The sequence below is a fragment of the Kineosporia sp. NBRC 101677 genome (assembly GCF_030269265.1).
Classification (GTDB): domain Bacteria; phylum Actinomycetota; class Actinomycetes; order Actinomycetales; family Kineosporiaceae; genus Kineosporia; species Kineosporia rhizophila.
Map to the genome: position 1 here is coordinate 502,964 of NZ_BSTA01000004.1, position 57,671 is coordinate 560,634.

The 57,671-nt window shown below is 71.3% G+C and carries 42 protein-coding genes and 1 pseudogene (2 of these 43 running past the window's edge); 26 read left to right on the forward strand and 17 right to left on the reverse strand.

The window, feature by feature from the left end; translation table 11 throughout:
• A protein-coding gene (locus QSK18_RS15080; RefSeq protein WP_285619717.1) for an MFS transporter crosses the window boundary here: on the forward strand, window positions 1–188 show its 3' end. It extends 1,021 nt beyond the left edge of the window; only the last 188 of its 1,209 coding nucleotides appear in the window; its start codon lies off the left edge, out of view; the stop codon is at window positions 186–188.
• 4 nt (window positions 189–192) lie between these two features.
• Here the strand turns inward: QSK18_RS15080 and QSK18_RS15085 are convergent, their stop codons facing one another.
• The 4 genes from QSK18_RS15085 to QSK18_RS15100 all read right to left on the reverse strand — a co-directional run bounded on the left by QSK18_RS15085 (window position 193) and on the right by QSK18_RS15100 (window position 4,404).
• A complete protein-coding gene (locus QSK18_RS15085; protein ID WP_232811723.1) occupies window positions 193–708 on the reverse strand; it encodes a VOC family protein in 516 nt (171 codons plus the stop codon).
• 45 nt (window positions 709–753) lie between these two features.
• Window positions 754–1,332, reverse strand: coding sequence for an LbetaH domain-containing protein (locus QSK18_RS15090; protein WP_408623430.1), 579 nt, complete (start codon window positions 1,330–1,332; stop codon window positions 754–756).
• Between the two features lie 68 nt (window positions 1,333–1,400).
• Window positions 1,401–2,798 (reverse strand): glycosyltransferase, encoded by a 1,398-nt coding sequence (locus QSK18_RS15095; RefSeq protein ID WP_232811721.1) that lies wholly within the window; start codon window positions 2,796–2,798, stop codon window positions 1,401–1,403.
• 1 nt (window position 2,799) lies between these two features.
• Window positions 2,800–4,404: a sugar transferase gene (locus QSK18_RS15100; RefSeq protein ID WP_269810300.1), complete on the reverse strand. Its 1,605-nt coding sequence runs from the start codon at window positions 4,402–4,404 to the stop codon at window positions 2,800–2,802.
• Window positions 4,405–4,991: 587 nt separating this feature from the next.
• On the opposite strand from QSK18_RS15100, the gene QSK18_RS15105 reads away from it, so the two are divergent.
• Together QSK18_RS15105 and QSK18_RS15110 are read left to right on the forward strand one after the other, a co-directional pair.
• On the forward strand, window positions 4,992–6,452 hold the full coding sequence (locus QSK18_RS15105; RefSeq protein ID WP_232811719.1) for an AbeC-like domain-containing protein: 1,461 nt from the start codon (window positions 4,992–4,994) through the stop codon (window positions 6,450–6,452).
• Between the two features lie 93 nt (window positions 6,453–6,545).
• Entirely contained in the window at window positions 6,546–8,360 is a 1,815-nt protein-coding gene (locus tag QSK18_RS15110; RefSeq protein WP_232811718.1) for a glycoside hydrolase family 15 protein, read from the forward strand.
• Here QSK18_RS15110 and QSK18_RS15115 read toward each other — a convergent pair.
• Window positions 8,357–9,622: an MFS transporter gene (locus tag QSK18_RS15115; protein WP_232811717.1), complete on the reverse strand. Its 1,266-nt coding sequence runs from the start codon at window positions 9,620–9,622 to the stop codon at window positions 8,357–8,359. The genes QSK18_RS15110 and QSK18_RS15115 overlap by 4 nt on opposite strands.
• A 52-nt stretch (window positions 9,623–9,674) precedes the next feature.
• On the opposite strand from QSK18_RS15115, the gene QSK18_RS15120 reads away from it, so the two are divergent.
• Window positions 9,675–10,799, forward strand: a complete 1,125-nt coding sequence (locus tag QSK18_RS15120) for an ROK family transcriptional regulator (protein WP_232811716.1) — start codon at window positions 9,675–9,677, stop codon at window positions 10,797–10,799.
• Window positions 10,800–10,804: 5 nt separating this feature from the next.
• Here the strand turns inward: QSK18_RS15120 and QSK18_RS15125 are convergent, their stop codons facing one another.
• Window positions 10,805–11,209: a VOC family protein gene (locus QSK18_RS15125; protein WP_232811715.1), complete on the reverse strand. Its 405-nt coding sequence runs from the start codon at window positions 11,207–11,209 to the stop codon at window positions 10,805–10,807.
• A gap of 38 nt (window positions 11,210–11,247) precedes the next feature.
• Here QSK18_RS15125 and QSK18_RS15130 point away from each other — a divergent pair, with 38 nt between their 5' ends.
• Complete coding sequence (locus QSK18_RS15130) at window positions 11,248–12,204, forward strand: threo-3-hydroxy-L-aspartate ammonia-lyase (RefSeq protein WP_232811714.1); 957 nt, start codon at window positions 11,248–11,250, stop codon at window positions 12,202–12,204.
• On the opposite strand, the gene QSK18_RS15135 is transcribed toward QSK18_RS15130, so the two are convergent.
• A complete protein-coding gene (locus QSK18_RS15135; protein ID WP_285619728.1) occupies window positions 12,194–14,176 on the reverse strand; it encodes a putative bifunctional diguanylate cyclase/phosphodiesterase in 1,983 nt (660 codons plus the stop codon). The genes QSK18_RS15130 and QSK18_RS15135 overlap by 11 nt on opposite strands.
• A 410-nt stretch (window positions 14,177–14,586) precedes the next feature.
• On the opposite strand from QSK18_RS15135, the gene QSK18_RS15140 reads away from it, so the two are divergent.
• The 3 genes from QSK18_RS15140 to QSK18_RS15150 all read left to right on the forward strand — a co-directional run bounded on the left by QSK18_RS15140 (window position 14,587) and on the right by QSK18_RS15150 (window position 19,798).
• Window positions 14,587–14,859, forward strand: a complete 273-nt coding sequence (locus QSK18_RS15140; RefSeq protein ID WP_232811712.1) for a hypothetical protein — start codon at window positions 14,587–14,589, stop codon at window positions 14,857–14,859.
• Entirely contained in the window at window positions 14,856–18,467 is a 3,612-nt protein-coding gene (locus QSK18_RS15145) for a hypothetical protein (protein ID WP_285619730.1), read from the forward strand. The genes QSK18_RS15140 and QSK18_RS15145 overlap by 4 nt, the downstream gene beginning before the upstream one ends.
• A 497-nt stretch (window positions 18,468–18,964) precedes the next feature.
• A complete protein-coding gene (locus tag QSK18_RS15150; RefSeq protein ID WP_285619732.1) occupies window positions 18,965–19,798 on the forward strand; it encodes a hypothetical protein in 834 nt (277 codons plus the stop codon).
• Between the two features lie 18 nt (window positions 19,799–19,816).
• Here the strand turns inward: QSK18_RS15150 and QSK18_RS15155 are convergent, their stop codons facing one another.
• Window positions 19,817–21,202, reverse strand: coding sequence for a sugar transferase (locus tag QSK18_RS15155; protein WP_232811709.1), 1,386 nt, complete (start codon window positions 21,200–21,202; stop codon window positions 19,817–19,819).
• 651 nt (window positions 21,203–21,853) lie between these two features.
• Here QSK18_RS15155 and QSK18_RS15160 point away from each other — a divergent pair.
• From QSK18_RS15160 to QSK18_RS15180, 5 genes are all read left to right on the forward strand, one after another.
• A complete protein-coding gene (locus tag QSK18_RS15160; protein WP_232811708.1) occupies window positions 21,854–23,392 on the forward strand; it encodes an AbeC-like domain-containing protein in 1,539 nt (512 codons plus the stop codon).
• An 82-nt stretch (window positions 23,393–23,474) separates the two neighbouring features.
• Window positions 23,475–25,430, forward strand: coding sequence for an ArnT family glycosyltransferase (locus QSK18_RS15165; RefSeq protein ID WP_285619735.1), 1,956 nt, complete (start codon window positions 23,475–23,477; stop codon window positions 25,428–25,430).
• A 129-nt stretch (window positions 25,431–25,559) separates the two neighbouring features.
• The gene (locus QSK18_RS15170; RefSeq protein ID WP_232811706.1) at window positions 25,560–26,192 is read left to right on the forward strand and encodes a hypothetical protein; all 633 of its coding nucleotides are present in this window, start codon (window positions 25,560–25,562) and stop codon (window positions 26,190–26,192) included.
• Between the two features lie 113 nt (window positions 26,193–26,305).
• The gene (locus QSK18_RS15175; protein WP_352396541.1) at window positions 26,306–27,262 is read left to right on the forward strand and encodes a methylenetetrahydrofolate reductase; all 957 of its coding nucleotides are present in this window, start codon (window positions 26,306–26,308) and stop codon (window positions 27,260–27,262) included.
• A 5-nt stretch (window positions 27,263–27,267) separates the two neighbouring features.
• Complete coding sequence (locus QSK18_RS15180; protein WP_232811858.1) at window positions 27,268–28,017, forward strand: class I SAM-dependent methyltransferase; 750 nt, start codon at window positions 27,268–27,270, stop codon at window positions 28,015–28,017.
• Between the two features lie 9 nt (window positions 28,018–28,026).
• On the opposite strand, the gene QSK18_RS15185 is transcribed toward QSK18_RS15180, so the two are convergent.
• Window positions 28,027–29,013 carry an LLM class flavin-dependent oxidoreductase gene (locus QSK18_RS15185; protein WP_232811704.1) on the reverse strand — a complete coding sequence of 329 codons (987 nt, stop codon included), beginning with the start codon at window positions 29,011–29,013 and terminating at the stop codon, window positions 28,027–28,029.
• A 197-nt stretch (window positions 29,014–29,210) separates the two neighbouring features.
• Here QSK18_RS15185 and QSK18_RS15190 point away from each other — a divergent pair, with 197 nt between their 5' ends.
• Entirely contained in the window at window positions 29,211–29,834 is a 624-nt protein-coding gene (locus QSK18_RS15190) for a class I SAM-dependent methyltransferase (RefSeq protein WP_285619738.1), read from the forward strand.
• Between the two features lie 6 nt (window positions 29,835–29,840).
• Here QSK18_RS15190 and QSK18_RS15195 read toward each other — a convergent pair whose 3' ends face one another.
• Together QSK18_RS15195 and QSK18_RS15200 are read right to left on the reverse strand one after the other, a co-directional pair.
• Complete coding sequence (locus tag QSK18_RS15195; RefSeq protein ID WP_285619740.1) at window positions 29,841–31,820, reverse strand: M48 family metalloprotease; 1,980 nt, start codon at window positions 31,818–31,820, stop codon at window positions 29,841–29,843.
• Between the two features lie 67 nt (window positions 31,821–31,887).
• A complete protein-coding gene (locus QSK18_RS15200) occupies window positions 31,888–35,745 on the reverse strand; it encodes a PAS domain S-box protein (RefSeq protein ID WP_285619742.1) in 3,858 nt (1,285 codons plus the stop codon).
• Window positions 35,746–35,860: 115 nt separating this feature from the next.
• Here QSK18_RS15200 and QSK18_RS15205 point away from each other — a divergent pair, with 115 nt between their 5' ends.
• The gene (locus QSK18_RS15205) at window positions 35,861–36,355 is read left to right on the forward strand and encodes a hypothetical protein (RefSeq protein WP_232811700.1); all 495 of its coding nucleotides are present in this window, start codon (window positions 35,861–35,863) and stop codon (window positions 36,353–36,355) included.
• 218 nt (window positions 36,356–36,573) lie between these two features.
• Window positions 36,574–36,981 carry a hypothetical protein gene (locus QSK18_RS15210; protein WP_232811699.1) on the forward strand — a complete coding sequence of 136 codons (408 nt, stop codon included), beginning with the start codon at window positions 36,574–36,576 and terminating at the stop codon, window positions 36,979–36,981.
• Window positions 36,982–36,988: 7 nt separating this feature from the next.
• Here the strand turns inward: QSK18_RS15210 and QSK18_RS15215 are convergent, their stop codons facing one another.
• A complete protein-coding gene (locus QSK18_RS15215) occupies window positions 36,989–38,119 on the reverse strand; it encodes an acyltransferase family protein (RefSeq protein ID WP_285619745.1) in 1,131 nt (376 codons plus the stop codon).
• 111 nt (window positions 38,120–38,230) lie between these two features.
• On the reverse strand, window positions 38,231–39,211 hold the full coding sequence (locus QSK18_RS15220; RefSeq protein WP_285619747.1) for a helix-turn-helix transcriptional regulator: 981 nt from the start codon (window positions 39,209–39,211) through the stop codon (window positions 38,231–38,233).
• 106 nt (window positions 39,212–39,317) lie between these two features.
• Here QSK18_RS15220 and QSK18_RS15225 point away from each other — a divergent pair, with 106 nt between their 5' ends.
• Both QSK18_RS15225 and QSK18_RS15230 read left to right on the forward strand, forming a co-directional pair.
• Window positions 39,318–40,574 carry a GNAT family N-acetyltransferase gene (locus QSK18_RS15225; protein WP_285619749.1) on the forward strand — a complete coding sequence of 419 codons (1,257 nt, stop codon included), beginning with the start codon at window positions 39,318–39,320 and terminating at the stop codon, window positions 40,572–40,574.
• A 204-nt stretch (window positions 40,575–40,778) separates the two neighbouring features.
• On the forward strand, window positions 40,779–41,531 hold the full coding sequence (locus tag QSK18_RS15230; protein WP_285619751.1) for a copper resistance CopC family protein: 753 nt from the start codon (window positions 40,779–40,781) through the stop codon (window positions 41,529–41,531).
• Here QSK18_RS15230 and QSK18_RS15235 read toward each other — a convergent pair.
• Window positions 41,519–42,724 (reverse strand): hypothetical protein, encoded by a 1,206-nt coding sequence (locus tag QSK18_RS15235; protein WP_285619753.1) that lies wholly within the window; start codon window positions 42,722–42,724, stop codon window positions 41,519–41,521. The two genes, QSK18_RS15230 and QSK18_RS15235, sit on opposite strands and share 13 nt — an antisense overlap.
• A 291-nt stretch (window positions 42,725–43,015) precedes the next feature.
• Here QSK18_RS15235 and QSK18_RS15240 point away from each other — a divergent pair, with 291 nt between their 5' ends.
• The 4 genes and pseudogenes from QSK18_RS15240 (at window position 43,016) to QSK18_RS15255 (ending at window position 46,163) form a co-directional block, all read left to right on the forward strand.
• A complete protein-coding gene (locus QSK18_RS15240; RefSeq protein WP_232811693.1) occupies window positions 43,016–43,639 on the forward strand; it encodes a hypothetical protein in 624 nt (207 codons plus the stop codon).
• 218 nt (window positions 43,640–43,857) lie between these two features.
• Window positions 43,858–44,000: pseudogene (locus QSK18_RS15245) on the forward strand (phosphate ABC transporter permease subunit PstC); the annotation flags it as partial.
• Window positions 44,001–44,619: 619 nt separating this feature from the next.
• On the forward strand, window positions 44,620–45,459 hold the full coding sequence (locus tag QSK18_RS15250; protein ID WP_285619756.1) for a YcnI family copper-binding membrane protein: 840 nt from the start codon (window positions 44,620–44,622) through the stop codon (window positions 45,457–45,459).
• Window positions 45,456–46,163, forward strand: coding sequence for a copper resistance CopC family protein (locus QSK18_RS15255; RefSeq protein WP_285619758.1), 708 nt, complete (start codon window positions 45,456–45,458; stop codon window positions 46,161–46,163). The genes QSK18_RS15250 and QSK18_RS15255 overlap by 4 nt, the downstream gene beginning before the upstream one ends.
• A 344-nt stretch (window positions 46,164–46,507) precedes the next feature.
• Here QSK18_RS15255 and QSK18_RS15260 read toward each other — a convergent pair whose 3' ends face one another.
• Both QSK18_RS15260 and glgP read right to left on the reverse strand, forming a co-directional pair.
• On the reverse strand, window positions 46,508–48,094 hold the full coding sequence (locus QSK18_RS15260; RefSeq protein WP_285619760.1) for an OmpA family protein: 1,587 nt from the start codon (window positions 48,092–48,094) through the stop codon (window positions 46,508–46,510).
• 198 nt (window positions 48,095–48,292) lie between these two features.
• On the reverse strand, window positions 48,293–50,884 hold the full coding sequence (glgP, locus tag QSK18_RS15265; protein ID WP_232811688.1) for an alpha-glucan family phosphorylase: 2,592 nt from the start codon (window positions 50,882–50,884) through the stop codon (window positions 48,293–48,295).
• A gap of 505 nt (window positions 50,885–51,389) precedes the next feature.
• Between glgP and QSK18_RS15270 the strand changes: the two genes are divergently transcribed.
• From QSK18_RS15270 to QSK18_RS15285, 4 genes are all read left to right on the forward strand, one after another.
• Window positions 51,390–53,513 carry an alpha-1,4-glucan--maltose-1-phosphate maltosyltransferase gene (locus QSK18_RS15270; RefSeq protein WP_232811687.1) on the forward strand — a complete coding sequence of 708 codons (2,124 nt, stop codon included), beginning with the start codon at window positions 51,390–51,392 and terminating at the stop codon, window positions 53,511–53,513.
• 1 nt (window position 53,514) lies between these two features.
• Window positions 53,515–55,287: a maltose alpha-D-glucosyltransferase gene (gene treS, locus QSK18_RS15275; RefSeq protein ID WP_232811686.1), complete on the forward strand. Its 1,773-nt coding sequence runs from the start codon at window positions 53,515–53,517 to the stop codon at window positions 55,285–55,287.
• Window positions 55,284–56,816, forward strand: coding sequence for a maltokinase N-terminal cap-like domain-containing protein (locus QSK18_RS15280; RefSeq protein ID WP_232811685.1), 1,533 nt, complete (start codon window positions 55,284–55,286; stop codon window positions 56,814–56,816). Before treS ends, QSK18_RS15280 begins: the two co-directional genes overlap by 4 nt.
• 169 nt (window positions 56,817–56,985) lie before the next feature.
• Entirely contained in the window at window positions 56,986–57,399 is a 414-nt protein-coding gene (locus QSK18_RS15285; protein ID WP_285619763.1) for a hypothetical protein, read from the forward strand.
• A gap of 61 nt (window positions 57,400–57,460) precedes the next feature.
• Here QSK18_RS15285 and QSK18_RS15290 read toward each other — a convergent pair whose 3' ends face one another.
• On the reverse strand, window positions 57,461–57,671 hold the 3' portion of the coding sequence (locus QSK18_RS15290; RefSeq protein ID WP_285619765.1) for a transporter substrate-binding domain-containing protein. Its footprint extends 785 nt past the window's final position; only the last 211 of its 996 coding nucleotides appear in the window; the start codon falls outside the window, past its right edge; the stop codon is at window positions 57,461–57,463.

Here is a 57,671-nt window from a genome sequence, read left to right on the forward strand (position 1 = left end):
CGGCCCGGGTGAGCGTGGTCGCGTCGATCGGCTACTGCGCGTTCCTGGGTGGGCCGCCGCTGGTGGGCCTGCTCGGCGACACCTTCTCGGTGCTGAGTGCCCTGCTCGCGGTGGCGGTGGCCATGGCCGTCGGGTTCCTGGTGGCTCCCGCGACCAGAGAGCCGAAAGTGCTCGAGCCGCAACGCTGACAGGTCAGTCGGGCGGCAACGGCCGGCTGCTGCGTCCGGCGACGCCGGTGAGTTCGGCGTCGAGCGTCTCCTGGGCCACCCGCATCACCTCGGCCTGCTCGGGAAGCTCCAGGCGCCGCCAGATCTCGGCCTCGCTCACCTGTTCGATCACACTGACCACCCACCAGATGTTGCCGAAGGGATCGCGGAGCCGGCCGCCTCGCTGCCCGAAGGCGTCGTCGGCGGCCGGGGTGACCACCCGGCCCCCGGCCGCTGTGCCCCGTTCCAGGACGGCGTCGGTGTCGGACACGAAAACCCGGAGCAGGCTGGGCACAACCGGCCAGTCGGGGCGCCGGTCGAAGGCCAGGACGACGGTGTCGCCGATCCGGATCTCGGCGTGCCCGATCAGGCCGTCCGCGGTCCGGATGCGGGCGATCTCCACGCCCCCGAACACCTGGGTGACGTAGTCGAGGAGGGCTGCCGTGTCGTCGGTCACCACCCAGGGAGCGACGCTCGTGTAGCCGGAGGGGACGGTGGTCATGAATTCTCCTGGGCTCGACGGGTTCGGCACCAGCCTAGGAGGGGATCAGGAACGGGCGCTTCCTGATCGCCGGTTCCGGGAGCGCACGGCGTGGGCCGGGACCACCTCGCCGGGTTCCACCGTGGCTCCGCGCAGCACGGTCGCCCGGGCCGCCACCCAGGCTCCCCGGCCGATCCGGACGGGTGCGTTGTCGAACTCGAAGGCCGGGTCGTCGTGCCGGTGACTCCCGGTGCAGAGCATCGACTCCTGGCTCAGGCAGACGTCGTCCTCGATGGTGATCGGGGCCAGGTTCAGCAGCCAGGCGCCCTCGCCGATCCAGCAGTCGTCGCCGATGCTCAGGTTCCACGGCCACAGCACCCGCACCCGGTGGCGGATCAGCACCCGCTCGCCCACCCGGGCGCCGAACGCCCGCAGGATGGCCGGCCGGAGACGGGGCGGCAGCCACCATTTCGAGAACACCAGGTTCATCGTGGCGAACCAGGCCGCCTGCCAGAGCTTCGAGCGGCCCTTGTCGTAGCCGGCACCGGTGAAGGCGGCCAGGTCACGTTCGAACGACGGACGATCGGGGTCGCCGGAGAGCAGCCCCTCGGTGATCGGGGTGGCCGGGGCGAGCAGGGTGTTCATCGGCGGCACGGTGCGCCGGGCGGCAGCGGGGCGGGCCGGCGGCGCCTGGGTCAGGTCGATCTCTTCGCTCATGGCTGCAGGCACTCCTCGATCAGTGCGTCCAGGCGGGCCGCGGCGGCCTCGCGGCCCAGGTTGGCCTCGGCGTAGACCCGCCCCAGCAGGCCCATCTCGTTGCAGTGGCCGGGCCGGCCCCGCAGCGCCAGCACGCCCTCGGCCAGTGCGGCCGGGTCGCCGGGGGCGATGAGGTGCGCGGCACCGTTGGTGCGGCGCAGTTCGGCGGAGGTGGCGCCCTCCGGGCCGACCGCGGCGATCACCGCCCGCCCGGCCGTGAGGTAGGAGGTGAGCTTGCTGGGCAGCGACATGTCACCCACCCCGGGCCGCTCGTTGACCACCAGCAGGTCGGCCGCGGCCAGCGACTGCGGGTAGCGCACCCCGTCGAGCGGCTCGACGAAGTGCAGGTTCCGCAGCCCGCGGGCCTGGGCCCGGACCGCCTCCCGCTGGCTGCCGTCGCCGACGATCACGAACCGCACCCCGGCGTCGCGTTCCGCGCAGATCCGGGCCGCCTCGACCAGATTGCCGAGATCCTGCTTCAGCCCGATGTTCCCGGTGTGGACGACGGTGAAGGGCTCCCGCGGCCAGCCCAGCGCGTCGCGGGCGTCGGCCTTGGACAGGTCCGAGGCGCGGATGTGGGTCCAGTTGGGCAGCAGCCGGATGCGCTCGGCGGGCACCCCGTAGGCGAGCAGTTGCTCGCGGAAGGACTCGCTGACCACGGCCACCAGATCGGCCCGGCGCAGGGCGTGGCGCTCGACGGCCGCGGTCGCCTGGGCGACCCGGCCGCCGCCGGAGATCCCGCTCTGCGAGGCGGCCTTCGCCATCAGGTCCTGCACCACCACGATCAGCCGGGCCCCGGTGCGCCGGGCGACCTGGGCCGCGGCGACCGCCCCGCCGAGCGCGGGGGTGACCGCCAGCACCACGTCGGGGCGCTGCTCGATCCGGGTGGTCAGGCAGTTCAGCAGGAACGTGAGCTCGTAGCCGGCCCGGCGGGCGGCGGTCTGCCGGGCCGGGACGTAGTGGCGCAGCCGCCGGATGGTCAGCCCACCGGCCTGGCCGGTGGCGCCCGAACCGGTGAGGCCGTCGAACGCGTCACCGGTCTGCCGGCCGATCTCGTTGCTGCGCAGGCGGAACCGGTACTGCGGTTCGAGCTGCCAGTTGGGGTAGTGCGGCATCCCGGTGAGCACCGTGACGCTGCGGGCGTGACCGGCCAGGTGGTCGGCCATGCCGGTGGTGTACGGGGCGATGCCGGTGGGCTCGGGGGCGTAGTTGATGCCGACCATCAGCACGTGCCGGCCGGCCAGCGGGGTGGTGTGGCGCTGACTGGGGACTGCCCGGGGGGTGGGGGCCTTCGGCAGGATCACCGGTAGTTCGGTCTGCGTGACCGGAGTGCGGGTGGAGGGCGTTGAATCCATGTCAGTAGGCTCCCGAGCCCTGGGTGACGGCGCGGACGGTGCGCCAGAGGATGGACAGGTCGAGCGCCAGCGACCAGTTGTCGACGTAGCGCAGGTCGAGCCGCAGCGACTCTTCCCAGGTCAGGTCGGAGCGGCCGGAGACCTGCCAGAGGCCGGTCATGCCGGGGCGCACCCGCAGCCGGCGGATCTCGGTGGGTGAGTAGCCGGCCACCTCGCTGGGCAGCGGCGGACGGGGGCCGACCAGCGACATGGTGCCGCGCAGCACGTTCAGCAGTTGCGGCAGCTCGTCGAGCGAGTACTTGCGCAGCACCCGGCCGATCGGGGTGACCCGGGGGTCGTTGCGGATCTTGAACAGCACGCCGTTGCCCTCGTCGGCGTCGGCCAGCTCGCGCAGCCGGGCCTCGGCGTCGGTGACCATCGAGCGGAACTTGTACACGGTGAACTCGCGGCCGTCGGTGCCGACCCGGGTCTGCCGGAACAGTGCCGGGCCGGGGCTGGTCAGCCGGACGGCCAGGGCCAGGGCCAGCATCAGCGGGCCGAGCAGGAGCAGCAGGACCAGGGTGGCGCTGTAGTCGAAGGCCACCTTCATCGCCCGGCGGGTGCCCCTGAGCCGGGGGCGCTCGAGGTGCAGCAGCGACATCCCGGCCAGCGGCCGGATCGACAGGCGGGGCCCGGCCACCTCGACGATGCCGGGGGACAGCAGCAGTTCGACCCCGCGGTCCTCCAGGGCCCAGGAGAGCCGGCGCAGGGCGTGCCCGGACAGGTCCGGCTGGGACACCACGGCCACCGCGTCGGCGGCCGTGTACTCCACCGCGGCGAGCACGTCGGACGGGGTGCCGACCACCGGCACGTCGTGCACGTGCGAGGGGGAGACCTCCTCGCCGGGCAGGCAGACGCCGACCGGGACGATGGCGTGGTGCAGCGAGTTCTCGGTGTGGCGCAGCTGCTCGATCAGGGCCACCGCCGCGTCGCTGCGGCCCACCACCAGGGTGCGGTGCAGGCCGCGCCCGGCCGCCCGGGAGCGGCGCAGGCCGATCCGCAGCAGGCAGCGCCCGGCCATGCTGCCGAGCACCGCGAACGGCACCGACATCAGCGCCAGGGTGCGCGGGAAGTTGCCGTTCAGGCTGTAGGCGACGATGGCCACGGTGGCGAACAGGATCAGGCCGGCCCGGGTGAGCCGGTGGAACTCCTCCACCCCGGCGCCGACGAAGCGGTGCTCGTAGGTGCGGTAGAGCCAGGCCAGGGTGACCCAGGTGGCCGGCAGCAGCACCGGCAGCAGCAGGTACACGTCGGGGACGGTGCCGAACCGCACCCGCACCGCGAGCGCGGCGCCCAGTGCGGCCACCGCCGCGTCGATCAGGCGCGCACACCGGCTGTAACGGGCCAGCAGGTCGCGGGGGCGCTCCAGGCGCCGGGTGATCCGGTGATTGGTGCGGGGTGAGGGCACCAGCAGTTCGTCGAAACCGACCTCGGCCGCGCCGGGGGCCCACCGTTCGCCGGGCCTGGAATCCGAATCGGTCACCGGCTGCCGGGGCACGCCCGACGGCTGGGTCTGGATCAGCTGCTCGACGGACAGTGCTGCTCCCGAAACCTCGGACACGGACATCGGAATTCGGCCCCCCACGGCACGGACTACGGCCCGAACGGAACTGACCCCCGTTGGCCGATCCGGACCCGGTGCCCAGGCTAGGACGAATGATCTTGCTGCGTCGGGCTTTCCGGCCGTCCCGGCGGATCAGGCCCGTTCGGGTGGCACGCCCGGCCCGCCCGGCCGATGGCGGATTCACCGATCGGCTGATGGCCCTCCCGGTCCTTCCGGAAAGCGGTGCCCGGGCATTTCCGGACATCGGTGAGGGTGCGCCCGAGGGGTGATGCCCACCGAATGCGGAAATGCTGAAGGCGCGGCCCGGAAAAGGAATTCCGGTGCGATCCCGGGAATCGGCGACGCCATTGCCGCGAGCCACGGGGTCGGCCGGTGGCCGCCGCCTTCCCTGGCCCGGCCGGTCGCTCAGTGTTGCCAGATCACTTTCTGCGATCAGAACCGTACACGAAGTGAGGCAGGGATGTGGCACTCAGGTATTGACGCGTTGCATTGGGTGATTAATGGTGATTTGACCGTCTGGTCCGGCGAACGGCCACGGGGACTGCGGGTGCCGGCGGAGCTTCTTCCCTCAGATGCTCGAGGAGCGACTGGTGACAGTGAACGAGACCACCGGCAGGCCGGGGGCCCCGGCCACCGGGCGGCACCTGGCCGAGCCCGGCCCGGAACCGGCCCAGCCCGACGACCTGGTGACCCGGCTGCTCGGCGCGGCCTGCTACCTGCACGACGACATCGCCGACTTCGCCCACAGCTCGCTGCTTTTCCCGAGCCGGCGGGCCCTCAGCCCGAACTGGGAGGTGGACGTCGTGGCCCTGGCCCGGCACGCGTCCCGGGCCCGGGAGCTGCGGGCCACCCGCGACCGCTGGCTGAACCTCGCCCTCTGGTCGATCGGGGCCGCCCTGATCGGGTCGTTCGTCCTGCTGGTGGCCGGGGCGCTGAACCTCTTCGAGCTCGTGCTGGTGGTGATGTTCCTGATCTTCTGGGCCTACGTGATCGCGGTCTGGACGGTGTACACCCAGTTGCGGGCGGCCCGCCGGGCGGCGATCGGGGTGGTGCTCGACCCGCGGGCCGATCCGCCCCCGCCGCCGGCGAGCCTCGCGGCCGAGGAGGCTCTGCACGACCTGAACCACTGCAACGCGGTGCTCTACCGGGCCGACGGCGCGCCCTTCGTCGGCTCCGGGGTCAAGCTCGACAACTGGCAGATCACGATCGACATCAGCCGCCGGACCGGGCCCGGGTCCGAGCCGGTGACCGGGGCCGACCTGCAGGCCGCACTGCTGGAGCTGCTGCCGGGCAAGGTCTCGCCGCGACCCTCGGCCCAGCACCGGCTCTACGTCAGGGGTGGCGCCAGTGCGCTCGGGGTGGAGCTGTACCGGATCGGGCCGGTCGAGCGGGATCTGGCCGAGGCGCTGCACTTCCGGCGGCCGGTCACGGTGGTCCCGTCCGCCCACCTCCAGCAGTACTACGACCGTCGCGACGAGTCGGCCCGGGTCTACACCTGTTTCCAGCAGTCGGCGCTGGGCGGGCAGGTGGTGGTGAGCCTGTTCGTGCGGGCCCACGTGGCCAACCAGACGCTGTTCGTCGAGGGCCAGGTCTACGCCCTGCGCCCGCTGCACCCCGAGCTCTACGAGGTGCGCTCGCTGGCCGCCGGGGGCTCGGCCGAACTGCAGGAGCTCGGCCCGGTCGCGCTGTCCACCGCCACCGCGCTGCTGCTGAACGCCCCCTCGGCGATGATGAAGAACGCCCGCACCGCCCGCCAGGACGCGGCCAACGCGGCCGAGGCGGACACCGAGATCGCCAACCGGCGGGACGTGGACTTCGGCGCGGTGAAGAGCGTGCGGGAGCAGGTGACCAACTTCGACCTGGGCGAGCACTTCGCCGCCGCCGACGAGGAGCTGTACTACCAGGTCTTCGTGCGGCGCACGATGGAGTGCATCGACCTCTTCCTGTCGTCCCGGGGCGTGGACACCACCGAGTTCGCCGGTCAGAGCGCCGAGATCATCAGCCAGACCACCACGAACGCGCGTACGGTCTACGGAGCGGCCAGCAGCTGAGCCGGGGTGTTTGCGCCCAAACCCGGCGCAAACACCCGTCCATTGTTGGGATCCCGACTCGCCGGACGTCCCGAATGGTCTGACAGTGGGCCGGTGACGTCCCCCTCCACCCCCGGCCGCCGGACCGACCCGGCCGCCTACAGCGACCTGCGCGACTACGCCGTTCTGGGCGACGGGCGAACCGTGGCCCTGGTCACCAAAGGTGGCTCGGTCGACTGGTTCCCCGTACCCGACCTGGACTCCGTGCCCCCGTTCGCTGCGTTGCTGGACGCCGAGGACGGGGGCCGGATCGAGCTCGCCCCCACGATCGACTGGAGCGTCGAAAGGCGTTACCTGCCCGGCACGAACGTGGTCGAGTCGGTCTACACCACCGCGCGCGGGCGGGTGCGGGTGACCGACTCGCTGAACAGCGGGGTGGCCGGAAGGCTGCCCTGGGCCGAACTGGCCCGCCGGGTCGAGGGCCTGGAAGGCCGGGTCCCGATGGCCTGGCGGGTGCGGGCGGGGACCGGGCTGGGCAGCTTCTCGCCCTGGGTGCAGCAGACCGCGCACGGACCGGTGCTGCGGATGGACGAGGTCATGATGGCCGTGCGTACCCACGCTGCCGGCGAGCCTGAAGTAGGTGCCCAGCACCTGGCCGGCACGTTCGAGACCGAGGCGGACAGCCGTCATCTGTTGGCGCTGGTCGGCACCCACGACGAGCCGCTCAACCTGCCGCCCGCAGAACACATCGACGCGCGGATCGACCGGTCGATCGACGGCTGGCGGGAGTGGACGTCGCAGGTCGGGTACGAGGGGGAGGACCGCGAGCAGGTGCTGCGCAGTGCCCTGGCCCTGAAACTGCTGCTGCACAGCCCGACCGGCGCGATCGCGGCCGCCGGGACCACCTCGCTGCCGGAGAGCCTGGAGGGCGGGAAGAACTGGGACTACCGCTACACCTGGGTCCGGGACACCGCCTACACGCTGGACGTGATGCTGCGCCTGGGACTGCGCGAGGAACCGCACGCGGCGGTGGCCTGGCTGCTGCACACCATCCACACCAACGGCCTGGAGGTGTTCTACCGGCTGAACGGGGACCGGCCGGGGGAGCGGTCCCTGGCCGACGTGCCGGGCTGGCGGGGGATCCAGCCGGTCGTCACCGGCAACCCGGCGGCCGGGCAACTGCAGCTGGGGATCTACGGCGACCTGTTCTCGGTGGTGCGGCGTTACGTGGAGGCCGGGCACGTGCTCGACCGGCGGACCGCGCGGCTGCTCGGCGGCCTGGCCGACCGGTGCTGCGACACCTGGCAGCGCCGCGACGCGGGGATCTGGGAACTGGAGCGCGAGGAGCACTACACGTCCTCGAAGATCGGTTGCTGGCAGGCCCTGGACTGCGCGGTGGCGCTCGGCGAGGTCGGGCAGCTGCCGGGCGACGTGGAGCGCTGGGCGGCCGAGCGCGACCGGATCCACGCCTGGGTCAGCGAACACTGCTGGTCGGCCGAGCGCCGGGCCTACACCTGGTTCGCCGGCAGCGACCTGCTCGACGCCTCGGTGCTGCAGGCGGCGGTCACCGGGTTCGACACCGGCGAGCGGGTCTCGCAGACCATCGACGCACTGCGCGAGGAGCTGGGCCGGGGGCCGTTGCTGTACCGCTACAGCGGCGCCGAGGACACCGAGGGGGCGTTCCTGACCTGCTCGTTCTGGATGGTCACGGCGCTGGTCACGGTGGGCCGGGGCAAGGAGGGGGCACAGCTGCTGGCCGAGCTCACCCCGCTGGCCAACGACGTGGGGCTGTTCGCCGAGATGGTCGACCCGGCGACCGGGGACTTCCTGGGCAACCTGCCGCAGGGCCTGAGTCACCTCTCGCACATCGACGCCGCCCTCGCCGTGTCCGGCTACGACGAGGGCGGCACCAAGTCCGCCACCAGTTAGTGGATGGCGTCCACGTGGGCGGCCGGGTGGTTGGGGAAGGTCTCCTTGGCCCGGAGCACCATCAGCAGCGCCACCGCGATGAGCACGGCGCCGACCAGCGGCACCAGCACCAGGTGGCCGTGGCCGTAGAGCCGCTCGCCGATCAGGGCGCCGCTGCCGATGCCGATCTGGAAGGCCACCACCTGCACCGAGGCGGCCGCGTCGGGGCTGCGCGGGGCCCGGCGGATCACCGCCGCCTGCAAGGTCATCGACAGCGGGGACGAGGAGTAACCCCACAGCAGGACCGCGATCACCGTGACCACCGGGCCGGGCGTGCCGATCAGCACCGCGATCGACACCACCATCACGGCCAGGATGGTGATCATCACCAGGTCGTGCCGCCGGTCGATGAAGCGTCCGGCGGTCAGGTTGCCGAGCACACCGGCGATGCCGAAGCCGAGCAGCAGCAGGGCCAGGGCCCGGCCCTCGAGCCCGCCGCTGCGCTCGGCCAGCGGGGCGATGTAGGTGTAGGCGGTGAACTGGCCGACCACCACGACCACGGTGATCGCGCAGCCGGGCAGGGTGGCCCGTGAACGGATCTGCCGGCCGGCGTTGGCCAGCTGGCCGATCAGGGTGGCGCCGGCGTCACGGGGCAGCACCGGCAGCTTCGGCACCAGCAGGAAGACCGCGACCAGGCTGAGCGCCGCCGAGCCGGCCACGCAGGCCACGGCGGTGCGCCAGCTGGTGGCCTGGCCGATCACGGTGGCCAGCGGGGCGCCCATCACCATGGCCAGGGCGGAGCCGGTGAAGACCACGCCCATCGCCTTGCCGGCCAGGCCGGGCGGGGCCAGCCGGGCGGCGAGCGGCGCGACGATGGCCCAGAACACCCCGTGCGCGGCGGCCGAGAACACCCGGGAGAGCGAGAGCACGGTCAGGGTCGGGGCGAACGCGGCCATCAGCTGGGCCAGCACGAACACCACCAGGGTGCCGGCCAGCAGCTGGTGCCGGGGGAAGCGCATGGTCAGGGCGGTGAGCGGGATGGTGGTCACCGCGGCCACGGCGGCGTACGAGGTCAGCAGCAGGCCGACCTGCGCCTGGGTGACGTCCAGGCCGGCGCTGATCTCGGGGAGCAGGCCGACCGGCATCATCTCGGCCGTCACGAAGATGAACGAGCACGTCGCCAGGACGACCAACGCGGCATAGTTGGGTCTGTCCGGCAGGCGGAAGTCGCCGGCCGGTTCGGGGAGAGGGGTGTGGGTCTGGCTCAGGTCGGGGCTGGACACACGCTCGATATTAAACTCTGTCGTCGAGCAAATACAGGGAGTTGGGCCGGTCGTGATCGGCACGAGGGCGTCCGAACTGCTCCGGGTGGTGCACGAGAACCCGGACGTGACCAGGGCGGACGCGGCCCGCATGGTGGGGGTCGGGACCGGCGCGGCGACCGGGCTGGTGGCGCGGCTCACGGCCGCCGAGCTGATCAGCGAGCGCCCGGCGGGGGTGGTCGGGCGGGGCCGGCCGACCACCGTGCTGCAGCCGCACCCCCGGGGTCCGCTGGTGCTGGCGGTGGCCTTCACCCACGAGTCCTGGCGGGCCGAGGTGGTGCAGCTCGGCGGGGCCGTGGTGGCCTGCGACGGCGACGAGGAGATGGTGCACGCCTACGGTGAGGGCGAGCGGGTCCTGCTGTCGGTGAAGGAGCGGCTGACCAGGTTGCGGCGGCGGTTCCGGGGGCGGATCCGGGGCATGGGGGTCTCGGTGCCCGGCCTGGTCGCGAAGGACCGGCTGGTCGAGGCCAGCACGCTGGGCTGGTCGGGGGTGGATCTGACCACCCTGTGGCCGAACGCGCCGGTGATGGCGGTCGGCAACGACGCCACCTTCGCCGGGGCGGCCGAGTCGCATCGCGGCGCGGCCGTCGGGGCTGCGCTGGCGCTGCACATCCGGGTCGATGCCGGCCTGGGCGGGGCGCTGGTCGAGAACGGCCGGGTGCTCGCCGGGGCGATCGGCCTGGGCGGGGAGTTCGGGCACATCCCGTTCGGTGCCGGCGACATCGAGTGCCCCTGCGGGGCAAGGGGTTGCTGGGGGCCGAGCCTGGACGGGCACGCCCTGGCCCGGCTGATGGGCCAGCCCGACCCGGCCGACCCGGTGGCCTACGCCCGCCGGGTGCTGGCGGCGGACGGCGAACGCGAACGGGGGGCGGTCGCGGTGGTCGCGGCCCGGCTCGGGCGCGGGATCGCCGGGCTGGTCAATGCGATCGACCCGGACCTGGTCACGGTCGGTGGCCTGGGGGTGGACTACCTGGCCGCGGCCTCACGCTCGCTCGACGACGCGTATCTGGCCGGGCTCATGGCTTTTCGGCGCGCGGATCCGCCGCCGGTGCTCGCGGCCTCTCTGCTCGAGGGCGGGCCGGTGGCGGGCGCGGCGGAGGAGGCGTGGGCCCGGTTGTGGCCGCTGCTGCCGACCTGAGCAGCTCAGCTCTCGGGCAGGTTTTCGGGCAGGTTTTCGGGCAGGTACAGGCAGAACGGGTGGCCCGAGGGGTCCTGCAGCACCCGCACGTCGTCCTGCGGCTGGAAGTCGCTCAGGGTCGCCCCGCACTCCTGGGCCCATGCCACCGCCGGTTCCAGCTCCTGCACCAGGATGTCCAGGTGCACCTGCATCGGGGTCTGGCCCGGCTCGGCCGGCCACGCCGGCGGCGCGTAGTTCGCCTCGAACTGGAACGACAGGCCCGCCCCGGAGGGGGCCCGGAGGATGCGCCAGTAAGGGAGCTCGTCCTTCTCCAGTTCCCAGTCCAGCAGCCGGAGGTAGAACTCCGAAAGGCCTTTCACGTCGTCGGTGTCGAGCACGGTCGAGGTGAACTTCAGCGACGGCTTGGTCATGTGACCACCCTGACACGAGTCGTCCTAGGATGCTGTTCATGTCGCCCAGCGCAGGTGTCACTTACGCAGATGTCCAGGACGCGGCGCAGCGGATCGCCGGGGTGGTGCACCGTACCCCGGTCGTGACCAGCCGCCGCCTCGATGCGCGAGCCGGTGCCCGGCTCTTCCTCAAGTGCGAGAATCTGCAGCGGGCGGGGGCGTTCAAGATCCGCGGGGCGTACAACGCGCTTGCGCAACTGAGTCCGCAGCAGCAGCGGGCCGGGGTGGTCGCGTTCTCGTCCGGAAATCACGCCCAGGCGGTCGCCCTGGCGGCGAGCCTGCTCGGGATCCGGGCCACGATCGTCATGCCGCACGACAGTCCGGCCTCGAAACTGGCTGCCACCAAGGAATACGGTGCCGAGGTGGTCGGCTACGACCGGTTCACCCAGGACCGGGCCGCGATCGCCGATGCGCTGGCCCAGGAACGCGGGTCGGTGCTGATCCCGCCGTTCGACCATCCCAGTGTGATCGCCGGGCAGGGCACGGCGGTCAAGGAACTGCTTGAAGACGCCGGGGGCCTCGATGCGGTCTTCGTACCTCTGGGCGGTGGTGGGCTTCTGAGCGGGAGTGCGCTCAGCGTGCGGGCTCTCGCGCCCGAGGCCAAGATCTACGGGGTGGAGCCGGAGGCCGGTGACGACGGGCGGCAGTCTCTGCAGGCCGGTGAGATCGTCACCATCCCCACCCCTGAGACCATCGCCGACGGAGCCCAGACCACCGCCCTGGGCCGGCACACGTTCCCCCTCATCCGCGACCTGGCCGACGGGGTTCTCACCGCTTCCGACACCGAACTCGCCGATGCGATGCGGCTTCTCGCGGTCAATGCCAAGCTGGTGGTGGAACCCACCGGGGTGCTCGGGCTGGCTGCCGCCCTGAGGCTGGCCGAGGGGCGGGTCGGGGTGGTGCTCAGCGGCGGCAATGTGGATCTCGACCGCTACGCCCGGTTGCTCAGCGACTGAGGAAGGCGCCGCAGTCGCTGACCGGTAGCGGCGTGCTGAACCAGGCACCCTGGGCGTGGTCGGCGCCGAGCGAGGTGACCAGGGCCTCGTCGGCCTCCGTCTCCACCCCCTCCACGGTGACCTGCAGACCCAGCCGGTGGGCGAGGGCGATGGTCGAGGCCAGCACGTCGCGCCGGGCCGAGCCCGGTACCGGCGGCTGCGGGTGCCGGCCGGACCCGAACAGCCGGCCGGGGCGACGGGCCGGGGTGGCCGAGGCCGGGCTCGGCAGCGGGCGCTCGGCCGAGAGGAACTCACCGGCCAGCTTGAGCGTGCCCACCCCCAGCCCGGGCAGTTCCGAGAGCCGGGCCAGATGGGCCCGGCCGGTGCCGAAGTCGTCGAGGGCCAGGCTGACGCCCACGTGCGCCAGGTCGCGGATCACCGCCTGGGCCGCCGGGTCGCCCAGGGCCGCGTTCTCGGTGATCTCCAGCTGCAGCAGGTGCGGCGCCAGGCCGGTGTTCTCCAGCACGGTGACCACGTGCCCCACCGTGGCCTGCTCGGTGAGCTGCTGCGGATCGAGGTTCACCGAGACCACCGGGCCCCGGGGCAGCGTGCGGCCCCAGGCCGTGGCCTGCAGGCAGGCCCGTTCCAGCACGCTGCGGCCCAGCTCCTCGATCAGCCCGGCCCGCTGGGCCAGCGGGATGAACGCGTCCGGCTCGAGCAGGCCCAGCCGCTCGTGCTCCCAGCGGGCCAGCGCCTCGACCATCTCGACCCGGCCCGAACGCAGCCCGACGATCGGCTGGTAGTGCGCCAGCAGCCGGCCGGAGCCGATGGCCGCGGGCAGCTCGGCGGCCAGGGTGAGGCCGGCCACCTGCCGGGCCGCCCGCTCGACCTCGAACAGCGCGATCGAGCCGGTGCCCCGGTCGCGGGCCCACGAGCCGGCCAGGCCGACGTCACGCAGCACCGTGTCCGGATCGGCGGAGGCGGTGGGCCGGGAGACCACCCCGACCGAGGGGGAGAGCACCATCGACCGCTCGCCCAGGGTGATCGGCGCGCGCACCGCGTTCTGCGCGGCGGCCACCCGTTCGGCCACGCTGTCCTGACCGTTCCGGTCCGGGGAGCGGACCCCCACGGCGGCGACGATGAACTCGGCCCGGCCCACCTTGCCGATCAGCTCGTCGGCGCCGGGGAAGCGGGTCTGCAGCCGCTCGGCCACCGTCTTCAGCAGCTCGTCGCCCACCGCGGGCCCGAAGCCCCGGTCGAGCGGCTCGAACCCGCCGAGGGTGAGCAGGCAGACCCCCAGCACGCCGGGGGGAGAGGAGTCGAGCAGCCGGCGCAGCGCGGCGGTGAAGCCCTTGCGGTTGAGCAGACCGGTGACCGGGTCGCGCAGCTCGGCCGCCCGCTGGTCGGCCCGCACCCGCTCGAGCGCCAGCAGGGCCGAGCTGCGGATCGCCTCCTGCTCGCGGAGCGTGCGCTCGCGCACCGCCCGGACGAAGCCTGAGCTGAGCGCGGAGACCACCTCGGCCACCCGCCCCTGCAGCTCGTCGTCGCCGGTGCCGAGGAACCGGCGGATGACCAGGGCGGTGGTGCGGCCGAGCGCCTCGGGCGCCGCGAAGCCCATCTGCACCAGGGCCTGGCCGGCCTCGGCGGCCGGGGCCGGGTCGAACGGCTCCTCGCGCAGGATCCGGATCAGCCGGATCGCCCACCGGCGCAGCTCGGCCACCACGACCGTGCGGTCGGCCGCGACGTGGCCGGTGTCGGCGATCAGCCGGGCCCACTCCCAGGCGAACAGCGCGGTGTTGACCGAGGTGCCGTCGAGGGTGAGGACGTCGCGTTCGTCCGGGCCACCGTCGGCCCCGATCGCGGGGGTGCTGCGACTCATGCTGGCTCCGCCGTTCATGATCGAGCGTTTGCCGTCGGCCCGGGACCGGATGCGTACCAGGTGGTTCGGCGTGCGGGGCGGGACTTCCTCGGCCCGGTCGGGGGTCGTGTCCACCGGTCTCCTCCACAACTGCGGACCGCGGCCCGTCGTCGGTGGGTGTTGCCCGGCGACCAGGACCAATCGGCCTGCGGTCCGGGTCGTCACCCGAGCCTAGTGGGTTGTTTTGCACATAAGTAGCGGAACCGGGCGTGGGTCGCGCTCAGGCCCCTGACCTGGCCGGACAGGGCGGAAAAGGGGCGAACGGACGTCGGTTTCGGGCTCGGTGCCAACGATGTCGATGCAGTGGGAGTGCCATAACTCGGTTCGGACACGCTGAAGCTTTAACTCAGAGTTGAGGTCCACTACAGTGAGCTACGCCAATTCGGACGGCAGGTGGAACCCGGACGCCTCCGCAGGGATCGCGTCACCGCGCTCCGGGAGCCGGAGCCGGGAGGCTTCGCGGAACAGGTGAGAGGGGCTTCTGCGTGCCGGAGGACCTTTCGGAGGTCGGTCTGCCGGGTGTCGCCGTCGGTGGCGCCGGAGTCCTCCTTGTCGTGCTCGGGTGTGTCGTGGTGCTGCTGGCGGCCCGCTACCGCCGGGAGAACACCCAGCTGAGAGCGAGAGTCACCGAGTTGTCGATGGAGAACGACCGCTGGCACGAGGATTTCGCGGCGGCGACCGGTGAGCTGACCGCCCTGCGCGACGGCCTGCACGCGAACTGCGCCTATCGAGGGGCACCACGAGCGGAGGCGTCATGAGTGACCTGGCCGGGCGGGCCGAGCAGGCCCGCCGTCTTGCCGGCGAGATGTGGGCGGGCGCAGGCGATTCCGCCGAGCGCACCCGTGAGCAGATGGAGCGGTACCCGGAGCTGACCGCCGCGGCCTTCGGCCTGTCGCTGTTCCTGCTGGTGCTCGTGGTGTTGGTGATCCGGGCCGTGCGGCGCAGCACGCGGCGGCACCAGGCTGCGCAGCTGCGGGACGACCTGGTGGACGCCGTGCGGATGGGCGAGATCGACGCCGGGGGTGCCGACGACTTCCGGGTGTTCGCCATGATCGACTTCTGCGACCGGGTGGCCAAGGGCGGCCGCCGCCCCCACTCCGGCCGCCACGCCAGCACCCGCCCGGTGCTCGACAGTGCCCTGGCCAGCAGCCTGATCAGCGCGGTGGGGCCGGGCAGCCTGCTCCCGCCCGGCGGGCCGTTCTGGCCCTACGCCGCTCCGGAGCCGGGCGAGGTCGAGATCAATGACGTCTGGGTGCGCGCGGTCAGTTTTCAGCGCCAGGTGATGGGCCGGCGTCGCAGCCGCGACGCCGAGTTCGTCGAGCCCGTCCCCACCCCCGGCTCTGCCCCGGCCCCTCGTCGTCTCGTTTCGGTGCCCACCGGGGAAGTGCCGTTCGTGACCGCCGGGCACACGTTGTCGGCCGAGTCGGCCGGGTCGGCTGAGGCTTCTTGGTCGGCTGCGGGCGACGTGGCGCTGGCCGAGGACGAGGCGGTGCACCCGCTCGAGGCCGTCTCTGGTTCTGATGCAGCCTTCGCCTCCAGTGTGGAGTTGGAGCTTGACCTGGAGCTGGGGTTGGACGATACCCGGCCCTCGCCGGTGGTCCGGCTGACCGGCCGGCACATGGACCTCCCCGATCAGGGGGCGCCGGACACCTCTCCGATCGCCCTGGTGTCGGATCCGGAGATCAGCGTTGAAAGCGATCGGGCACCCGTGCTGGGTGACGAGGTCCTCGACGCCGAGTCGACCTCGTCCGAGGCCACTCCCATCGCCGACTCGATCCTGGCCGCGCGTGTCACCGACGCCGGCGCCGGTCTGGACGACGGCTCGGCTTCGCCGGACGCTCGGGCGGCAACGGGTGCGGTGGCAGAAGGTGCGGACGTGACGACGATGTCAGGCTCCCTCGGCCTGGCGTCTGACACAGCTGCTGCCGAGGCCGGCCGTTGGGACGGCGTCGGGGTGGCGGTGAGCAGCGGTGGTGCGGTCGCCGCGGATGAGGCTGCTCACGGGATGTCGGAAGCGACAGCTGGGCAGAAGTCGGCCAGCGCGGAGGTCAGCCCGTTCGCTGAACCTGCCGCGCTGGACGCTCCTGAGCGGGAGGCTGCTACTTCCGTGCGTGCAGTTGGTTCGGCCACCGTGGGTTCTGCCGGGGCAGGCTGGGCCACCGCAGGTTCGGAGGCTGTGGGTTCGGATATCGGGGATTCCGTCACTGCGGGTTCGGAAGCCGTGGGTTCAGTCACCGGAGGCCCGGACACCGCGAGTTCGGCCACGGCAGGGTCGGCCATTGCGGATCCGGCCACCGAAGGTTCGGTCACCGGGGATTCGCTCACCGCGGGTTCGGAGGCGGCGGGTTCGGTGCCTGCTGGTTCGAGGATCGCTGGTTCGGGGGCGGCTGTGTCGCCGGAGGTGCTGCCGGGAGTCGCTGTCACGGCTGCCGCTGCTCCGCAGACCGTGGACTCGCCACACGCGGATGAATGGGCTTTCGAGTCCGCAGCCGGTGTTGCTGAAGCTCCCGTTCCGGCAACTGCTGACTTGGTGATTCCTGCCTCAGGAGCGGATGTTCCAGGGAATTCCGGTGCTAAGTCTGAGGCAGCCACCCTTGCCTCGGCGGAGCTCGCTGTCTCTCCCTCCCGTCAGCGTTCGAGCGTTCCGCGGGCCTTCGATCCGCTCAGCGATCCACTGTCCAGTCCGGTGTACGAGCCGGGGGACGCTCCGTCGGAGGAACTTGAGCCCGTGTTCCTGGCGGCTGCGGCGGCTCAGAAGGCGGCCGATCGGGCAGCGCAGGAGCAGGCCGACCAGGAGCGGCTGATGCAGGAGAGGGTGGCCCGGCGCTGGGCCGCTCTCAGGCAGGTGGCCAAGGAGCGGGCGGCGGAGTCGGCGGGCGAGTCGGCTGTCGGCCAGGTGGGTGCCTCCTTCCGGCGTGGTGCAGAGGTCGCGCTGGGGGATGCTGCCGTGGCGCCGGTGTCCAGGGCACGAACGGGTGGGATGCGGCCCGAGGTCGCGCCGTTCCGCTCGGCCCAGGACGAGATGGGCCAGCGTCGGGCGGCGCTGAGTCGGCCAGCGCGCGACGAGGTGGCGCCGGTCCGGGCCACGGGGGCAGACGTGGCGTCTGCTCGAACTGCGATGGGTGAGGTGTCGTTGGCTCCTGCCGCGCGGGGCCAGGTAGCGGACGCGGCGGCGCCGCTTCCAGGGGCAGGGGGCGAGGTGGCGTCCACTCAGTCCGCGATGGGTCAGGTGGCGTCGACTTCGTCGGTGCGGGACCAGGTAGGGCTGAGTGCGGCGGCCCGGGACGAAGAGGCCCGGACCCAGGCTGCACTGACCCAGGCCGCGCAGGGTGAGCTGGTGTTGGGCGAAGAGGCCTTGGGCGAGGTGACGCAGACGGCGCCGGACGCTCGGATGCAGGGTGAGGCGCCGGATGACGCCGCTGAGTGGGTCGAGCCGGTGCGGTCCATCGATCTGCGTTCCCTTGACCGGCCTCGGCACGAGGCGCCGCAGCAGATCGATCTCACTCGGATCGAGCGTCTTCAGGCGCAGTCCATCGAGATGGCGGTGGGGCGTTCTTCGCTGGTGCAGTCTTCGTCCGGTGAGGCGCTCGTTGGGACTGCCCCTGTTCCGGCACCCCTGGAGGGCGCGGGGGCCGAGGGGCATCGGTCGGTGACCGAGCGGGTTACGGGGCCGATCCCTATTGCTCCGTCAGCGTTCGAGGGTCCTCACGGGCGGGTGTCGCAGTCCGTGCGGTCCTTGCTCCAGCCCTCGCCCCTGCCGACGCCGCCGCTCCCGGCCATCGATGGTCAGGCGGGGTTGGCGAAGGGAGTGGTTTCGGAGCCGATGGACCTGCCGCTGACCCGGCGCGAGCTTCGTGAGCCTGAGGGTGCGCGGCGGTCGGTGCGGTATCACGTGGGGGAGGCTCACGTGGCCGGTGACTCTGGTGACGCCGTCTCCGAGGCCGAGTGGGCGGCTGAGCGGTTCGTTCAGGAGCCCGCCGCCGGAGGCAATGAGCCGGCACCGCCCACGAATCCCATCCTCGTCTCCACAGTTCCTGCTGAACAAGCGCCGGACGAGCCTGAGACCGTCGAGCTGCGGCCGCGCTGGATGAGCCCGGGAGGGACGCCGGCCGAGCCGGTCGGCGGTGTGGACGATGCTGCCGGACCCAGTCAGGAGCGGCCGAGTGGTCCCACCCCGCGCTCCGGGTTCTTCGGGCGCCGGGCGCCGCGGCGGGCTCGTAGCAACCTGATCGAGGTGACCGGGCACGGCAAGCCGCCGGGCGCACTGGTGCCGTTCGACCAGGTTCCGCCGCAGGGCGGCGCGCCCGAGGTCGAGACCGCAGACGTCCGCGATGCTCCGCGAGTCGGGGACGAAGCCGTCCGTTGATCTTGCTCTTACTCCGCCGGGCGGGCTCAGGAATCTGGGCCCGCCCGGTGCTGCGTGGGTTGCCTGACACCAGTTGATGCACCCCTGCACTACCCGGAACGCCCTGCGCAGGTTGTCCTGAATTGACCCGGCTCCGGCCGGTCGCCCGGGCCGCATCGCTGCCCGATGAGGCGGTATCCACCCGCACAGGGGTCGGGTGGATGCTTGCCTTGCTCCGGCTCGTCCGGTCCGGCCGAACTGGCGCCGAGTGGCCCGTGCCCTTCTTGGCTTCCGTTGTCCGCGTGCCCTTTTGGGTCTGCCGACAGCCCGGTTGCCACGGCGGTGCAGTGTGCCGGGCTTGGCGTGATTGCTCAGATCACATCGGGATACCACTTTCGTTTCGTCGTCAATGGGCTGTTCGTGCCGTACCTTGCGGTGACCGGTGACAGATCCGGGCGAATGAGCGAAAGTGGAGGTCTTGCGTGCGGGGCGCGGACTTCCCCGGAAGGACTGCGCGGATGGGGCAGATGGGCATGACCCAGCAGGTGCCGGGTGGCGCGACGAGTCAGCCACCGTTCGGTGAGGCGCAGTCCGCCGCCGTGCTCTTCTCGGTCGCCGAGGGCACGGGGCGCCGGGCCGCCCGGCCGGGCCAGGAGGTCACGGTCGGCCGCAGCCGCACGTGCGACCTGCGTGTCGCCCACGAACCGGAGGACGACCACGTCTCCCGGCACACCGCCACGCTGCGGGTCCTCGCCGACTGCGTCCTGATCCGCAACGTCTCCTCGTCCAAGCTGCTCACCCTGCGCCCGCACACCGGGGCCGCCCGTACGGTCGAGCCCGGCGCGGCCACCACCTCGCTGCCCTGGCGCCAGTTCGACGTGGTGGTCACCGGGCGCTTCGGCCGGGAGTACGTGGTGCAGGTGGATGCCCGCGGCCTGCCGCCCTCACGTCCCGAGACGGAGGAGGAGACCGACTCCTCACCCACCGTGGTGGTGCCGCCGATCATGCTCACCCCGGCCCAGCGGCGGCTGCTCACCGCGCTGTGCGAGCCGCTGCTGACCCGTTCCGGGCCGGAGGCCAGCGCCGCCACCTACCGGCAGGTGGCCGAGCGGGTCGGGCGTCGTCCCGGCTACGTGCGCAACGTGTTCAAGCAGGTGCGGGAGAAGCTGGACAGCCACGGGGTGCCCGGGCTGGTCTCCCGTGAGCGGCCGGACGCGGCCGAGGACTTCCGGCTCCCGCTGGCCATGTGGGCGATCCGCAGCGGCACCATCACCCGCGCCGACCTGGTGCAGGCCCAGGCCTGGTTCGCGGTGGCCGAGGCCGACCCCGACCGCGAGGACGAGGAGGCCTGAGACCGCCGCCCGGCGGGCTCAGTAGGCGCCCTCGCCCTTCAGCACGGCCCGTACCGTGCGCCAGAGGATGCTCAGGTCCAGCGTCATCGACCAGTTGTCCACGTAGCGCAGGTCCAGCAGCAGGGACTGCTCCCAGCTCAGGTCGGAACGGCCGGAGACCTGCCACAGTCCGGTCATCCCGGGCCGCACCCGCAGCCGGCGCACCGCGTCGTCGGAGTAGCCGGCCACCTCGCTGGGCAGCGGCGGGCGCGGGCCGACCAGGGACATGTCGCCCTTGGCCACGTTGATCAGCTGGGGCAGTTCGTCCAGCGAGTAGCGGCGCAGGAACGCCCCGATCGGGGTGATCCGGGGATCGGCGCGCATCTTGAACAGCACCCCGTTGCCCTCGTCCTGCTCGGCCAGCTCGATCAGCCGGGCCTCGGCGTCGGTGACCATCGAGCGGAACTTGTAGATCGAGAACTCCCGGCCCCCGACCCCGACCCGGGTCTGCCGGAACAGGGCCGGGCCCGGGCTGGTGGTGCGCACCGCGACCGCCACCGCGATCAGCAGGGGCGAGAGCACGAGCAGGACGAAGCTGCCGAGCAGCCGGTCGAAGGCGGCCTTCAGCAGCAGGTCGCCGCCGGCCGCGGTGGGTTGTTCCAGGTGCAGCAGCGAGAGCCCGGCCAGCGGCCGGATCGACAGGCGGGGCCCGGCCACCTCGACGATGCCGGGGGAGACCACCAGTTCGACGTCCAGGTCCTCCAGGGCCCAGGCCAGTTCGCGCATCGGGTGCCCCCAGAGATCGGGGTGCGAGACCACGGCCACCACATGGGCACCGGTGGCCTCGACGGCGGCCAGTACGTCCTCGGGCCCGCCCATCACCGGAACCCCGTCCAGGGCGCTGGGGGTGACCGGGCTGGCGGCCAGGCAGACCCCGACCGGCACCATGCCGCGGTGCGTGGTGTGCCGCAGCAGGTGCACCAGTTCCACCGCGCCCTCGGCGTCGCCAAGCACGATGGTGCGCTCCAGCCCGATCCCGGCGGCCCGGGCGTGGTGCAGGCGCACGCGCAGCAGCTTCCGGGCGGCCAGGGCGCCCAGCACGGTGACCGGCACGGCGAAGAAGACCACCGAACGGGAGACGTTCGAGCGGGAGAGGTAGCTGGTGACGGCGATCGCCGCGAAGAGCACCACCCCCGAGCGCAGCACGCGCTGGAACTCCTCGGTGCCGGCGCCCAGGAAACGCCGTTCGTAGACCCGGTCCAGGCCGGCGATGCCGATCCAGACCACCGGCAGCACGATCGGCATCCAGGCCCAGAAGCCGGGGGCCTCGCCGTCGAAGCGCAGCATGATGGCCAGCAGGGCCGCGGCGCCGGCGCTCAGGGCGTCGGCGAGCAGGGCGTTGCGGCGGTAGCGGGTCAACGCCACCCGGGCATCGATGTCGGCGTGGCGGGGGAGGCCACGGTCCGGTCTGCTCTCGTCCCTCCCCGAGGCCGGGCCCGAAGACGGGCCCGAGGTCGAGCCCGACGCTGACACTGCACCCGCACTGCCCGCCACCCCCGGGGCCGGGCGGGTGCCCGCATCGGCGATATCGGTGGTGCCGATGTGATCCGCGGGCCGGGAGTGAGCGGGATTGTTCTCATCCTGCGGGCTTACTCGCCGGGACATCAGGACAAACCCCCACAACGCGCTGGCCGATCGCTGTTGTTAACCGGGTCCGGCTCGCGGCAGGCCGCGCGGCGGCCCACCGGCGCCGGTCCAGGCGCGCCCAACCCTAGGCCATTCATCACTGCCCGCGTTCGGTTATTCACTTCTGGTCACAAGAACATCCGTGCAGGTCAGAGGGATGCCTTAATTGCCCGGAATTGACCGGGAATTGATGGACGAGTGGTGGTTGCGTTTGGTTACCGGGGCGAAAGTGGGGCGGGGAAAGATCGGGTGACTCGCCCCGTCCTGTCGCTCTTGCGTTGATCGACGGTGCATCATCTGTATCGGGCGAGCACCGTGGATCCGCCGGACGGGTGAACTACCCTCACGGTGACCCCCACCAAGGGTCAGTGAGCGACGCAGGGAGTCTGAATGCCGCCCTCGGAGACTTCGCGCCACCGCGGAGCCGGCCGCACCACGGTCGAGTCCAAGCCGCGGCTGATCCCCGGCCCTTCGCCGGAGGACAGCCTGCGTCAGGCGCTCCAGCCGCCCTGGGCCGCGCGCCGCGCCCCGGCCCGCCGGGCCCAGCCGTTCACCCCGGCCGGAGACGGCATCTCCCGGCAGCTGTGCTCGGCGATCCACCTGAACGCCTCGTTCGGCGGCGAGGTCCTGAACGACCTGGTCTATCCGGACTGGAAGGCGATGGCGCCGAACTGGCACATCGACGCGGTGGCGCTGGCCCGGCACGCGGCCCAGGCCAAGCAGCGCCGGGAGACCCGGGACGTGTGGCTGCTGGTGGTCACCGCCGCGGTGGCGATCATCGCCGAGGTGGCCCTGGTGTCCATCTTCACCGGCGGGCTGGGCCCGGGTGGGCTGCTGATGCTGATGTTCTTCGCGATCGTCGGTGCCTACCTGGCCGGCTTCGTCATCGTCTGGGTGCACTACCAGGCGGTGCACGACTCGGCGCTGGCCTCGATCGGCATCCGGGGGCTCAACGCGGTGGCCCCGCCGCCGTTGCCGCCCGACGTGGAGGAGTCGATCCGCAGTTCGATGCGGGCCAACGTGGTGGTGTTCGCCGGCAAGACGCCGTTCAACGGCTCGGGCGAGCAGATCGACCGGTGGAGCTTCACCGTGGACACCCGGGTCGGCACCCTCGACTCCGGGCTGGGCAAGCGCGCCGAGCCACGTGTGTTCGAGGCGCCCGACCTGCACCGGTACCTGCTGGAGCAGATCCCGCAGACGATGGAGAACAAGCCCCGTACGGGGCAGCGGCTGTACGTGATCGGTGGGCACGCCCGCACCGTGGGCGGCCTGTTCCGGCACGGTCCGGTGCTCGACGACCCGGACTACGAACTGCGGTTCCGCCGGCCGGTCAGCGAGGTCAAGCAGGAGCGGATCGAGCAGTCGCTGCGCGCCCAGCACCGTTCGGCCCGGCCCTACACGTTCTTCGAGATCACCGGCTGGGACGGGCAGGTGGTGGTCACCCTGTTCGTGCGGGTGGAGAAGCGCGGGCCGATGCTCGAGGTGGAGATGTCGGTCTGCGCGCTGCGCCCGCTCAAGCCCGACTACGGCGACGTGGTGAAGATCCCGCTGGGGCCCGGCGCGCACCGGCTCCCGTTGCTGCGCACGGTGTTCCCGATGGTCTGGCCGCTGCTGTGGGGCAGCCCGGCCCGGGCGATCCGCAAGATCCGGATCGACCGGCAGGAGGCCGCCGACCGGGTCGACCTGGACCAGGAGCTGGAAGAGCGCAACGACCTGAGCTGGGCCGCCGCCGCGAGCCTGCGCGACCGGACGGCCGCGGCCGCCAACGGCAATCACTTCGGTGCGGCCGACGAGAAGATCTACCACAACGCGTTCAAACGCCGATCGATCGACGTGCTGCGGGAGTTCCTGGTCGAGCACGACGTGGACGTGAAGGAGTTCGACCTGGCCGCCTCGTTCATGGTGCCGGGCATCACCGCCACCCCCTGAGGCGAAGACGGCGGTGAGACGCACAGCCGGCCCCTAGGAAACGGTCGGCCGCTGGTCAGGCGCCGGGTGAAGAGTCGTCACCATGACGACGACCTCGCCCGGGCCTGACGCCGCCCCCGACTCCGCCGCTCCCAGACGGGGGCGGCGTCTGCCGTGGGCGTCGTCGAAATCAGCTGGCCCAGCCGATCCAGCTGACCGGGTCGCCCAGGCCGACCCGGCCTGGGCCCGGCCCGCCCTGATCGTGCTGCTGCTGGCCACCGCGGCGCTGTACCTGCAGAACGTGGCGGTCTCGGGCAACGCCAACGAGTTCTACGCCGCGGCCGTGCAGGCCGCCTCGAAGAGCTGGAAGGCCTGGTTCTTCGGCGGTTTCGACGCGAGCGGCTTCATCACGGTGGACAAGCCGCCCGCCTCGACCTGGGTGATGGGCCTGTCCGCGCGGATCTTCGGCTACAGCAGCTGGAGCATGCTGGTGCCGCAGGCGCTGGAGGCCGTGGCCGCGGTGGCCCTGCTGTACGCGGCGGTCAAGCGCTGGTCCGGCCCGCTGGCCGGGCTGGTGGCCGGCGCGGTGCTGGCCCTCACCCCGGCCGTCGCCCTGATCTTCCGCTTCAACAACCCCGACGCCCTCCTGGTGCTGCTGATGACCGCGGCGACCTACTGCATGGTGCGGGCCCTGGAGAACGCCTCGACCAAGTGGGTGCTGCTGGCCGGCACCGCCCTCGGGTTCGCCTTCCTGACCAAGATGCTGCAGGGCTGGCTGATCGTGCCCGCCCTCGGCCTGGCCTACCTGGTCTGCGCCCCGGCCCCGGTGAAGCGGCGCATCCTGCAGCTGCTCGGCGGTCTGGTCGCAATGGTCGTCTCTTGCGGCTGGTGGATCGCCGCGGTCTCGCTGTGGCCGGCGGGCTCACGCCCGTACATCGGTGGCTCCGAGAACAACTCCGTGCTCGAGCTGGTGTTCGGCTACAACGGCCTGGGCCGCATCTTCGGGGGCGACGGCAACGGGGGCGGCGGAGGCGGCGGCATGGGCGGGACGGGCGGTCAGGCCGGTTCCTCGTTCGGCGGCGCCACCGGGCTGAACCGGTTGTTCGGCTCGGAGATGGGCAACCAGATCTCCTGGCTGCTGCCCGCCGCGCTGATCGCCCTGGTGGCCGGGCTGCTGATCACCGCCCGCCGGCCGCGCACCGACCGCACCCGGGCCGCGCTGATCGTGTGGGGCGGCTGGCTGCTGACCGTGGGTCTGATCTTCAGCTACATGAAGGGCACGATCCACCCGTACTACACCGTTGCCCTGGCTCCGGCCATCGCCGCTCTGATCGCGGTCGGCGGCACGGCGCTGTGGCAGGCCCGGAACCTCTGGCGCGCCCGCCTCGCCCTGGCCGCGATGGTGCTCTCCTCCGGCCTGTGGTCGTACACGCTGCTGGCCCGCAACGCCGACTGGCACCCGGAGCTGCGCTACCTCGTGCTCGCGGTCACCGTGGTCGCAGCAATCGGCCTGCTGGTCCCGCTGCGGCTGGCCACCCGGGCGCTGGCTGCGCTGGTCCTGGCCGGTCTGCTCGGGGGAGTGGCCGGCAGTGCGGCCTACGCCGTGGCCACCACCGCCAGCGCGCACACCGGCTCCATCCCCTCGGTCGGTCCGTCCAGCGCAGCTTCTTCCGGCTTCGGCGGAGGCGGCGGCGGTCGAGGGGGCGGAATGGGCAGCGGGTCGGAGGTCAGCGACGAACTGGTCGAGCTGCTGCAGAACGCCGGCACCAAGTGGGCGGCGGCCACCGTCAGCTCGAACTCGGCCGCGCCGTTGCAGCTGGCCAGCGACCAGCCGGTGATGGCGCTGGGCGGGTTCTCCGGCAGCGATCCGGCGCCTACCCTGGAGGAGTTCCAGGCTTACGTGGCCGCCGGTGAGGTGCGGTACTTCATCTCCGGCGGCATGGGCGGCGGGATGGGAGGAGGCCGGGGCGGCGACAGCGGGATCGCGGACTGGGTTGCGGCGAACTACACCGCGACTACCGTAGGTGGACAGACGGTGTACGACCTGCAAGCTGCGTAGACCGCGCCGGAGACGGCCCAGATCTGGTGCGGTGGTGCTGCGGATCCCCTCCCCGCAGCGCCACCGCGCCCCCTCCTCGCTTCCTCCGCCCCGCGGTAGCCGTCCGGCACTGCGGCAGTGGGGGTGCGAGTGGAGACGCTCGATCTGGAGCCAGGGGGCGAGGACACCCCCGAAGGCCAACCGCCCACGCCCCTGCGCCTCCTGCTCTACGCGCTGGGGGCGATCCTCGTCCTGCTGCTGGGCAGCGTGGCGGTGGGCCGCAGCCCGCACCACCCCTACGAGCGCTTCGACGCCCAGCCGCAGCCGGCGATCAGCACCACCGAGCTGGATCCGGACCACCTCATCCCGTTCGCCCTGCGGGACACCTGCCCGGTGCGTACCGATCACCGCAACTACGTGACGGTCTCGTTCTGGCTGCACAACGTGGCCCTGGAACCGGCCCTGCTGGTCGGGGTGCAGGGGCATCCCCCGCTCGGCGGGCTCAGCCAGGAAGGCCCGGCCCTGTCCGGCGGTACCTGCAAGCGGCCCGGGCGTAGTGAGAAGGCAGTGATGGTCGAGCCGGAGAGCTCGCGGCTCTACACCGTGCGGTGGAAGCTGCCCGACGCCTGCCCCGAGCCCTACCCCCTGGAAGTGCGGGTGACCTACCAGCGTTCTGGCCAGGTGCTGATGAAGTCCGGCTACGTGACGGTGCTGGTCGACATGGGCGGTATCGGCTTCGTACAGTGCCCCAAAGCGGTACCAGACGCCTTTCCCACCTCCTGACTCTGAAAGTGCAGCCCGGCCCAGACGGTTCCAGACTCGGTCGGGTGGCAGTGCTTGAGCATGACGGTGGCCTCCTCGGCGGGGTACGCCCGGAACCGGGCTGCCCGAAGCGCATGGAGTTCGGGCCGTGCGGAGGCGTGCGGCCAGACCTGAGCTGCGAGATGCGCGCTCAGCCGTGCCCGTTCGCGGTGGCCGGTGAGGTGGTCGAGTGGACGGGACCGCAAGCTGACACCCGTCTTCAATTGGGCTCTTCGAAAACCCTGGTGCTCACCGACTTCACCGTTCGCCCCTACGATCTGGCCTCCGTAGAAGCGGTCGCCGCGGCTCTGCGGGGATCCTGCGACGGGGTGCTGGTCGGTGAGCACCACAACCGCCCGGATTTTCCGCCCAGCCTGATGACCCGGTTGATCACGGAAGCCGGACTCGCTGCGTGGGTGACGCTGACCTGCCGCGACCGCAATCGGGTGGTGCTGGAGCAGGAGCTCGCGGGGCTGGTCGCGGCGGGCGCCTCAGGCGTGCTCTGTGTGACCGGAGACGGCCGTGCTCACGACGTACGTCCTGAAGTCACCCAGGTTTTCGACATCGACAGTACGCGGCTCGCCGCCCTAGCGGCCTCGACCGGACTGACGGTTGCGGTGGCCGAGTCCCCCGACGCCCCACCGGTTGCGTTGCGCCCAGGACGGCTACGGGAGAAGCAACGGGCTGGAGCGCAGATCTGCCTGCTGAACCACGTCTCTTCGCCCGCCAGGGTGGCTGAATTCGTCTCCGTCGCGCGCGATTCCGGGGTAAGCATGCCGGTGATCGCGGGGGTTGCGGTGTATACCGACGAACGGTCCGCCCGCGCGTTGAGCCTGCCTGGACTGGGGCTGGATCAGGCTGTGGTGCAACGGGTTCTGTCGTCAGCTGATCCGGTCGCGGCGGGTATCGAGGCTGCGGTTACGGAGGCCCAGGAACTACTAGCAGTGGACGGGGTGGTGGGGGTGAACCTGTCCGGGCTGGCTTCGGGGCGGGGTGAGGTTCTCGCGGCGGAAATCAAGGCCGAGGTAGGAAGGACGGTGCTGGCCCAGTGAGCGCGATGGAGTCCGAGTTCGGGGTGCAGGCCACCTGGACGGCCGACGCGGTGGGGCTGCTCGGTGCCGAGTACGCGATTCCTGCGGCCTGTAAGGGCAGTGCCAGTCCGGCCGTACTCGACTGGCTCGCAGCCGAGTGCCGACTACGCCCAGAAATGCTGCTTACGGACGTCGGTGGCGGGCTGGGTGGGCCAACCGCCTTCGCGGCGCGGCATCACGGCATCCGGCCCCTGGTGCTCGAACCAATGGTGGCCGCCTGCGCGGCGGCGACGCAGTTGTTCTCGGTGTCGGCGCTGGCCTGCGAAGGGGCCCGGCTGCCGCTGGCCGACGAGAGTGCCGACGCTGTGTGGTGCCTGGGCGTGCTGTGCACCACCTCGGACAAGACCGGGCTGGTCGAGGAGATCGCCCGGATCATGAAACCGGGCGCGGCGCTGGGGCTCCTGGTGTTCACCAGCGATCAGCCGCAGCCGCCCGGGGCGCCGGAGGGCAACGAGTTCCCCTCGGAGGCGGAGCTTCCCGGCCTGCTGGACCGGGCCGGCCTGGAGATCACCGGCTCGATCCGCGCGGCCGACCTGCCGGCCGACGACCGGGCCGAGGAGTGGGACCGGCAGGCCGCCGAGGTGCAGGCCCTGGTGGAGCGCCTGCACACCGGCGACCCGCGGCTGAGCGAGGCCCAGGAGCAGGAACGACGGATCGGCCGGCTGATCGGGGACGGCGTCGTGCGGGCGAACCTGCTGGCCGCCGTCCGGCGCTGACCGGCGGGCCTACTTGATCTGGCCCATGACCTCGGCGGTGAGCTCGACCGAGCGCAGCCGGCCCTCGGTCTCGGTGTGCGCGAAGGCGACGATCAGCTCGTCCGCGTCGGCGACCTTCTTGAACTGCTCGAGGTAGTCCTTCACCTCACCGGGCGTACCGGCCGCGGTGTACTTGGTCATCTCCTCCAGCTGCACCGCCTGGCCGGAGTCGACGATCTGCTCGGCCTCGGCCTCGGTGAGCGTGCGCCCCCGGCCGTAGAGCAGGCCGACCCGCTGGATCTTGACCCGGCGCAGCTCGGCCTGGGCCTGCTCGGTGGTGTCGGTGGCGATCACGTTCAGCGCGGCCAGTACGTGCGGGTGGTCGAGCTGGGCCGAGGGCTTGAAGTCGCGGCGGTAGATCGCCACGGCGTCCTGCAGGGCGGACGGGGCGAAGTGCGAGGCGAAGGCGTAGGGCAGGCCGAGCGCGGCGGCCAGCTGGGCCCCGAACAGCGAGGAACCGAGGATGTACAGCGGCACCCGGGTGTTCTTGCCGGGGATCGCCTGCACACCGCGGACCTTGGACTCCCCGGCCAGGAAGCCCTGCAGCTCGACCACGTCCTGCGGGAAGTTCTCGGCGGTGGCCGGGTCGCGGCGCAACGCGTAGGTGGTGGCCTGGTCCGAGCCCGGGGCCCGGCCCAGGCCCAGCTCGATCCGGCCCGGGTGCACCTCGGCCAGGGTGCCGAACTGCTCGGCGATCACCAGCGGCGAGTGGTTGGGCAGCATCACCCCGCCGGCCCCGAGCTTGATCGAGGTGGTGTTGGCGGCCACGTGGGCGATCAGGACGCTGGTGGCCGAGGAGGCGATCGCGGCCATGTTGTGGTGCTCGGCGTACCAGACCCGCTCGTACCCGGTCCTCTCCGCGGTCTGGGCCAGGGCGACGCTGGCGGCGATCGCCTGACCGGCGGTCTGGCCCTTCGCCACGGGTGCGAGGTCGAGGATCGACAGGGGTGTGGCCACGGTTGCTGCCCTTCGTCACGGTTTCCGAACGTGCTGGTCTTCCTGAGGTGGCAACGGCCGGTGGGGGAGGAGTAGTCCCGGATCCGGCCAGGTGTTTGACGGGGATCGATCACTTGCGTGGAGTTACCTTAAGGTCACAGAAAGTCGAGGTAACCTGCGGACGGCCATCTGCAACCGGACGGATGAACTGAGGTCCCATGCTGCATTCGTTCGCCAGGGACGCGGCGACCGCGGCCTACTACCAGAAGCGGGCCCGGGAGTACGACGACTGGTACACCGGCGAGGGGCGGTTCGCGTCGCGCAACCGGCCCGGCTGGCGGGAAGAGGTGATCCGCCTGGTCGAGTTCGTGTCCGGTCTGCCCGCCGCGCGCACCCTCGACATCGCCTGCGGCAGCGGATTTCTCACCCGTCACCTGGCCGGGATGGTGGTGGCGCTCGACCAGAGCCCGGCGATGGTCGCGCTGACCCAGTCGCGGCTGCCGGAGGGGGTGGCGATGACCGGCGACGCGCTGAACCTGCCGTTCGCCGACGGCGCCTTCAACCGCGTGGTCACCGGGCACTTCTACGGGCACCTGCCGGAGGACGAGCGGGAGATGTTCCTGGCCCAGGCGCGGCGGGTGGCACCCGAGCTGATCGTCATCGACTCGGCCCTGCGGCCCGGGCTGCCCGAGTCCCGCACCGAGGAACGGGTGCTGAACGACGGGTCCCGGCACCAGGTGTACAAGCGATTCCTCTCGCCCCGGCAGCTCACCGCCGAGATCGGCGGCGAGGTGCTGTTCACCGGCACCTGGTTCGTGGTCGCCCGCTCGGTGCAGGTGTGAACCCGGTCAGCTGATCGCGGCGGCCACCACCCGGGGCACGTCGTCGATCCACAGCCCGGCGTTGGTGGTCTCGATCTGGACCCGGGAACCGTCCTTCAGCGTCAGTTTCATCACCTGTCCCTCGGAGACCAGGGCGTCGCGGTGCTTCACCTCCGAGATCTGCCGGAAGGTCAGCCACGTCCCGCCGTTGGCCAGGGCCCAGGCCTGGGGGTGGGCGCCGACCTGGTCGGCGAAGGCCTGGATCCGGTGCAGGGCGCGGTCGTGGTGGTGGCTGCGCGGGGTGAAGACCCACTTCAGCGCCCGCCAGGGATTCATCCGGCCCTCCGGCGGGGTGCGCCCGGCCAGGATGCCCTCGTCGAACACCAGCACGTCCTGCGCACCCCGGGGACGCAGGTGGTGACGGGCCGGCCCCTTCACGGTGATCTTGGCCAGGGCCACCGCCCCGGCCAGCAGAGCACCGCCCGGCCGGTCCGGGGGAGCGACCGGCCGGTGTAGGTCGAGTCCGGCCCAGATCAGTACATCGGCCAGATGGCCGACCGCGCGCGGGTCTTCCAGGGCATCGTTCAGCGGGTCGTCCAGGACCTCGTCCAGGGGAGGTTCGAAGGAGTGGCCGTCCGGGCGCCGGTAGTCGATCCGGAACGGGCCCTGGGGGCTGAAGTCGGGCAGCGCGGCCACCCGCCGCTCCTGGCCCAGCAGAGTGATGATCGCGCCCAGCAGCGTGTGGCCCAGGACCTGCCGGGCCTGGGCCACACGCTGCTCGCGCGGGGTGTCGCCCCGGAGCAACGGGGCGGCGAGCCGTTCGCCGTGCCCGGCCGCCATCACCCGCAGCACCGAGTCGAGCGTGGGTGGGGCGTCCCGGTCCAACTGCTGCAGTGCGCCCATCAGCAGGGCCGCCGACTCGTCGTGGGTCTGCAGCATGCGCCGGGTGAGAACGCTGGACCAGTCGGAGACGGCGGGGCTGGGGCCGGGGGCGATCTGGGTGGCCTCCACCTCGGTCAGGCGCTGCCCCGGCTGCATCAGCCACGACCAGGCCGGCTCGTCCGGGTACTCCAGGTACGGGGCCGAGCGGGGGTCCGGCACGGGCAGTCGGCGCAGCAGTTCGATGCGCTCCGGCACGGGCGGGTGGGAGTCGTAGGGCGAGGTGGGCCTGGGATTGCGGCGGACCTCCTCCTCGAGGGCGGGGCCGGAGTAGCGGATCACGCCGGAGAACGCCTCGGAGAGGCTGCCCCGGGGCCCGCCGTTCACCATCGCCTGCCCGTAGGAGCCGAGCACCTGCCCCCAGGCCAGGGACAAGAAGTGCAGCCGGCTCAGCGCGGCGGCCATCGCCTCCGGTCCGGCCAGCCGGGCGGCCCACTGGTCGGCCTGGCGTTCCTTCTCTCGGCGGACCGAGGCCGAGACCCGTTCGTACAGCTTCAGGTACACCACGAGCAGGCGCCGGACCAGGCCCGGGTCGTGGTTTTCGAGGGTGGCCTGGAGGAAGTAGTGGGCGCGGTGGACGAAGGTGCTGCCGCGGGTGTGACCGTGCGCCAGATGGCCCATCTCGTGGGCGATCACGGCCCGCAGTTCGGCCCGGGTGAGACCGATCAGCAGAGGCAGGCCGATCAGCAGCTCGCGTCGGCCCGAGGCCTCGGTGACGGCCGCCGTGACCCGGCCGAAGAGCACCACCCGGTCGGGCGGGTCCTCGTCCATGGCCTCGGCCACCGCCCGGATCTCGGCCCAGAGCCGGAGTTCCTGCTGCGGCGAGATCTCCAGCCCGGGGGCGGGCGGGAGCCGGCGCAGCCGCAGGAGTTCGCGGCCGGTCGCGAACACGGCCGCGACCAGTGGGAACGCCAGCACGATGACCTTGCCGCCGAGCTGGCCGGCGTACTTGATGCCGATCACGAACAACACCAGGATCAGCACCAGAACAGCCATCAGCACCACTGGGAACAACACCAGCAACGCAACACTCGCCCAGACCCGCAGCCGCATTCCCCAAGCACCCACCGGGGGACTCTAGGGGTTACCACCCACTGAGGTGACCGTTTCGCCCGAGGCGGGCAAACGTCTTCAATCAGGTCTGCCTCAGGGGTACCCCGCCCAGCGCCTCGGTCAGGTCCTCGGCCCGCACCGGCTTGGAGAGGTAGCCGTCCATCCCGGCGGCCGCGCAGGCGTCCCGGTCCTCCTTGGTCACGCTCGCGGTCATCGCGATGATGTGCGGCTGACGACCGGGCGGGATCTGTGCGCGGATCGTCCGGGTCGCCTCGAGGCCGTCCATCACCGGCATGTGCATGTCCATCAGCACCACGTCGTAGTCGAGCCGCTCCAGCGCCTCCACCGCCTCCAGGCCGTTGTTGGCCAGCTCGACCGTGTGCCCGAGCTTGCCCAGCATCAGCCGGCCCACCTTCTGGTTGATCTCGTTGTCCTCGACCAGCAGGATCCGCAGCTTGCCGGCCACCGTGAGATCGCGGTCGCGCGGGGCGGGCTGGGCCTGGTCGCCCGGCGGGCTGGGCTGCGGGATCTGGGCGGGCGGACCGGACGTCTCCGGAACGAGCGCCTGTCCCAGGGCCTCGACCAGGGCGGCGCTGCGGATCGGCTTGGTCAGCACCGAGGCGAACACCTTCTCCTGACTGCGGTCACGCCGGCCGATGCTGGACAGCAGCACCAGCGGAAGGTCCTTGCCACCGGGCAGCTGACGCAGGGCCAGGGCCAGCTGCACACCGTCCATCACCGGCATCGCGTAGTCCAGGATCGCCAGGTCGAACTGCACGCCGCTGCCGATCAGGGCCAGCGCGTCGAGCGGGGAGGGGCTGTCCTGACAGACCATCCCGAAGCTCTCCAGCTGCAGCCGCAGGATCTGGCGGTTGGTGTCGCTGTCGTCCACGATCAGCACGTGCCGTCCGGCCACCACGGCCGGCGGGCGCTTCGGCAGCCCCTGCCGGTCCGGGCCCTGGGGCAGGCCGAGGGCCACGGCGAAGGTGAACCGCGAGCCCACGCCCACCTCGCTGGTCACGGTCAGCTGCCCGGACATCGCCTCGACGATCGCCTTGCTGATCGCCAGGCCCAGCCCGGTGCCGCCGTACAGCCGCGTGGTGGAGGCATCGACCTGGCTGAACGACCGGAACAACCGGCCCATGTTCTCCTTGGAGATGCCGATCCCGGTGTCCGCCACGGTGAACCGCAGGCGCGCCCGCTCGCCCACGCTCGCGTCGGTGGCGTCCCAGTCGCCCGCGGCCGGGTCCACCGGGTTCAGCGGTTCCTCCTCCAGCTCGACCTTCAGCAGCACGTCGCCCTGGGTAGTGAACTTGATCGCGTTGCTCACCAGGTTGGTCAGCACCTGCCGCAGCCGGGTGACGTCACCCACCACCACCGCCGGGCAGTCCAGGTCCACGTGCGAGACCAGGTCGATGTTCTTCAGCGACCCGGCGAACTGGGCGACCACCCCCTCGACGCACTCCCGCAGCTCGAACGGGTGCTCCTCGAGGTCCAGGTCACCGGCCTCGATCTTGGAGAAGTCGAGGATGTCGTTGATGATCGCCAGCAGCTGGTCGCCGCTGCTGCGCACGGTCAGCAGCAGCTCGCGCTGCTCGTCGTTCAGCGGGGTCTCCAGCAGCAGGCCGGTCATCCCGATCACGGCGTTCATCGGGGTCCGGATCTCGTGGCTCATAGTGGCCAGGAAGGCCGACTTGGCCTTGGTCGCCGCCACCGCGGCGTCCCGGGCGTGGGTCATCGCCTCCATCGCGGCGGCCTTCTCGGCCTCGGCCCGGCGCCGCTCGGTCACGTCCAGGGCCACCGTGCAGATCGCGTAGGTCTGGCCGGCCTCGTCCTGCAGCGGGATGCGCACGGTGTCGTACCAGTGCCGGCCGTCGGCCAGGTCGGCGATCTCGTCGACCTGTACCGGACCCCGCAGCCCACGCCGGTCGTTGGCCCGCCAGCGGCTGGCCAGCCGGGGGTCGAGCAGCTCGTCGGTGGCCCCGACGATCTCCTTCTCGTCGATCCCGAAGGCGTCCAGGAACGCCTGGTTCACCATCAGGTAGTGGCCGCTCAGGTCCTTCACGGTGATGATCGACTGGTTGTTGTGGATCACCGCGCGCAGCATGTGGCTCTGCGCGTCGCGTTCCTTCTCGGCCCGCACCCGCGCGGTCACGTCGGTGACCACCCCGATGTAGCCGCAGATCACGTCCGGGTCGCCGTCGTACATCGGCCGCATCGACACCTCGACGGTGTGCCGGGTGCCGTCCTTGGCGATGTGCGTGCGGGGCCGGCGCAGCGCCGGGTGGTCGAGGTGGCCGGTGAGCAGGGCCAGACCGAAGGGCTCGCCGACCTCGGCCGCGATCTGGGCCATCTCGTCCGGGTCGTGCCAGGACAGGGCCCGCCGGGTGCCCAGCACCTCGTCCGCGGTGTAGCCCAGCAGGTGCTCGGCGCCGCGGTTCCACAGCGTGATCCGGCCCTGCGGGTCGATCGCGACGAAGGCGTGCTCGGTGGCGTCGAGCACCTGGACCAGCAGGTCCCGGGCCCGGCGCACCTCGCGTTCGGTGCGGCGCAGCTCGGTGACGTCGAACAGGGTGCCGACCACGTGCACGGTGCGGCCGTCGGGGTCGGTCTCGCGCCGGCCCCGGGCCTGCACGATGCGTTCCTCGCCGTCGCGGCGCACGATCCGGTACTCCAGCTGCTCGGCCACCCCACCGTCACGGATCCGGGCGGTGGCCGACGTGACCCGCTCCCGGTCGTCGGGATGGATGAAGGTGCGCGACAGCTCCACGGTCGGGTGGACCTGCCCGGGAACGACCCCGAAGAGCCGGTACAGCTGCGGCGACCACCACGACTCGCCGGTCGAGAGGTCGACCGCCCAGCTGGCCAGCTCGGCGATCTCCTGGGCCTCCTCGAGCTGGCGGCCGCGCCGCAGCGCCTCGGCGTTGGCCTCGCCCAGGGCCTGCTGCGCGGCCGTCCGTTCGGTGACGTCGCGGCCGATCAGCATCAGCTCGGTGACCGTGCCGTCCTCGTCCGGGATCGGCAGCATGCTCACCTCGATCAGCCGGTAGCCGCCGGTGCCGACGTGCCGGACCCGGCTGGTGAACTCCCGCCGCTGCCCGCCGGCCACGTCCCGCACGGCCTGGCGGGCGCCCTCCCGCTCGTCCGGGTGCACCATCATCCCGACGATGTCGGTGGTGTTCGTGGCGGCCTCGGGGGAGAGACCGAGCACGTGCTGGAGGGCGGGGGAGGCGTAGAGCAGCTGCCCCTGCGGCGACATCCGGCCGATGATGTCGGGCGAGCTCTCGACCAGGGTGCGGTAGCGGCTCTCGGAGCTGGCCAGCAGCTTGATCAGGCGCTGTCGTTCGGCCAGTTCCTGCTCCCGCTCGAACAGCGTGCGCCGCAGCGTGAGCTGGGTCATCACCTGCTCGCTGAGCACCCGCAGCAGCTCCAGCTGCTCGTCGGTGAGATGGCGCGGCTCGTAGTCGATCACGCAGAGCGTGCCCAGCACCTCACCGCTGGGCGTCTCGAGCGGGAAGCCGGCGTAGAAGCGGATCTGCGGTTCGTCGGTGACCAGGGGGTTGTCGAAGAACCGGGGGTCGGTGCTGGCGTCGGTGACGATCACCGGGGCCCGGTCGGAGACCACCCGGTCGCAGAAGGCGGTGCGGCGCTCACCCTCCCGGTTGGCCATGCCCACCGCCGCCTTGAACCACTGCCGGTGCTCGTCGATCAGGGTGATCGTGGAGCTGGGGGTGCGGGCGATCGACGACGCCACCCGGACCAGGGCGTCGAAGCCGGGCTCGGGGTCGGTGTCCAGGATGCGGTACGTGTCCAGCTCGGCCAGGCGGCGGGCCTCGGCCGGAGCGGGCCCGTCCACCTCGTCCGGGAGCTGGGAGTGCTCGGTCACCTCTGGGACATCGGCGCGCCGGACCTCGCGCTGGACCGTCACCGCATCCCTCATGGAACTCTCATCCGGGGCTGCGACGGTGGTGCTGCACCCGGCGGAACCCGCTCTTCGGGGCCACCGTTGGATCAGTGAGTTGTTCGGTAGGTCGGTCAATGGGAGGCAGCAGGTCATGCGCAGTGTGGTTTCGAAGCGGTCGGGGGCGGTCCGCACACTGGTGGTGCTGCCGCTCGCCGCACTCCTGCTGGCCGCGTGCAGTGGCGAGGGCTCCACCGCCGACCAGATCAACCAGCTCAACGACACGGCCAACGAGCTCAACGACACGGCCCAGGAGCTGGAGTCGGCGGCCGACAGCATCCCCGACCTCAGCCAGGCGGAAGACGCCCTGCAGGACGCCGCCCAGAACCTGGGCCAGAAGGGGCAGGCCGAGCTGGCCTGCAGCACCGTGCGCGCGGTGGTGAGCACCAGCGAGGGCGGCGACGCCGAGGCGGCCGCCACGCAGCTCGCGGCCACGGTGGCCACCATCTTCAACACCCTGGGGCAGGACGAGGAGGGGGCGGACAGCTTCGACCTCGACGCGGTGATGCAGGAGGAGTGCCCGAAGGTGCACACCGAGGCGCTCGAGATCACCCAGCGCGACAGCCTGAACGAGCTCTACCGCAACTGATCTCCGCCCCGGACATCCGGGCGAATCACCACGACCCGGGCGCGAACGCATCGCGTCCGGGTCGTGCTTTTGCCGTGCGGTGTGACAACTGGGACTCAGGAGGTAGCCTGCTGGACGGCCACCGGGGGGCAAGGGCCGAGGTCGAAGGCGATCTGACCTTCTGAAATGACTGATCCGGAGAACTCACCGTGGCATCTGGTTTGCGTAAGGCAGTTGGCGTGGCGGTAGCGGCCCCGCTGCTCGGGCTCGTGCTGGCGGGGTGCGGGAACGGCGCCAGCGGGACCACCGCCGAGCAGACCGCCCCGGCCCCGACCCAGGCGGCGACCACCTCCGGCGAGACCGAGGCCGCGGAGCCGACCGAGACCGCGCGCTACGACATCAATCTGATCATGGTGTGCGACGTGGTCGAGGCCACGCTGGCCGACCTGGGCGCCAAGCCCACCGTGCCGCACGCCCGGTCCGCCTTCCGCAAGGCCCTCACCGCGGCCTTCGAGACCTCGACCACCCCCGACGCCACCCTGCGCGACGTCGAGGTGGACAACATGCTGAACGAGGGGTGCCCGGGCGCCCGCTCGAAGGCGCTGACCGTCATCGACCTCGACGCGATGTCCAAGCTCGCCCGCTGAGAACGGCTCAGGCGGGCACCGGTTCGCGGGCCGGCTGCGCCGGCGTCTTGCGGCGCGGCAGCCAGGCCTGCTCGATGTACCGGTGGCCGATCTCGGCTGCGACGAACGTGCCCGCCAGCGTGGCCGAGACCAGGGCGGCGGCCACCGGCGGGGCGTCCTGGTCGAGACCGGCCAGGCTGATGACCAGTTCGAAGGTCACCAGCACGGGGCCGTGCAGCGCGTAGATCGCGAACGACCGGCTGCCCAGCCAGTGCGCGACCGGCCGGTTCAGCAGCCACTGGGCCGGGCCGCCGGTGGGCAGGGCCAGGCTGATCACCAGCAGCACGGCCAGCCCCAGCATGGGCAGGAACCGCAGCTCCCGGACCAGCTCGCGCTCCCAGCAGGCCAGCACCACGAGCAGGAGCCCGATCACGCCGAGCGGCATCGCCGCCCGCACCTTCCGGCCCGGACGGGCCGCCAGCCACAGGTACAGCTCGTAGGCCACCATGCCCGCGCCGAGACCGCCCAGGCCCCGCCCGAACGCCACCCAGCCCACCGTGTTCTCGGCGTCGGCGGGGGTGAGCGAGAGGATCACGGCCCCGGCGACCAGCGCCACCGGGCCGACCAGGCTGCGCAGCCGGGGCGCGAGCACGGCGATCACGACGACCACCAGGATGTTGGCCCAGAGCTCGATCGACAGCGACCAGGCGGCCGCGTACCCGGCGAACAGCGGGCCGACGAAACCCTGCACCAGGAAGAAGCTGGTGATCCAGGCCCGGGGCGTGGTGTCGTCGTGGGTGAAGGCGCCGGCCTCGGGGGTGTGGAACAGGTTCAGGGCCTGGCACAGGGCGGCGAACGAGACTCCGGCCAGGGCGATCGTCCAGCCGGTCAGGTGCAGCGGCATGAAGCGCCGCACCCGCAGCGCCGCGAAGCGGGCGGCCGAGCGCAGGCCGTCGGTGCGCAGCAGGGTGCGGGCCAGCACGAAACCGCTGAGCACGAAGAACAGGTCGACCATCAGGTAGCCGCCGGTGACCAGCCGGTCGACGGTCTCCGGGGCACCGAGGTCGCGCAGCTCGCGGCGCAGGTGGAAGAAGACCACCACCAGGGCCGCCAGGCCGCGCAGGCCGTCCAGGGCGGTGAAGCGGTTCGGGACGGACATGCACGGCCTTTCACTCAACCTTCAACAACGTTCGAAGGTTAGGTGAATGCTGTGAAAATCGCGCGAGGAGATGTGCGCTATGCCCTATTTTGGAGAATCTTTGCCGTGAATTTAGGAGACCGGCGGCACCGCTGAGCGCTGCATCCGCTCCGCCACCCTCCCCACCGCCTCCGCCAGCTCCGGCGGTGACAACACCCGGAACTCGGACCCGACCAGGCTCAGCCACGGCGCCATCGACTCGGCGTCCGCGCCCCCGATCGTCACCACGCACTGATCCTCGCCCTCGGCCTCCACCGCCTCGGCCGCCGTGCCCAGCCGCTCGGAGACGATCTGGGCCGACGCGAACACCCGCAGCCGGGCAGTTACCGCCCACTGCACCGACTGACTGCCCCGCCGCACGAAGGCGGCCGCGTCCCCGCCGGGCACCTCCCGCTCGGCGAACCGCGCGCCCACGGCCAGCGGATCACTCACCCTGTCCACCCGGAACGTGCGCCAGTCCACCCGGTCCAGGTCCCAGGCCAGCAGGTACCAACGCCTTCCCCAGTTCACCAGCCGGTTCGGCTCGACCGCACGCTTGGACACGGTGCCCCCGTGGTCCGCGTAGCCGAAGCGCACCCGCTCCCGGTCCCGGCAGGCCGAGGCCAGCAGGGAGAGCGTGCCCGGATCGACCACCGGTACCGGCGCGGCCGCGGTGCCCGGGCCGATCCGCACGGTGTAGGCGGTCAGCGCGTCCACCCGCCGGCCCAAGCGGTGCGGCAGTACGCGCTGCAGCTTGGTCAATGCCCGCAGTGCGCTCTCTTCCAGACCGGCCACCGCCCCGCCGGCCGCAGTTCTCAGACTCAGCGCGATCGCCACCGCCTCGTCGTCCTCCAGCAGCAACGGCGGCAGGTCGGCGCCCGCCCCGAGGCGGTACCCGCCCACCGAGCCGCGGGTCGCGTCGACCGGGTAGCCCAGCGAGCGCAGCCGTTCCACGTCGTGCCGGATCGTCCGGGTGCTCACGTTCAGCCGCTGGGCCAGCTCCGGCCCGGACCACTCACGCGGGGTCTGGAGCAGCGACAGGAGCTGGAGCAGTCGCTTCGAGGTCTCGGCCATGCCGTCCAGGGTGACAGGCCAAGCGGAAGGCTTCGTTCCTCTTGCCAGGTGTCCGCTCGGGTGGGTCCCCAGGAGTAAGGCCGGTCACAGCACTAACTTCGACGGTGTGGAACACGAGATCAGAGTCCTCAGCGACGCCCAGGAAGTCGGCCGGTCCCTTGAGGTCTTCCTGAACGCGATGGTCGGCATGCGCTGGCCCGACCCGGAGGCCGTGCCCGGACTGATGGAACCGGGGCGCACCGTGGCGGCGTACGTGCCCACCGCCAACCCGAGCGCCGACGTGCCGGCCGGGAACACCAGCCACCCGGAACGGCTGGTCGGCACGGCCAGCTCGTTCACCAGCTGGATGATCGTGCCCGGCGGCAAGAAGGTGCCGCAGGCCGCGGTCACCGACGTCGGGGTGCTGCCCACCCACACCCGGCGCGGGCTGGCCGGGGCCCTGATGCGCCACCAGCTCGAGCAGTGCCTGGCCCGCAACGAGATCGTCGCCAGCCTGCGGGCCAGCGAGGCGACGATCTACGAGCGCTGGGGCTTCGGCATCGCCAGCAACGTGGCCACGGTGGAGATCTCGGTGGACCGGGCCGACTTCCGCCCGGGGGTGCCCAAGGGCGGTGACGTCCGGCTGGTCGACCTGCGCGAGCGGGCCGACCAGGACCTGCTGGCCCGGATCTACACCGGCGCCAACTGGGTCGGTGCGATCGACCGGCCCAGCTACTGGTGGCGGGCCCGGGCGCACATGCGCCAGCTCGGCCAGGACCACCACTACGCGGTGGTGCACGGGATCCCCGGTCACGAGGACGGGTTCGCGATCTACACGCCGCAGGACAGCAGCACCTGGTTCCGCTCCAAGGACCGCGGCATCGTGGTCGGCGACTTCGTCGCGAACACCTCCCGCGCGCACTTCGGCCTGCTGCGGTACCTGCTCTCGCTCGACCTGGTGCAGCGGGTGGTGCTGGACACGATGCCGGTCGACCACTCGATCGAGAAGCTGTTCACCGACGAGCGCTCGGTCAGCACCCACGGCCGGCGCGACGAGACCTGGCTACGGCTGGTCGACGTGCAGGCCGCGCTGGCCGCCCGCACCTACCGGGCGCCGGGTCAGGTGATCATCGAGGTCCGCGACGACCTGCTGCGCGACAACAACGGCCGCTACCTGATCTCGGCCTCCGGGGTGGCCCGCACCGAGCAGCCGCCCGACCTCACCATGGACGTGGCCCAGCTGGCCTGCGTCTACCTCGGCGGCACGCCGTTCTGGCAGCTGGCGCAGGCCGGCCGGATCGCGGTGCACCGCGACGCCGGGCTGACCGTGGCCGACCACCTCTTCGCCCTGCGTCGCGCGCCTTTCGGGGGCACGATGTTCTGAGCGCCCAGCCCCGGGCCGGATGATCGTCCGAAGGTGAAATCGTCTGTCCATGAGCTGATTTCACCGAGCAGAACGGTCAACCCCGGCGAACCTGACGAGATGCGGCTGGGATCTGAGAGGTGCTTGGGGATATCCCCCGTTCGACGACTGAACCTCCGGCGATTCGGCAGGGGTTGGATCATCACCAAGTGACATTCTGTCAAGATGTTGTGGCTGAGAGTAGGCAAGGCGTGTGGTGCTCTCCGTACCGCCGCGATGGTCTCCGTCGCCGGTGCAGGGCTCGGACTCTCCCTCACGGGAACAGCTTTCGCCGATACCGGAGAGCCGGGCCCGAAGGGCGAGATCGGCCGGAGCCCCTACCGCGAGGTCGTCCAGTACGCCCCCAACGCCGTCTCGGTCACCTTCGGCACTGCGCTGCGTGAGTCCGGCGCCTCGATGAGCATCAGGACCAAGTACGGCGAGGTCGGTGAGGGCAAGGTCTCCACCAGTGCCCGCACCCTGCGCCGCTCGCTGGTGGTGGGTGCGCCCAACGGCCCCTACACCGTCGACTGGGAGGCCGTGGCCAAGGACGGCCGCAAGTTCTCCGGCACCTTCAGCTTCACGGCCGGGCACCCGAACGACGATCCGCGCAATCCGGGCCGCCCCTCCCCGAAACCGACCGGGACCGAAGAGCGTCCGCAACCGTCGACGTCCTCAGATCCTGCCCCTTCGGTGGCCGCGACCGCCTCGCCGTCGGTCAAGGACGCCTGGGCCTACGACGACGAGGCCTCGGTGGCCCCGGTGCGGACCGACCGCGAACCACCCTCGAACGGCGGCGCCGCGTACGGCTTCCCGCTCCTGGCCCTCGGGGTCGGCTCCTTGCTGGTTCTCGCATCCGGGCTGGTCAGCCGGCGCCACCGTCCAGCGGTGGCCGAGCGGCTGACCATCCGGACCAGCCGGGGCATCTACTCGGTCTGATCATCCGGCTCGACGCGCTGCTCCTTCTGCCCCGGCTTCTGAACCGTCCTGCCGGGCAGGGGGAGCAGTCGCAGTTCGGCCGGGATCTGGGCCAGGTCGATCACCCGTCCGCTGGGGGCGACGTACGTTTTTTGGATTGAACGGGTGTTGTCGCCCTGGTCCCCAGTGGTTCCACTCGGGTCGGTGGCCGGGTTCGGGGTGGCCGGGGCGGTCTCGACGGTGACCTCTGCGTCGGGCCGGGTCTGGTTCAGGGCATGAAACGTTTGTTCGGACTGGGCGGTCGGCCCACCTGGGTCGGTGGTTGCGCAGACCCGCTCGGCCGGCGGATCGGGCAGAAGGATCTGACGTCGCACCGGCCCCTGTCCGGTCTCCGGAAAGCGGTGAGGCTGGCTGCGCTGCACGGTTTTCCCGAGGCGGTCGAGCAGGCGGGTGAGGGGGGAGTGCGGGGCCCGGACCAGCGTGACCACGAGCCAGGCCGAGGCGAAGTGGAGCGGCAGCAGATAGGCCGCGGCCAGCACGTCCGGCCGGGCCGCGCAGAAGAGCAGGGTGGTGAACGCGAGCAGGGGAGCCGTACGCGAGGTCCGGATCCGCTGCGGCACCGAAGGACCGTGCGCCGGCACCCGCACCGACCCGGTGTTCATCCGCAGCCAGTAGATGGTGAGCGTCCCCGTCCCCAGCCCGGCCAGGGCCCGCCCCAGCACGGCCAGCCCCAAGGTGCCCAAACCCTCCTGCTCGAGCGTGAGCAGCAGCGCCGAACCCCCGATCGCCGCCAGCCCGGCCAGCAGCGGCCAGATCCCGAAACGCCAGAACCCCCTGCGGTCGGCCGGGCTTCGCCAGGCCAGGAAGACGCCGGCCAGCACCAGGAGCAGGTCGAACCCCACTCTGCTGCCCACGAGAATCTGTTCCAGCACTTCGGGCCCGGCCGAGGTCTGCCCTGACTCTGCGGTGAGCCAGGAACTGGTCTCGCCGCCCAGGGCGAAGGGGATCGCGAGCAGGGCCAGGCCGGTGATGGCCGGAAGGAGTGGCTGGGGGCCGGCCGGCGGCAGACGTTTCGGGATGGGACGAGGCTGCTCGTTCCCCTGGTCGTTCCCTTCGGCGGCAGCGGTCCCGGCGGCTTGCCTTTGCTCCACCACCGCAGCGGGCGGGACCTGGGCCTCGGCCGTGTGCAGGTCGGGTCGGGGCGCGGCGTTCATGTGTGACGAAAGCCCTTTCGGCCGATGCGAATGACGGCGGTCCGCAAGGTGCCGATCGGAACGGCCCCCGCGCGCCGCCGGGGCAGCCTATGAACCAACGGCCGGTACTCACGTGATCACACAGCGTCAAACGGCCGGTAGTGTTCAGTTCGGCCGTTCGACCTACCTGTCCATTGCCTGCCCTGCCCCTGGCGCGACCCGCTGGTCGGGTGTTCGGCCGCTCCCCGTCCGGCGCAACCTTGATCCAGGGCTGAGCCGGGATTGTCGGTGTGGCCGGTTAGGGTTCTTCCCATGACTCCGGCGCGCGGTGCGATCCGGCTGACCCGGACGGCGATCTTCTCGCTGTCCGCCGTCGGCCTCGCTGTCGCTGCCCACGCGGTCGGGGGCGAACCGGTCAACCTGGTCGTCGCCCTGCTCTGCGTCCCTGCAGTCATGCTGGTGGTCAACCTCCTGGCCGGCCGCCGCCGCGGCCCCGCCGCGCTGGTGCTGGCCATGGGCGGCACCCAGTTCGCCCTTCACACCGCGCTGATGGCCGGCGAGATGGCGGGCTCCTGCCGGATGACTGCGCAGCACCTGGCCTCCGGCGCCCACGCCTCCACCCTCTCCGGCTGCGGCCCGGGCATGTCCGGGCACCAGACCTCAGACCTCTTCGCGATGTCGCCGCGCATGCTCGCCGCGCACGCCCTCTCCGCCACCCTGCTAGCCCTGCTCCTGGCCCGGGGCGAGGCCGCGATCTGGGCCCTGGCCGGCTGCCTCGGCTTCCGGCTCGCCCTGCCCCACCTCCCGGCCCCACCCCCGGCCCGAAGCCCCCTTCCCGTCCTCGTCCGCGAGGCCCTGCTGCCCCGCGCAGTGGTGCCGCGCCGCACCGTCCGACGGCGCGGCCCACCCGAACCCGCCCTGCCCCAGGCCCTCTAGGCGCGTTCTGTGAGTCGCTGGCGTGGCGAGGAGATGCCGATGCGCGGCCGTGGCGAGGACATGCCGGTGCGCGGCCGTAGCAAGGACATACCGATGCGCGGCCGTGGCAAGGACACGCCAGTATGCGGCCGTGGCGAGAACATGCCGGTGCGCGGCCGTGGTGTGGACATGTCCGGTGGTCGTGCGGCAGGCCGGTTCTGCTGACCCTCTGCGGGTGGCTGTTCCTGACCCAGTACGCCCGCCCCGGCTGGCGGCGCCCTTCGGCTACCTGGTCGACCTGCTGGCCGCCGTGCCGTCGATCGTCTACGGCCTGTGGGGCTTCTACGTCTTCCGCCCGAAGATCGAGCCCTTCCAGAGCTGGCGGTAAGTGCCCTGACCCTCTGCGGGAAAGTGCCCTGACCCTCTACGGGTAAGTGCGCTGGCCCTCTGCTGGTGAGGGCCCTGTCCTTCGGCGGCCGTCCTACCGAGGTCTCCTCCTTCGAGGCCCGGCGAGACTGACCGTCACTGGGACTGCTCAGCTGTCACGGACAGCGCTTCGCGCAGCAAGACTCCGAGGGCGAGCTTCGTCGGCCGGCACTGCTCCCACAAACGGCACCGGAGTTTTCCTCCGACGCCGGCCCAACAGTCCGATCGTCAGCGCTATCGCCAAGACTCAGTTCTGCCAGGCCCGAGGTCATGGCCGGCTGATCGATGTGACGTCGTTCCGGAAGAGCGGCGGCCTCGGCAGCAGATCTGGCGGATGGCGTCGGCTCCGGTGGGGACGGAATCGGCGTTCGGTCTGTGAACTGGCTAACTCTGGCGGGTCAGCCCTTGGCTCTCTGGGCCATGGATTCCCGAGGACGGCCGTCGCCGACGCAGCAGAGGGCAGCAGATGGCAGCAGATGGCCTGGGGCAATACGTGCAGTTCGCAATTCCTGGCAGTAAATCCGAGGCGGCCGTGAGCCGTCCATCATTCGTCCTTAGAGAAAGACTTCCGAACCATGTCGCAATCGCGCTCTCCTCTGGCCGCCCGCGCCGGGGCCACGCTCCTGGCCGCCGCCGCCATCACCTTTGCCGGGGCTACGGCGGCCCAGGCTCACGTCCGGGTCACCCCTGACAGCACCGCTGAGGGTGGTTACTCGCGGCTGACGTTCCGGGTGCCGAACGAGTCGGAGACCGCCGGGACCACGTCGGTCGAGGTCAGCCTGCCCACCGCCACCCCCTTCAGCTCCGTCATGACCAAGCCGGTGCCGGGGTGGAAGGCCGAGGTCGTGGAGGGGGAGCTGCCCGAGCCGATCGAGGTGGACGGGGCCACGGTCACCAAGGCGCCGGTCACGGTGACCTGGACGGCGGCGAAGGGCACGCAGATCAACCCGGGCGAGTACCAGGAGTTCTCGATCTCGGTCGGTCCGCTGCCGAAGATGGGCACCGCGATCGAGCTGCCCACCAAGCAGACCTACTCCGACGGCCAGGTCCAGGACTGGAACGAGCCGACGGTCGAGGGTGAGGAGGAGCCGGAGAGCCCGGCGCCGGCCTTCGAGGTCACGGCGGCAGAGGCCGATGGGCACCACGCGGCCGCGGCACACACCGACACCGCGGCCGGCGAGGCTGCAGGCTCCGACGACTCGGGCAGCTCAACCTCCGGCAGGTCGGACTCGGACAGCTCGGACTCGGCGGCCCGCTGGCTCGGCGCCGGTGGCCTGGCGGTCGGCCTGATCGGGCTGGGACTGGCCGCAGTGGCCTGGCGCCGGGTGGCGGCGCTGCAGAGCGCGCGGCCGGTTCAGGGCAGCACCGCCGGTTCCGAGAACAAGCCGGGAAGCTCGCAGGGGAGTGTGGCGTGACCATCCGTACCAATCGTTCAGTGGCCGAGCACGGCGAGCAGCAGCGGCATCTCGGCCCCCGGGCCCGGTTCGCAGCCGTTCTGGCCCTGGTCCTTTCCGGGCTCGTGCTCGGGGCCGGCCCGGCACTGGCCCACGACCAGATCGTGGAGTCCAACCCCAAGGACGGCGCGAACGTCAAGACGCTGCCGGACGAGATCGAGCTGGTCTTCAACAACAACCCGCTCGCGCTCGGCTCGGTGGTCCGGATCGAGAGTCCGGACGGTGACGTCACCGAGGGCAAGCCGAAGATCGTCGACGAGACGCTCACCCAGGCCATCGCCGCCGGGGCCCCCGCAGGCAAGTACACCGTCCAGTGGCGGGTGACTTCGTCCGACGGCCATCCGATCTCGGGCGAGTTCACCTTCACGGCCGAGGCAGGCAACGAGCCGGCCGCCGAACCCACCGAGACCACCGGGGCCACCGGGGCCACCGACCCCACCGAGACGGCCGAGCCGACCGGGACCGCTGAGTCGACCGAGGGCGGGGCCCAGGTGATTGAAAGCGCCGAGCCCAGCGAGAACACTGCCAGCGCGCAGAGTTCTTCGGACGAAGACGGTGGCGCATCTCCGGTGCTGATCGTGACCCTGCTCGTGCTGGCGCTCCTGGCGATCGGCGCGGCGGTCTACGTCTTCGTGCTGGCGCCGAAACGCTCCAGCGACAACTGATCTCACCCGGCCCCGCCCGCTCCGCTCCTCAGCGGGCGGGGCGAGGGCGGGTGCTGATGTGTGCACATGGTTCACCTGGTACCAGGTGAACCATGTGTACACATTCGTTTTGGGGCGGACTGAGGTCCGAGCGTGGCCGGCTTGGGCCGGAGTGGGGTCGCCTCGCGCCGGGGTGAGGCCGGAACGGGCTGGGTTGGGGTGGGCCGGAGTGGGGCCGGGTTGGGGCGGAGTGGGGCCCGAGTGGGGCCGGATTGTGTTTGGCGGGAGCTGGTCAGTGCCGGGTCAGAGGTTTGGGCAGTACCGCGTGCGGGGCCGCTGGCACCTGTGGCAGACCCAGTACTGGATCAGCGTTGTTCGGGGAGCACGACGGTGACGCGGCGGTTTGCCCGGCGGCCGGCCTTGGTGTCGTTGGTCCGGCGCGGGCTGGTTTCCCCGAAGCCCTGTACGTCGAGGCGTACGTTGGTTCCGTGGAGCCGCAGGCTCAGGGCATTTGCTACCGCGAGTGCCCGCTGCTGGGACAGGTCCAGGTTGTGGGTCTCGCTGCCGGTGCTGTCGGTGTAGCCGTTGACCTGGATGGTTCCCTGCATCCGGGCTTCCCGGACCTGCCGGGCCAGGTTGTCCAGCCGTGAACTGGCCCGGGGGGACAGTTCGAAGGAGTTGAAGGGGAACAGGACGTCTGAGAGGAACGTGATCTCGCGGCCTGGCTGAACGGTGGGCGCCACGTTCGGTTTCTGCGAGGAGAGCACGGGCGCTCCGGATCCGCCTGGCCCGGCACCGGTGGCTTGGGGGTCGCTGGCGGACGAGGTGTCGCCCGCGCCGGACTCGCCCCCTGCCCCTGCCCCTGGCTCGCCCTCAGCCCCGGGTTCGCCTCCGACGTCAGAGTTCGCTGCGTCGGAGCCTTCCCCGTCAGAGCTTCCCGCGTTTGAGCCCCCTAAAGCAGTGCCGCCCTGGCCAGTGCCACCCGGATCGGTGCCACCCGGATCGGTGCCGCCTGGGGCAGTGCCATTGGGATCGGTGCCGCCTGGGTCAGTGCTGCCCGGGTCAGACAGGGCGCTGCTGGGGTTGGCGCCGTCTCCAGATCCTGGGCCACGAGCGTTCCCCGTTTGCCCGGTGTCCGTGGCGTCGGCGCCACGGAGGTCGCCGACGGCGGTGGTCGATGGGTCGGAACTCTTCAGTGGGGGGAGCACATGCAGGCCTACCCAGCCTAGGAGTACCAGCGCGGCGAGCGCCATGACGCTGCCCACGACCGTGTTGCGATGCACCTGCCACCAGACCGCCCCTCGGCTCATCGGCTTCGGCCGGTCAGGTTCTTCCTGCTCCGTCGCGGCCGGTTGCTCGGGGATCACCGGGACCGGCGGGGTCTGCAGTACGCGGAAGCCCCGGTCGTCGCGGGCGCGGGCCAGGGCGACTAGTGCGCTCGCTAGGCCGTCGGCGGAGTTCAGGCCCTTCGGGTCGAGCAGGGCGGCCCAGTCCAGCCACAGGGTCAGCGCACTGATCAGCCCGTCTGGCCCGAACCCGGCCACTACGCGCAGGGGAACGCGGATACCTTCGTCGTCAACTGGCGGGGGAGCCGAAACCCGACTGGGGCGGCGCTCGTGCTGGCGCGCGACCACTACGGCTTCCTCCGTGACCTCCGCGGCCGAGACCAGGCGTCGCGACGGTGTCCAGGAGAACTCCCGGATCATCGACTGCAGGTCCCGGCTCGCCCGGCCGAGTTCCTCGTGCCCCCGGAGAACGATGTCCCCCTCGCGCCGAGGCACTCGCAGGTAGGCGTCGGGAGCAAAACAAAGGACGAAGGCGTCGGGGTCACGCCGAAGAACGGCCTCGCGTACGGGTTTGAGAGGGTCGGGGCCGTACAGGGCCGACGACGTCGGTTCGTCCGCGGGGGAGTCGTCGCGGCGTGCTCTCCGGCGCGAAGGTGCTTCGGTCACGACCGCCGTCCGGCGAACAGGACGGGCGGATGTGCACGACGGGTGACGAATGGTGTCGGAGCGCGCACGGACGAAGACTGCCGGTCGCCTCGAGCGATCCGCAAGGGGGCAAGCACCTAGAGGGAACGAAACTCTCCAACAAACTGAGGACGCTGGTGAGCCGGAGTGGCTCACCAGCGTCCTCAAGCGATTGTTGCCTCAGGCGTTGGTGACCAGCCCGAGCTCGGCGGGCGCGACCAGCCCCTCGTGCCGGGGCAGCACCCGGACCGTGTATCCGAACGGGCCGGTGCGGCGCAGGGTCAGGTGCCCCTCGAACACGTGCCGCCCGTCGGCCGGGTCGTTGTCGGCCGGGCCGGCGTACTGCAGGTCCTGCACCACGAAGTCGGTGATCAGGTCTTCCGGCGAGACCCGCCCGTGCACCACCTGCACCTGTACGTCTTCCGGGGCCAGGCCGTCGATGAAGGCCACCGCGCGCACGCTCATCTGATCGCCCACCTGCGGGCTGTCGGAAAGGCCGGAGGAGTCGACGTGCTCGACCCGCACGGCCGGCCAGGCGGTGCGCACCCGGGCCTTGAAGGCGGCCAGGTCACGGGCCAGTTCGGGGGTGGTGGCCCGCCCGGCCTGGGCGGCGGGCAGGTAGAGCTGGCGCACGTAGTCGGCGACCATGCGGCTGGCCAGCACCTTCGGGCCCAGCGAGGTGAAGGTGTGGCGGACCATCGACAGCCAGCGCTGCGGCAGGCCGTCCTCGTCGCGTTCGTAGAAGCGCGGCGCGACCTCGTTCTCCAGCAGGTCGTACAGGCCCGCGGCCTCCAGGTCGTCGCGGTAGCCCGCGTCCTCCACCCCGTCGGCGGTCGGGATCGCCCAGCCGTTCTCGCCGTCGAACCACTCGTCCCACCAGCCGTCCAGCACCGAGAGGTTGAGCCCGCCGTTCAGCGCCGACTTCATCCCCGAGGTGCCGCAGGCCTCGAACGGGCGCAGCGGGTTGTTCAGCCAGACGTCGCAGCCCGGGTAGAGCGACTGGGCCATGGCGATGTCGTAGTTGGGCAGGAAGACGATCCGGTGCCGGACGCCGGCCTCGTCGGCGAAGCGCACCATCTGCTGGATCAGCCGCTTGCCGGTCTCGTCGGCCGGGTGCGACTTACCGGCGATGACCAGCTGGACCGGCCGCTCGGGGTGCAGCAGCAGACGCCGGAGCCGCTCCGGGTCGCGCAGCATCAGGGTGAGCCGCTTGTAGGTGGGTACCCGGCGGGCGAAACCGATGGTCAGCACGTCCGGGTCGAGGATCTCGTCGACCCAGTGGAGTTCGGCGTTGCCGGCGCCGCGGCGCAGCCAGGAGGCGCGCACCCGCTGCCGGGCCTCGTGCACCAGGTCGGCGCGCATCTCGCGGCGGGTGGCCCAGAGCTCGGCCGCGGGCACCTTGCCGATCTCTTCCCAGGCCTTGGCCTCGGTGCGGATCTGCGGGCCGATGTGCCGCACCGCCAGCTCGATCATCCGGCCGTCGACCCAGGTGGGGGCGTGCACGCCGTTGGTGATCGAGGTGATCGGCACCTCCGGCGGGTCGAAACCCGGCCACAGGCCGTCGAACATCTCCCGGCTGACCACCCCGTGCAGCTGCGAGACCCCGTTGGCGCGCTGGGCCAGGCGCAGGCCCATCACCGCCATGTTGAACACCGAGGCGTCGCCCCCGGGGTACGTCTCGGCCCCGAGCGCCAGGACCCGCTCGACCGACAGGCCGGGCAGGCCGCCCTCCGGCCCGAAGTGGCTCATGATCAGCTCGCGGGCGAACCGGTCGATGCCGGCCGGGACCGGGGTGTGGGTGGTGAACACGGTGGCCGCGCGCACGCTTTCGAGCGCCTCTTCGAAGCTCAGGCCGGTGCCGACCAGCTCGCTGATCCGCTCCAGGCCGAGGAACCCGGCGTGGCCCTCGTTGGTGTGGTAGACCTCCGGCTCCGGGGCCCCGCTGATCCGGCTCCACAGCCGTAGGGCCCGTACGCCGCCGATGCCCAGCAGCATCTCCTGGTGCAGGCGGTGTTCCGGGGTGCCGCCGTACAGCCGGTCGGTGACCGCCCGGAAGGCGTCGTCGTTGGCCTCGTGGTCGGAGTCGAGCAGCAGCAGGGGCACCCGCCCGACCTGCGCCTTCCACACGTGGGCGACCAGCGGGCGGCCGCCCGCGAGGGTGACCGTGACCTCGGCCGGCGTGCCGTCGGCCTCGCGGACCAGCGAGATCGGCAGCTCGTGGGGGTCGAGGACCGGGTACTCCTCGTGCTGCCAGCCGTCGCGGGTGAGCGACTGCTCGAAGTAGCCGCGCTGGTAGAGCAGGCCGACCCCGACGATCGGCACGCCCAGGTCGCTGGCCGACTTCAGGTGGTCGCCGGCCAGGATGCCCAGACCGCCGGAGTACTGCGGCAGCACGGCGGTGATGCCGAACTCCGGCGAGAAGTAGGCGATCGAGCGGGGTGCGGCCGGCCTGCCCTCGGCGGCCAGTTCCTCGTCGAGGGTCTGGTACCAGAGCGGCTTGGTGAGGTAGGCGTGCAGGTCGGCGGCGGCCGCCTCGACCTGCTCGACGAACTCGCTGCGCTCGGCGAGGGCCTGCAGCTCCTCCGGCGAGAAGGAGCCGAGCATGGCGACCGGGTCGCGACGGGCGGCCTCCCAGCGGGCCGGGCTCAGCGACGCGAACAACTCCAGGGTCGGGCGGTGCCACGACCACCGGAGGTTGCTGGCGAGCTCGTCCAGTGCTTTGAGCGGCTCGGGCAGGACGGTCCGGACGGTGAATCGGCGGATCGCTCTCACCCGGCAAGCCTAGGCCCTGCCGGCGGATCTCTCTCGGCGAGTCGGTGAACCTCTTGCGGAACTCGCAAGAAGTTTCACCCGGAGGCTGCCGATAGGTTTTGAAGCACCGCAGTGATCGCCACGAAACTACTGTCTGGTTGGATCTGGGCCTGGGGTGCCGTTGGCGCGACCATGATTCGTGGTGGTCGGCGGGCGGCCCGCTTCGCGGATTCGTTCCAGGTGCCTGGTGTGTCGGTGACGCGGGCCAGGTGAACGGTGGGGTACCGCCCGAGGGCGTTCGGATGGCGTCCTGATGGTGGCTGGGCGGTGACGGTGCGGTGGAAATGCGGGGACCCCCCGGCATGACCGACCCTGGTACCTGGATGTTGGGCAGTTGGTGTTGTTCGGAATTGGCGGGGGCCGAGTCGGGGCCCTGCCGGGAAGGTCGTCGGAAGCGTCCATGAGCCTGCACAGTGGCTTTGATCAGATCGACCGCATCTCAGGCGTCGCGGGAACGGGTAAACGCATGGAGACACAGACCAGCTCGACCCCTGAGTACAACGGCAGGGACGCCGCGCTCTCCGCGCCCGTCCCCGCCCCCTATCTCGCCCAGGGGAAGGGCGAGAGCGCGTCGGTCGTCTACGGACGTCCCGGCATCGGCCGCATCCCGGTCACCGGGGTGACCCCGAACGTCGACGGCGGGCGCTGGCCGGCCAAGGCCGTCGTCGGGGAGACCGTGGAGGTGAGCGCCGTCGTGTTCCGGGAGGGGCACGACGCGGTGGCCGCCACCGCCGTCCTGATCGACCCGGAGGGCAACCGCCACTCCGAGGTCCGGATGACCCCGGGCGCGCCCGGGACCGACCGGTACCACGCCAGTTTCACGCCCGACCGGATCGGCATGTGGTCGTTCGTGGTCGAGGGCTGGAGCGACCCGTACGGCACCTGGGAGCACGACGCCGTCATCAAGATCGGCTCCGGGGTCGACGTCGAGCTGATGCTCGAGGAGGGCGCCCGGCTGATGGAGCGGGCGGTCAAGGAGACCCGCCAGCGCCGTAAGCCGATGCTCAACCTGACCGAGGCCGCGGCGGTGATGCGCAACAGTAACCGCTCGGTCTCCGAGCGGCTCGCCGCCGGGCTGTCGCTGCAGGTCAAGGGCGCTCTGAACGAGAGCCCGCTGCGCGACCTGGTCTCGCCCTCACCGGTGCTCAGGCTCGAGGTGCAGCGCGAGCGCGCGCTGTTCTCGTCCTGGTACGAGTTCTTCCCGCGCTCCGAGGGCGCCCGGCTGGACGAGAACGGGCGCTGGATCTCCGGCACCTTCCGCCAGGCCGAGCCCCGGCTCGAGGCCGCCGCGGCGATGGGTTTCGACATCGTCTACCTGCCGCCGATCCACCCGATCGGCCGGGTGAACCGCAAGGGCCCGAACAACACCCTCACCCCCGGCGAGACCGACCCGGGCTCGACCTGGGCGATCGGCTCGGACGAGGGCGGTCACGACGCGATCCACCCGGACCTGGGCACGATCGAGGACTTCGACCACTTCGTGGCCAGGGCCCACGAGCTGGGCCTGGAGATCGCGCTCGACCTGGCCCTGCAGTGCGCTCCGGACCACCCCTGGGCCAAGTCGAACCCCGAGTGGTTCACCACCCGGGCCGACGGCACCATCGCGTACGCCGAGAACCCGCCGAAGAAGTACCAGGACATCTACCCCCTGAACTTCGACAACGACCCGGCCGGCCTGGCCAACGAGATCCTGCGCGTGGTCAACCACTGGATCGACCACGGCATCAAGGTGTTCCGGGTGGACAACCCGCACACCAAGCCGGTCTCGTTCTGGGAGTGGCTGATCCGCACGGTGAACGAGACCCATCCCGAGGTGATCTTCCTGGCCGAGGCCTTCACCCGCCCGGCGATGATGCACACCCTGGGCAAGGTCGGCTTCCACCAGTCGTACACCTACTTCACCTGGCGCAACACCAAGCAGGAGATCACCGAGTACGTCACCGAGCTCTCGGGCTCAAGTGCCGACTACATGCGGCCGAACTTCTGGCCTAACACCCCGGACATCCTCCACGACTTCCTCCAGAACGCGGGGCCGTCGGCCTTCAAGCTGCGTGCGGTGCTCGCGGCCACCCTCACCCCGAGCTGGGGCATGTACTCCGGCTACGAACTCTGCGAGGGTGCGCCGCTGCCGGGTCGCGAGGAGTATCTGGACAGCGAGAAGTTCCAGTACCGCCCACGGGACTGGAGCAGCTACGAACCGGGCGGGTCGAACCACGGCCGATCCATCGCGCCGTACATCACCCGGCTGAACGACATCAGGCGCAACCACAAGGCTCTGCAGCGCCTGCGCAACACCGTGTTCCACGCCGTCGACGACGAGCAGGTCATCTGCTACTCGCGCCGGCTGGAGTCGAGCGAGACGGGCGGTGGCCCCGAGGACGTGCTCATCGTCGTCGTCAACCTCGATCCGCACACCACCCGAGAGACCACTGTGCACCTGGACATGCCCGCCCTGGGCCTGGACTGGTTCGACGGCTTCGTCGTCGAGGACCTGATCACGGGCACCACGTACCCGTGGCAGGAGCACAACTTCGTGCGTCTCGACCCCTACTTCCAGCCCGCCCACGTCCTCCACGTCAGGAGGGTCTAGGTTGCCCAGGAACATCGGTGCGGGAATCCACCCGGGGCTCGACAACGACCCCAACTGGTACCGCAAGGCCGTCTTCTACGAGGTCCTGGTCCGGGCCTTCGCCGACTCCAACGGGTCGGGCTCGGGTGACTTCACCGGGCTGATCGGCAAACTGGACTACATCCAGTCGCTCGGCGTGGACTGCCTCTGGCTGCCGCCGTTCTACGCCTCGCCGCTGCGCGACGGCGGGTACGACATCGCCGACTACTGCGCCGTGCTGCCGGAGTTCGGCACCATGCCGGACTTCCAGGAGTTCGTCGCCCAGGCGCACGCCCGGGGCCTGCGGGTGATCACCGACCTGGTGATCAACCACACCTCGGACGCGCACCCCTGGTTCCAGTCCAGCCGCAACGACCCGGAGGGGCCGTACGGCGACTTCTACGTCTGGAGCGACACCGACGAGCTGTACCAGGACGCCCGGATCATCTTCGTCGACACCGAGTCCAGCAACTGGACGTTCGACCCGGTGCGCCGGCAGTACTTCTGGCACCGCTTCTTCAGCCACCAGCCGGACCTGAACTTCGAGAACCCGGCGGTCGGCGAGGCGATCCTCGACGTGGTCCGGTTCTGGATGGACATGGGCATCGACGGCTTCCGCCTGGACGCCGTGCCCTACCTGTTCGAGGAGGACGGGACCAACTGCGAGAACCTTCCGCAGACCCACTCCTTCCTGCGCAAGCTGCGCACCACGATCGACGAGGAGTACCCGGGCCGGATCCTGCTGGCCGAGGCCAACCAGTGGCCCAAGGACGTGGTGGAGTACTTCGGCACCGAGGACGAGCCGGAGTGCCACATGTGCTTCCACTTCCCGGTGATGCCGCGGATCTACTACGCCCTGCGCGACGAGAAGGCCAAGCCGATCGTCGACATCCTGGCCGAGACCCCGGACATCCCGGCGCACGGCCAGTGGGGCACCTTCCTGCGTAACCACGACGAGCTCACCCTCGAGATGGTCACCACCGAAGAGCGCGCCGCGATGTACGGCTGGTACGCCCCGGACCCGCGGATGCGGGCCAACATCGGCATCCGGCGCAGACTCGCGACCCTGCTCGACGGTTCCCGCGCGGAGATCGAGCTGGCGCACGCGCTGGTCCTGTCGATGCCCGGCAGCCCGACGCTGTACTACGGCGACGAGATCGGGATGGGCGACAACATCTGGCTGCCCGACCGCGACGCGGTGCGCACCCCGATGCAGTGGACGCCGGACCGCAACGCCGGCTTCTCCACTGCCGATCCGGGCAAGCTCTACCTGCCCGCCGTGCAGTCGCTGCAGTACCACTACGCGGCGGTGAACGTGGAGGCGCAGCTGGCCACCTCGAGCTCGCTGCTGAACTGGGTGCGCTCGATGCTGCAGATCCGGCGCGAGCACCCGGCCTTCGGGATGGGCACCTACCAGGCGGTCGAGGCCGACAACCCGGCCGTGCTCGCCTTCCTGCGGGTCTACCAGGGCGACCCGGAGACCGGCACCGCCCCGGAGATCCTGCTGTGCGTCAACAACCTCAGCCGCACCGCCCAGGCGACCACGCTGAACCTGCCGCACTGGACCGCCGACCACGAGATCAGCGACATCTTCGGCGGGACCGGGTTCAAGCCGGTGCCGCAGACCGGTGAGCTGACCCTGACCATGGGCTCGCGGGACTTCTACTGGCTCTCGATCACACCCCCGATCGACCCGACCGCGCGCAATATCGGCACCTCGATCGCCGCCAGCGCGAACGCCGGGGCCGCCCGATGAGCGAACCGGGCAAGCCGTCCACCGGTGCCGTCGACGTGGCCGGGCTGCTGGCCAGCTGGCTGCCCCGGCAGCGCTGGTTCTCGGCCGGCCACGGCGGGGTCACCCTGGCTCCGGCGGGCCAGATCATGCTGGTCCCGCCGGTGCCGGCCCCGTCGGTGGTCGAACCGGCCACGGGTGAGATCGCGCTGCCCCCCGAGGGGCAGCCGGTGCTGGCGCCGGAGGCGGCGATCGAGCGTCCGGTCGGGATCGTGGTGCACCTGATCAGTGCGCTGCCGGCCGGGCAGTCGCCCTCCGACGCGGGTTCGGCCACCTACCAGGTGCCGCTGACCTACCGGGCCGAGCCGGTGCCCGACCTGGCCCACGCGCTGCTCGGCGAGCTGCGCACCCCGGACGGCGTGCGGTACGTCTACGACGCCCCGCACGACCCGGACTTCGTGTCGGCCTGGACCGAGCTGATCGCCGCCTCGGCGGAGGCGATGTCCGAGGCCGGCACCCCGCGCAGCCGGGTGCGGGGGGTGCGCCGGGCCGGGGAGAACCCGCCCGACCCGCACCGCAGCGCCAAGGTGCTCTCCGGCGAGCAGTCGAACACCTCGATCATCGTCGGCCCGGACGGCGCCGACCCGGTGATGATCAAGCTCTTCCGGGTGCTCCAGCCCGGCCGCAATCCCGACGTGGTGGTGCCCGGGGCGCTCGCCCGGGCCGGCAACGAGCGGGTGCCGCGGCTGGTCGGCTGGGTCGAGGGCGAGTGGGTGCAGCCGGGCGGTCAGCCCGCCTGGGGGCACCTCTCGGCCGCGGCCGAGTTCGTCGCCGGCAGCTCCGACGGCTGGCGCATCGCCACCGGCGCGGTCACCGACGGCGAGACCTTCGCCGGGCTGTCGGCCCAGCTGGGTGGGGCCACGGCGGCGGTGCACGCAGCGCTCGCGGCGGCCCTGCCCACCCGTCCCAGCACCAAGGCCACGCTCGCGGCGCTGGCCGATCACCTGAAGCAGCGGCTGAACTGGGCGCTGGAGGCGGCGCCGGCACTGGCCGAGTACGCCGCGGCCGCGGGTGAGGTGGTCGAGAAGGTGCGGCACCTCGACGAGGCGCCCGACCTGCAGATCGTGCACGGCGACCTGCACCTGGGCCAGGCCCTGCACTCGGACGCCCGGGGCTGGGTGCTGCTCGACTTCGAGGGGGAGCCGTTGCGGCCGCTGGCCGAGCGCGGCGACCCCGACCTGGCGTTGCGCGACGTGGCGGGCATGCTGCGCTCGTTCGACTACGCCGCCCGGCACTCGGTTCTCGGGCTGGCCGACGACGACCCGCGTTCCCTGGCCGCCTCCACCTGGGCCAGTGAGTGCCGGGAGGCCTACCTCAACGGCTACGCGGCCGAGGCCGGTCGCGACCCGCGTCAGGATGCCGAGCTGTTGCGCGCGCTGGAGCTCGACAAGGCGCTCTACGAGGTGGTTTACGAGACGCGGCACCGGCCCGGCTGGGTCGAGGTGCCGCTGCGCGCGGTGGGGCGGCTGCTGGCCAGGTCTTCCGTCCGGTAACTCCGAACAGAACTGGGGACGTGTGTGCGCTCGGTGCGCACACACGTCCCTTGTTTGTTGTGGTTGGGGTGAGTGGCGCAAATTGGGAAAGCCCCGAACCTTGTGGCACTATTCCAAATGGCGCAGTCGCGGGGGCTGCGGCCGAAGTGCTCTGGGAGGACGAGGCAGCATGATGGCGAGTCTGGAAGACCGGGTCTCGGCGATGGAGCGGGTGCTGGGTATGGAAGACGGAAAAGTCGGTCCTGAGGGGCATCTCGGGGCCGTGGTGCGCTCGCACACACAGGTGTTGCATGACCTCAAGGTGAATCAGGCGCACCACAACGTGACGCTGGATCAACTGCGGCGAGAGCAGAGGCGACAGTCGGAAGCCCTGCACCTGTATGGGTCTGTGCTTACCGACATGAAGTCCGAGCAACGCGAGATGAGGGCCGACATTCACGATCTGTATGTCGGGCAGCGCGAGATGCGGGCCGAAATGAAGGGGATGCGGGCCGAGATGAAGGGCCTGCATGAGAAGCAGGACAAGCTCCTCGAGATGCTGACCGCCTTCATCAGCCAGGGGCGGCCCCTCGGGGGTAGCTGATCACCGACAAACCAAGGACGTGGGTGCGCACCGAGCGCACACACGTCCTCAGTTCGTGGTCTCAGGAGTTGTCGAGCGGGAGCCCCGGCGGGTTGATCTCCGCCTTCTCGACTGCCTCGTTCTCCAGCTGGTAGGCCTTGAGCCAGGCCTCGTACTGGCCGTTCTCGATCAGGTAGTCGATCGCCCCGGCCAGCGGTTCGACCAGCCCGTTGTCCTTCTTCGTGGTGGCCGCGATCAGACCCTGCAGCGTGTCACCGGCGCCCGACCACTGA

Bases quoted from the DNA above. Each gene is read 5' to 3' on its own strand.
- QSK18_RS15085 (WP_232811723.1), bottom strand. From the start codon at position 708: ATGACCACCGTCCCCTCCGGCTACACGAGCGTCGCTCCCTGGGTGGTG.
- QSK18_RS15090 (WP_408623430.1), bottom strand. From the start codon at position 1,332: ATGAACACCCTGCTCGCCCCGGCCACCCCGATCACCGAGGGGCTGCTC.
- QSK18_RS15095 (WP_232811721.1), bottom strand. From the start codon at position 2,798: ATGGATTCAACGCCCTCCACCCGCACTCCGGTCACGCAGACCGAACTA.
- QSK18_RS15100 (WP_269810300.1), bottom strand. From the start codon at position 4,404: ATGTCCGTGTCCGAGGTTTCGGGAGCAGCACTGTCCGTCGAGCAGCTG.
- QSK18_RS15125 (WP_232811715.1), bottom strand. From the start codon at position 11,209: ATGACCAAGCCGTCGCTGAAGTTCACCTCGACCGTGCTCGACACCGAC.
- QSK18_RS15130 (WP_232811714.1), top strand. From the start codon at position 11,248: ATGTCGCCCAGCGCAGGTGTCACTTACGCAGATGTCCAGGACGCGGCG.
- QSK18_RS15145 (WP_285619730.1), top strand. From the start codon at position 14,856: ATGAGTGACCTGGCCGGGCGGGCCGAGCAGGCCCGCCGTCTTGCCGGC.
- QSK18_RS15150 (WP_285619732.1), top strand. From the start codon at position 18,965: ATGGGGCAGATGGGCATGACCCAGCAGGTGCCGGGTGGCGCGACGAGT.
- QSK18_RS15160 (WP_232811708.1), top strand. From the start codon at position 21,854: ATGCCGCCCTCGGAGACTTCGCGCCACCGCGGAGCCGGCCGCACCACG.
- QSK18_RS15165 (WP_285619735.1), top strand. From the start codon at position 23,475: ATGACGACGACCTCGCCCGGGCCTGACGCCGCCCCCGACTCCGCCGCT.
- QSK18_RS15175 (WP_352396541.1), top strand. From the start codon at position 26,306: ATGGAGTTCGGGCCGTGCGGAGGCGTGCGGCCAGACCTGAGCTGCGAG.
- QSK18_RS15180 (WP_232811858.1), top strand. From the start codon at position 27,268: ATGGAGTCCGAGTTCGGGGTGCAGGCCACCTGGACGGCCGACGCGGTG.
- QSK18_RS15190 (WP_285619738.1), top strand. From the start codon at position 29,211: ATGCTGCATTCGTTCGCCAGGGACGCGGCGACCGCGGCCTACTACCAG.
- QSK18_RS15200 (WP_285619742.1), bottom strand. From the start codon at position 35,745: ATGAGGGATGCGGTGACGGTCCAGCGCGAGGTCCGGCGCGCCGATGTC.
- QSK18_RS15205 (WP_232811700.1), top strand. From the start codon at position 35,861: ATGCGCAGTGTGGTTTCGAAGCGGTCGGGGGCGGTCCGCACACTGGTG.
- QSK18_RS15215 (WP_285619745.1), bottom strand. From the start codon at position 38,119: ATGTCCGTCCCGAACCGCTTCACCGCCCTGGACGGCCTGCGCGGCCTG.
- QSK18_RS15220 (WP_285619747.1), bottom strand. From the start codon at position 39,211: ATGGCCGAGACCTCGAAGCGACTGCTCCAGCTCCTGTCGCTGCTCCAG.
- QSK18_RS15230 (WP_285619751.1), top strand. From the start codon at position 40,779: ATGTTGTGGCTGAGAGTAGGCAAGGCGTGTGGTGCTCTCCGTACCGCC.
- QSK18_RS15235 (WP_285619753.1), bottom strand. From the start codon at position 42,724: ATGAACGCCGCGCCCCGACCCGACCTGCACACGGCCGAGGCCCAGGTC.
- QSK18_RS15240 (WP_232811693.1), top strand. From the start codon at position 43,016: ATGACTCCGGCGCGCGGTGCGATCCGGCTGACCCGGACGGCGATCTTC.
- QSK18_RS15250 (WP_285619756.1), top strand. From the start codon at position 44,620: ATGTCGCAATCGCGCTCTCCTCTGGCCGCCCGCGCCGGGGCCACGCTC.
- QSK18_RS15270 (WP_232811687.1), top strand. From the start codon at position 51,390: ATGGAGACACAGACCAGCTCGACCCCTGAGTACAACGGCAGGGACGCC.
- QSK18_RS15280 (WP_232811685.1), top strand. From the start codon at position 55,284: ATGAGCGAACCGGGCAAGCCGTCCACCGGTGCCGTCGACGTGGCCGGG.
- QSK18_RS15285 (WP_285619763.1), top strand. From the start codon at position 56,986: ATGATGGCGAGTCTGGAAGACCGGGTCTCGGCGATGGAGCGGGTGCTG.